The following is a 55,203-nucleotide window of genomic DNA, read 5'->3' as shown; positions in this document are numbered from 1 at the left end:
CAGTGCGGCGGCCTGCAGATCGTGTTTGATCCCCGCCGCGAGCGCGGCCAGCCGGGCGCCGAGTTCGATCCTGCCCGCGGGATCCCGCGTCACCAGGCCGTGGTCTTCGAGGGTGCGGATGAGCCGGTACGCGATCGACCGGTGCACGCCGAGACGTTCGGCGACCTGATCGACGCTGAGCGTTTCCTGTGCGTCCGCAAGGACTTCGAGTACGCGGATACCGCGGCTGAGCGTCTGGGACGTGCTCGCACCCTTGCGGGAGTCCGAAACCATCGTATACGATCCATTTCGATAGTTGAACTGGCTGTTCGATTATAGAACAGGAATCCGACGGGGTTGTCCATGACGTCACGCGAAACCAGTTTCTTGCCGGGCTCGAGCCTTTATCGGCCACCTGCGCAGTTCTTCCGCGGCTGTCTCGGCCGGTTCGCCACGGGCGTCGCGGTGGTGACCTTCGATGCCACACTGGCCGACGGGACCGTGAAGCGGCACGGGCTGACGGTGAACTCCTTCACCGCGGTCTCGATGGATCCGCCACTCGTCCTCGTGTCGATCCAGCGCACCGTGAAGAGTCACGACCTGCTCGAAGCACGCCCGTTCGCGGTGAACGTCCTGGGCGCGGAACAGCAGGCGCTCGCGATGAACTTCGCCGGGAGGCCGACCCCCGAAGGCGTGCCGACCTGGGTCGAAGGCGGGCACGCACCGAGGCTCGCGGGCGTCCTCAGCTGGTTCGACTGCACTCCGTGGGCCGCCTACGACGGCGGTGACCACACCCTGTTCCTCGGCGAGGTACAGGAGTTCGACTACCGCGCCGGCGACGCGCTCGGCTTCGTCGACGGACGGTTCTCGACGATCCACGAATCCGCCCAAGGCCACGAATCCCTGTTCTGACAACGACGTCCACCCTGAGAAGGAGCACCGACATGGGAGCCCGCACCGGACAGCAGTACCTCGACCGGCTCAACGCGCTGACGCCCGAGTTGTACGTCGATGGCGAGAAGGTGACGGCGAAGGTCGCCGAACACCCGGCGTTCCGCAACAACGCGCTGACCTACGCGAAGCTGTTCGACCTCCAGCACGACCCGGCGCACCGCGACGTCCTCACCTACGAGTCGCCGACGACGGGGGAGCGCGTCGGGACGTCGTTCCTGGTGCCGCGAACCGAGGAAGACCTCAAGCGCCGCCGGGCCGCGTTCTCGGTGTGGGCGCGGTACTCCAATGGTTTCCTCGGCCGCACCGGCGACTACATGAACTCCTCGCTCACCGCGCTCTCGACCGCGAAGAAGTTCTTCTCCCAGGCCGATCCCGTCTTCGGCGAGCGCATCGAGAAGTACTACGAGATGGCGCGCGAGAACGATCTCCTCGCGACGCACACCCTGATCCCGCCGCAGGTCAACCGCTCCGTGTCCGGCAGTCAGCAGGGCGGCGGCAACCTGTCGGCGAAGGTGATCGAGGAACGGGAGGACGGCATCGTCATCCGCGGCGCCCGGATGCTCGCCACCATCGCGCCGATCGCCGACGAACTCCTGGTGTTCCCGTCCACCGTCCTGCGCGGGACACCCGAGGACGCCCCGTACTCCTACGCTTTCGCCGTCCCGAACGACGCGCCCGGCCTGAAGTACTTCTGCCGCGCCGGCCTCGACCACGGCCGTTCGCATTTCGACGAGCCGCTCGCGTCGCGATTCGAGGAGATGGACGCGGTCGTCGTCTTCGACGACGTATTCGTCCCCAACGAGCGGGTCTTCCTGCTGGGCCATCCCGAACTGTGCAACGCCTGGTACTCCGAGACCGGCGCGGGCGCGCTGATGACCCACCAGGTCGTCACCCGCACACTGGCCAAGACCGAGTTCTACCTGGGGCTCGCCAGCGAGATCGCCGCCGCCATCGGCATCGGCGGATTCCAGCACATCCAGCAGGACCTCTCGGAACTGATCTCCTACGTCGAGATCGAGAAGGCCGTCCTGCGCGCGGCCGAGGCCGACGGCGCGGTGAGCGAGGACGGCGTCTTCCTGCCCAAATGGGAGGTCCTCAACGCCGCCCGGAACTGGTACCCCACCAAGGTCTCCCCGCGGCTGGCCGAGATCATCCGCAAGTTCTCGGCGTCCGGGCTCATGGCGCTGCCCGGGGAAGCGGACTTCGAAACCGAGGGCCGCGCCGACATCGACACCTACCTCCAGTCGGCCACCCTGCCCGCCAAGGACCGCGCGCGGTTGTTCAAGCTCGCTCTCGACGCGTCGGTGTCGGGCTTCGCCGGCCGCGAGTCGCTGTACGAGTACTTCTTCTTCGGTGACCCCGTGCGGATGGCGGGCGCCCAGGTGAACGCGTATCCGCGGGAGGCCTTGCAGGAACGCGTGCGGGAACTCCTGGGGCGAGAAGGGCAGTAAGTCCCGGGAACGCGGATTTCGTCGATGGATCGGCCTGTGCGTGCGATTTCATCGGCGATTTCCGGTGAATGCACCCGGTTGACAATCACCGCTTCCGCTGGCCGTTGTATTCGGCCTTGATGTGTCCTGCATTTGTCCAAGCGGACGTCATCACGAATCGACGGCCGGGTTACGACGTTCGAGTTACTCTCCCCAATGACCGTGCAAGTCGGCCATATCGGTGCGCAAAAATCCAGGTGCCCTGATCGACGATGGCCTCCGACGAGCGGCAGGGGGAGACATGTTCGAGACCGTGCAGTGCGCGGGTGCGGATTTCTGCGAAGAGCTGTCGGGTTCCGGTGACACCTCCTTCACCCGTCTTACGAAGGTCGGGGAAAGGGGTTCGTAGTTGAAGCGGCGAAGGCCCCTTGAGGGATTGCGGACACTTCTGCGTACGTGTCTTTGTTATGAAGGCCTCCTTGCCAACTCTGAAGGTAGTAAAGGAGCCCTTCACTCCTTGCCGATGTGGCGGCTGGTTTCACGGAGGCGTCGCGAAAGCCACTTTCGCAACGTTGAAGGTTGCGAAAGTGGCTTTCGCAACGTGTCTTCGCGGCGGACTGTGCACTCACGGCCGCCACCCGCGAACACGAAACCGTCGCCTGATCGCCCCGCAAACCGGGACCATCACGAACTGCAGCCCCAATAGTAGGATAACTATACCGGTATAGTTATCCTACTATTGGAGGGCTCAAGGCCCGGTCGAACTTTCGCCGGCCGGAACTCCGGTCAGTACTGGGAGAGGTGGAGCGAGGAGGTCGCGTCGTTGAATCCCGGCAGTGCTTCCCAGCCGGAGATTTCGGTGCCGAGACTCCTCAGTCGGTAGGTGCCACCGCCCGGGTCACGCCCGCTCCAGTTGTACAATGTCACGTCGTTGCACCATGAATGGGTAATGAGTGACGAAGTCGCATTCTCCATTTCGAAGCCGACCCAGTTGATGCCGTAGCCACTTTTGTCGCAGGGCCCGTCCTGCCCGAAGAACATCTCCCAGTGGCCTTTATAGTCGTTGTCTGTATACAGTGTGACGAGGACGTTTTCGGCACTCGCTGCGCTCGTGGCAAGGGCGGGGTCGTTACTGCACTTGCGAGAAACAACTTCGGATGCCGTCTCGCCCGGCTTGAGCTTCTTGAGCGTGGTCACGCAGTATTTGCCCGTTGCGGCATCGGGCTGTGGCGCGGCCGAGGCGGTTCCTGAGCCGATCAGGACGGCGACGCCGACCAGTCCGGCGACGATGGCCGCCCTTTTCCTACTGTTACCTCTCATGAGGAAACTCCTACGCGCTGAAGTCTGATGGTGCTTCTGTGCGTATCGCTGAATGGGTAATTCTTTTATTGCCGGGTCAGCGACGGAAGATGTTGAAGGAGGCTGTTCGATCATTGAACTGCGGCAGCGAATTCCAGCGGCCCTGCTGCCAGCCGGGTTGGGAAATATAAGCCGAGCCCGCCGACGGGTCCCGGTAGGAATTTTGGAACAGGGTGAGGCTGTTGCACCAGTTGTCGGTCAGGATGGAGGACGTCTTGTGGTGCATGACGGCGCCGACCCAGTCGATGCCGTAGCCGGAGGCGTCACAAGGGCCGTCGTCGCCCTGGTAGATCTCCCAGTTGCCGCCCAGGTCGTTGTGTTCGTGCAGGAAGGCAAGTGCGATACCGGAGCTCTTGGCCATCTCGAAAGTGGCCGAGTCGTCGCTGCACCGTCGGGAGGTGACTTTGGAGGTGGCCTCGCCCGGCTTGAGCTTCTTGAGCGTGGTCACGCAGTATTTGCCCGTCGCGGCATCGGGCTGTGGCGCGGCCGAGGCGGTTCCTGAGCCGATCAGCCCGATGACGCCGACCAGTCCGGCGACGATGGCCGCCCTTTTCTTGTGTCCAGTTTTCACGACAGGACGATTGCATGTGGCCCGATTTGCTGTCGAGCCCTTTCAGGGCAACCTGAAACGGGTTTCCAAACTAGGGAATTCGGCTAGTGTGGCCGGCCGTGATCACTCTTTCGGCGGATACGGCGACGGTTGCCGGCCACCCACGGCACCTATATCCCGCCCTCCAGCGCCCGGAGGATCAGCTGTCCGGCCTGAGCGTTCTCGATCCTCCCGCCACCGGCCAGGGTCTGGGCCGGCCCCGCGCCCGTCTTTCACCGCCACGATCACGAAGTCCGCTGGATTGCTAGGAGAACCACTCGTCGGGCTCGTCCCGGGCAGGACATGGCGGATGCCGCCGCGAGGATCCTCGACGTCGCCCTCGTAGCGGGGGATCAGGGTGAGTGTGGAGGTGATCGATCGTCCGGCCCGCGGCTCGTCCTTCGTTCATCCCGATGGTGTGGTCGTCGGGATCATGAATCTGGCAGAAGAGGCAGGTGCCGGTGCAAACCGATCGAAGGAATGTGTTCGCGACGGAATTCTGTCACTGACGCCAAATTTTCGAATAGGTTCTGTAACGAACGCAACAAAGGTGACGTCTATAGGGTCAAGCGCCCTTGGTGGGCGCTGTCGCCCCATGGAGGTCGGGGCGGTACGTGGCGGGCTCGGTCGACCGGTGGTCGAGGGCCCGTCCGGCCGTCGTGCCCTGGTCCGGGTGAAGACACGCCCGGGGACCCCTCAACTTGATTCATTCCAGAAAATGGGCCAGACTGCGCCCGTGCCCACGACTCCGGACTTCGAGCGAATGCTGCGCGGGGCGTCCCTGCGTGTGACGCGTCCTCGGCTGGCCGTGCTGACCGCGGTACGCGACCACCCGCACGCCGACACCGACTCGATCATCGGTGCCGTGCGTACGGAGCTCGGCGAGGTTTCGCACCAAGCCATCTACGACGTGTTGCGGGCACTGACCACCGCGGGTCTCGTCCGGCGCATCCAGCCGGCGGGATCCGTAGCACGCTATGAGTCCCGGGTAGGGGACAACCACCACCACGTCGTGTGTCGATCATGTGGTGTCATCGCCGACGTCGACTGCGCCGTCGGTCCCGCACCCTGTTTGAGCGCGTCGGACGACCACGGCTTCGTGATCGAAGAGGCCGAGGTCATCTACTGGGGCCTGTGCCCCGAGTGCTCGGCAGAACCCCGTTCTTGAACACAGCTGAAGATTCTCCGGAAGGATTCCCGTGTCTGACAGCCCAGACGCCGTCGTTGGCGAAATGAACGAAGAGAGCGCGGGCGGGTGCCCCGTCTCGGCCGGGCGCCGCAACCACCCCACCGAAGGAGCGGGCAACCGTGACTGGTGGCCGAACCAGCTCAACCTGAAGATCCTCCGGAAGCACACCGCCGCCTCCGACCCGATGGACGCCGGGTTCGACTACGCCGCCGAATTCAAGACCGTCGACCTCGACGAACTCGCCAAGGACGTCGACGCCGTCCTCACCACCTCGCAGGACTGGTGGCCCGCGGACTTCGGCCACTACGGCGGCCTGATGATCCGGATGGCGTGGCACAGCGCCGGCACGTACCGCATCGAGGACGGCCGCGGTGGCGCGGGCGCCGGCATGCAGCGTTTCGCTCCGCTGAACAGCTGGCCGGACAACGGCAACCTGGACAAGGCCCGCCGCCTGCTGTGGCCGGTCAAGAAGAAGTACGGCCGCAAGATCTCGTGGGCCGACCTGATGATCTTCACCGGCAACCGCGCGCTGGAGACCATGGGCTTCAAGACCTTCGGCTTCGCCGGTGGCCGCGCCGACGTGTGGGAGCCGGACGAGGACGTGTACTGGGGTCCCGAGCGCACCTGGCTCGGCGACGAGCGCTACACCGGTGACCGCGAGCTCGAAGGCCCGCTGGCCGCCGTGCAGATGGGTCTCATCTACGTGAACCCGGAAGGCCCGAACGGCAACCCGGACCCGCTGGCCGCGGCCCGCGACATCCGCGAGACCTTCCGCCGCATGGCGATGAACGACGAGGAGACCGTCGCGCTGATCGCCGGTGGTCACACCTTCGGCAAGGCGCACGGCGCGGCCGACCCCGACGAGTACGTCGGTGCCGAGCCCGAGGGTGCCTCGATCGAGGAGCAGGGCCTGGGCTGGAAGAACAGCTTCGGCAGCGGCCGGGGCCGGGACACCATCACCAGTGGTCTGGAGACCACCTGGACCTCCACGCCGACCCAGTGGAGCCACGGGTTCTTCCAGAACCTGTTCGGCTACGAGTGGGAGCTGACCAAGAGCCCGGCGGGTGCCCACCAGTGGCAGCCGAAGGACGGCGCCGGCGCGAACACCGTGCCCGACCCCGAGTCCGGCGAGCTCAAGCGCCCGCCGACGATGCTCACCACCGACCTGTCGCTGCGGTTCGACCCGGTCTACGAGCAGATCTCGCGCCGGTTCCTGGACAACCCGGACCAGTTCGCGGACGCCTTCGCCCGCGCCTGGTTCAAGCTGACCCACCGTGACATGGGCCCGATCCAGCGTTACCTCGGCCCGCTGGTCCCGCAGGAGACGCTGATCTGGCAGGACCCGGTGCCCGCCGTCGACCACGAGCTGGTCGACGACGCGGACATCGCCTCCCTCAAGGCGAAGCTGCTCGACTCGGGCCTGTCGGTCGCTCAGCTGGTCTCGACCGCGTGGGCGTCGGCCTCGACGTTCCGCGCCAGTGACAAGCGCGGTGGCGCGAACGGAGCCCGCATCCGCCTCGAGCCGCAGCGCGACTGGGAGGTCAACGACCCGCAGACGCTGGCTCAGGTGCTGCGGACCCTGGAAGGCGTCCAGGAGTCCTTCAACAGCGCCCAGACCGGCGGCAAGAAGGTCTCGCTGGCCGACCTGATCGTCCTCGGCGGCGTCGCGGCCGTCGAGAAGGCCGCCAAGGACGGTGGCCTCGACGTCACGGTGCCGTTCACCCCGGGCCGCACCGACGCGTCGCAGGAGCAGACCGACGTCGAGTCGTTCGCGGCGCTGGAGCCCACTGTCGACGGCTTCCGCAACTACCGCGGCAAGGGACACCGTCTCCCGACGGAGTACCTGCTCATCGACCGCGCGAACCTGCTGGACCTGAGCGCCCCCGAGCTGGCCGTCCTGGTCGGCGGCCTGCGGGTCCTGGGTGCCAACACCCAGGAGTCGAAGCACGGCGTGTTCACCGCGAAGCCGGGGTCGCTGACCAACGACTTCTTCGTGAACCTGCTCGACATGGGCGTGCAGTGGACCGCGGCGTCCGGCGACGCCGAGACCTTCGAGGGCCGCGATTCCGCGACCGGCGAGGTCAAGTGGACCGGTACCCGTGCCGACCTGGTGTTCGGTTCCAACTCCGAGCTTCGCGCGGTGGCCGAGGTCTACGCCAGCGACGACGCCAAGGAGAAGTTCGTCCGCGACTTCGTGGCGGCGTGGGACAAGGTCATGAACCTCGACCGGTACGACGTGGCATGATCCGAGCCTGAACCTGGCTTGACACCGACCGGGCCGGCCGCGTTTCGCGGCCGGCCCGGCGTGTTTTCCGCCGGACGAAGGGAGCCGGACACGTGTGGGATCTGCTGGCGGCGGGTGGCTGGGGTCTGCTGGCCGGATCGGCGCTGCTGCTCGGCGCGATGATCGGCTTCCTGGTCCGGATCCCGACCAAGGCCGTGGCGAGCGTGATGGCCTTCGGCAGTGGCGTGCTGATCTCGGCGGTGTCGTTCGAGCTGATCGCCGAGGCGCACGAAAAGGGCGGTTTCCTCCCGACCGCGCTCGGTGCCCTGGGCGGTTCGCTGATCTACACGGTCGCCAACATCGTGCTCGCCCGGCGCGGCGCCCGGCATCGCAAACGTTCCGGTGACCAGCAGCCGTCCGAGACCGAGCAGGCCGGTTCCGGTACGGCCATCGCGCTCGGCGCCCTGCTGGACGGCGTCCCCGAATCGATGGTGATCGGCACCAGCCTGCTCGGCGGGGGCAGCGTCAGCGTCGTGACCGTGGCGGCCGTCTTCATCAGCAATGTCCCGGAAGGACTGTCGAGCGCCTCGGGAATGAAGCGAGCCGGCCGCAGCCCGCGCTATGTTTTCACGCTTTGGAGTGGTATCGCCGTGATCAGCGGGGTGGCGGCCCTGCTCGGTTACGGCCTTCTCGGCGGCGCGTCCGGCACCGTCCTGGCCGTGATCACCGCACTCGCGGGCGGCGCGATCCTCGCGATGATCGCCGACACGATGATCCCGGAGGCCTTCGACGACGCGCACCTGTGGACCGGGTTGATCACGGTCGCGGGCTTCCTCACCGCGTTCGGCCTTTCGCGCCTCGAAGGCTGAGCGAGGGTGAGCCCGACGGCATGAACGAAGCCACGCGTTCGGCGTAGTCGAAAAGCACGAAGCCGGAATGATGGATAGCACTGGATGCCGGGGCTCTCGTGACGGACGATTTCGCTGCCGACGAAACACCGAACGCCTGGGAGCGAGTCGAATGAAGAACGAAACCACCGATAACGTAAGCCTGCTCTTCACCGGCCTCGGGATCGACACCGCGAAGGTGGGCAGCGAAATCGAACTCGTGATCGACCGCTTCGACAACTGGACCAACAAGGCCAGAGTCGACGCCTTCAGATGCTTCACCGGCGCGTGTTGCGTCGTCCCGCCCCTGGCCGAAGCCAAGTGACGCGCCGATCACGTCTCGCGTCCCCAGTGGACGCGAGACGTGATCGGCAGTGGTTCGTCAGCGGCCGGCAGCCGGCGATGGGATCGGCGCCCCGGCGCAGGATTCGTCACTGGTCTTGCCGGTGGAGAAGAACTCGACCGCTTTGCTCGCGCAGGGGAGCGAGGACAGCGAACCGTGGTGATCGTCCTCGATCGTGAGGAGGGCGCCGCCGATCCGCTCGCGCATGGCCAGTGCCCAGCCGATCGGCGTCACCGGTTCGTAGACGTGCCCGACCAGTTGCAGCGGACTGGTCCCCTTCGCGAAGTTCCACGGCTGGACCGGTAACGGCCAGCCCGCGCACCGGCCGTCCCAGAACCCAGGGGAGGCGACGGCCGGATACGCGCGGACGCGGTCGACCCGCCGCTGCCAGATCGTTTCGAAGTCGCGTGGCCCCTCGGAGGCGTTGCACAGGATCGACGTCTGCTGGAAGGTGTTGTACCCGTTGGGAGTCGCGTCCCAGCCGAAACCGGTGCCCGGCCCGGACGCGGGTTTCGTGGTGGGCGCGCCGCCGTCGCGCAGGGCGGCCAGCGCCTTGGCGGCGTTCGCCCACTCGCGCCGCGGCCCGGCGAGGTAGCCCTTGACGGTCTCGCCGTCGACGGTCTCCCCGTTCACGTTCCGCGGGTGTTCGGTCAGTTCGTCGCGCAGCTTCAGCAGCGCGTCGAGGACCGCGGGTTGCTTGTCACCGAAGTGGAAAACGGCGTCGTAGCGGGCGATCCAGCCGGCGAAGTCGCGGGCCGTGACCTCGCCCGCCGCCATCATCGCGTCGTCCATGCCACCGACGTCCAAGGTCGGGGACATGACCGAATCCAGCAGCATCCGGTCCACCCGGGAATCGAACTGTGTGCGGTAGGCCGCGCCGAGGGCAGTGCCCCACGAGACGCCGTAGAAGCCGATCTTCTCTTCGCCGAGAGCCTCACGGATGCGGTCCATGTCCCTGGCGACGTTCTCGGTGGTCAGGTTGCGGACGAACTCGGGGTCCGCCGCGACACAACGCTGGTTCACCTTCGCGTCCCGTTCGAACACGAACCGAGCCTTTTCGTTGTGCGGCAAGGAAGACGGCGGCTCGGCGTCGTCTCCGGGAGCCGGCGGGCAGGCGACGTCGGCACTGTAGTCGACGCCGCGCGGATCGAACCCGATCAGGTCGTGGTCCGCGCCGATCTCGGCGGCCTTGCTTTCGGCGATCCATCTGGGCTGGTGGATCCCCGACTGGCCGGGGCCGCCGGGGTTGAGCAGCACGACACCCTGGCGCCGGGCGGGATCGGTCGCCTTCTGCCGGGAGACCGCGATGTCGATCTCGCGGCCGTCGGGCTTCGCGTAGTCGACCGGAACGGGCACCAGAGCGCATTCGGTGCGCTGATCGTCGGCTGGCCGCCAGTCCTTGGCGATGTCCTTGCAGGGTTTCCAGTCCAGCGTCGGGGCCGCGGACGCCGTGGCGAGCGCCGGTGTTCCCAGCGCGGCCATCGTCGTCACGAGCAGCACGGTCGCCACCCGGTTGCGGGTCATGGGCGTTCTCCAGGGCTCGGCGGAAGGACTCCGTCAGCCTCTTCGCGCGCCCCTGCCGCCCACATCGGCCGATCGGCCGATGATCATCCGCCGTTTGGTTCAGACCTCGCCCGACGCGAGCAGGGACAGCAGTTCCGCGTGCCCGGCCTGGGTGATCAGGCTCGCGGCGTCGAAGTAGATCCGCTCGTTGGTGATCCGGTCGTCGTCGAAGAAGAACACCGCGATGATCGGCACCCGGAACGCCTTGCCGGTCGGTGGCCGGCCATAGAACTCGCCGAGGTTGGTGCCGAGCAGGTCGAACTCGACGATCACCGACTCGTCCGCGAAGTGGTAGCGGACGTTGTCGTGCCGCTGGTCCGGGAACGCCGTGCGGGTCATGCGGTAGTAGCCCATGACCTCTTCGTCGCCGTCGAAGATCTGCCCGGTGGCCATGATCTCGTAGTGCGGATGACCGTTGAAGGTGCCCAGCGTGCGATCGAACTCCTGGGTCACCTCCGTGTCCATATGCTCTTCGATGATCTTGTGGCGGCGCTCGCGCAGGTCTTCGCTGATCACTGTTCCTCCGGGTCGGTCCTGTTCGCGATCCGGAGCCTACCGCCCGCGGCCTCGTCGTCGGTGCCGTAGAGGAGGCTGCCGCAGGACCGCGAGAGGCACGTCATGGCCTCGATCTTGTGCCCCGGGAAGTCGCCGATCTTCGCGGGAGCGGGGGAGAGCGCGATCGAACCGTCGGGCCGGAGCACGCCCGCGGCGTACACCGCCGAATCGAACGGGCCGTCGTCGCCGGGGTCGGAGGCGGCCGAGATCAGGACCCGGTTGTCGGCGGTGATCTCGACGTCCGAGGTGTGGCGGACGTCGGTGGTGGGGTACGAGACGCGGAACGGGACCGACTTCGGCTTCTTGAAGGACAGCTTCGACACCGAGAACTCCGCCGAGTACAGCGTCGCCGGGCGGGTGTCCTGACCCCGGTCCGCCCAGACCGCGAACAAGCGGTCATTCACCTTTTTCAGCGCGAAACCCTCGTAATTGTCGTCCGGGTCGCCCTTCGGTACCTGGAAAGTGCCGAGTACTTTCAGTCGACGGTCGTTCAGTTCGACATGGAAGCCTTTACCTTCGCTGGTCAGCGCGATGTATTCGCCCTGCTTGCCGGGCACCGCTTCGGCCGATTCCAGATCGACCGGGAGTTCGCCGGGCCAGGCGATCGGGTCCACCTTGGACACCAGGCCGTGATCGAGCCGGACGCGGACCGCGCGGTTCTCGCCGGGTTTCTTGTTGTCCCGCAAGACGAGTGCCTCGACACGGTCGTCGTCCCGGCTCAGGACGGCGATGCCGCTGGCGCCCGCGGTCATCCCGGTTCCGATGGATTCCCAGCCGTCGCCCGCCAGGGCCGTGGACGGCAGGAACAGCGGCGTGGCCAGTATCGGAAGAATCGCGAGGGAGGTGAATTTCATGCCGACAAACTAGTCCACGGACAGGGGGTGAACAAATGCCGAATTCGATGCAATTCACGCGATTCCGGACATGCTTCGATTCCGGCGCGGACCGCAAGGGGGCGCGCCGGAATCGAAGCGTCACCGTCAGGCGCAGGGCAGGGTGCCGGCCCGGAGGGCGTGGCCGCCTTCGTTCCCGTCGTCGGCCCAGATCACCTGCTTGCTCCCGGAAGCGCAGGTCGACGCGGGGGCGATGGCGAACCCTTCGTTGTTGTAGTCCGGCATCCCGCTCGGACGGTCGTAGGTCGTGGTCACGGCGAACTTGCCCTGAGCCGAGACGGCGAGGGTCGTCGAGTCGCCGCCGCAGGTGTCGTCGCAGACGGCCCACAGTTTACCGCTCGACGCGTCGAACTCGAGGTCCATGATGGACTCGAGACCGCTCGCGAAGCTCGCCACGCGCGTGTACTTCCCGCCTGCCTGGTCGAGTGCGTAGGCGTAGATCATGCCGTTGCTCTCCAGTCCGACGAAGTAGAGACCGCTGCCGTGGCCGGGGTAGTTGCCCGGCGCGTAGGCCGCCTTGGTGCGCTCGTCCACGAAACCCTTCGCGGTGAGGACACTGTCCGGGATCCAGGAGACCGCTTCGAGCCCGTCGTTGGCCGAAACCTTCGGCAAGTCGGCGGTGAGGTTCCATTCGGCCTTGGCGGTGAGGGTCTTGGCCGAGCCTGACACGTCGTACCGGAGCACCTTGAGCGCACTCGTCTTGTCGTTGTCGCCGTCGCGTTCGGTGGCCGCGACCACGCCGTCCGGGGTGGCGACCACGGCTTCGGCGTCGGGATCGCCCTTGCCGTTGGCGTAGCGCAGGGACTTGCCGGAGGACCAGCCGTTCGCGGTGTCCGGCTGCCACTTCGAGCCGTTGCGCACGAGCCGGTACAGCGTGCCCGGCCCGTTCTTCACCGCCCACAGCACGGTGGGGCTCTCGAACGACAGACCGCTCAGATTGCCGCCGAAGACGTTAGATCCGTCCGCGTTCGTGATGGAGGAAGAGCCTGGCCACGGGCTGTTCGCGGTGGTGCTCGCGGTAGCGGTCGTGGTGGGCAGGACCAGCAGGGCCGCGGCGACGGCGGCCACGGTGCCGGTTCGGATCCGGCGAGGTGATCGAGGCATTCGCGCTCCTTCGGGGCGGGACGAAGTGGATCGCGGCGTGATGTCACAAGTTAAGTAAGTTTCCTAACGAAGGCAAGATATCGCCAATTTTTCACCGAAGGAAGCAACGGTGCATTTACAAAACATGACGTCTTGTCAAACGGGGTGTACATCACCTACTGTTTTGTAAACCCAGCCAACGGAGGAGGGTGCGATGAGCGAGATGACGGGCACGATGCCGGCGGGCTCGACCGAACGGTGGACCGACCGCAAGCGCTACCTGTGGTTGATCGGCCTGGTGGTCCCCTCGCTCGCGTTCCTGGCGATCGGGCTGCACGCGGCCACCGGCTGGGGCGTGTGGTTCTGGGTGGGACCGATCGTGATCCTGGTGATCGTCCCGTTGATCGACCTGCTCGCCGGCCTGGACCGCAGCAATCCACCGGACGACGTGATCGAACGGCTGGAGCAGGACCGCTACTACCGCTGGATCACCTTCGCGTTCCTGCCCATCCAGTACGCGGGATTCGTGGCCGCCTTCTGGATGATCGGCACGGGTGATCTGTCCGTCGTGGACAAGGTGGGCCTGGCGATCTCGATCGGCTGCATCGGCGGGATCGGCATCAACACCGCGCACGAACTCGGGCACAAGAAGGAAAGCCACGAGCGCTGGTTGTCGAAGATCGCGTTGGCGCAGAGTTTCTACGGCCACTTCTACATCGAGCACAACCGCGGTCACCACGTGCGGGTGGCGACCCCGGAGGATCCGGCGAGCAGCCGGATGGGGGAGAGCTTCTACCGGTTCTGGCCGCGTACGGTGTTCGGCTCGCTGAAGTCCGCTTGGGGGCTGGAGCGCAAGCGGTACGCGCGGCGCGACCGGCATCCGTTCCGGATCGGCAACGACGTGCTCAACGCCTGGCTGATGTCCGCGGTGTTGTGGGGCGCCATGATCGCCTGGCTGGGCGTCGGGATCCTGCCGTTCCTGGTGATCCAGGCGGTGATCGGGTTCTCGCTGCTGGAAGTCGTGAACTACATGGAGCACTACGGCATGCGGCGGCAGAAGGTCGGCCCGGCGGCGCGGCGGCGGTACGAACGGGTGGATCCCAGCCACAGCTGGAATTCCAACAACATCGCCACCAACGTCCTGCTGTACCACCTGCAGCGGCACAGTGATCACCACGCCAACCCGACCCGCCGCTACCAGACGCTGCGTGACTTCGCGGAATCACCGGTGCTGCCGACGGGGTATGCCGGGATGATCGTGCTGGCGTTGTTCCCGCCGCTCTGGCGCCGGGTGATGGATCCCCGGGTGCTCGCGCATTTCGAAGGAGACATCTCGCGCGCCAACATCCAGCCGCGTAAGCGCGCCAAGATCCTGGCCCGCTACGGAACCCGCGTCACCGCGCCGTCCCGCGCCGCCGACGACACGCGCGGCGACGCGTCCGAGGGCGGGATGTGCCCGGGCTGTGGCTACGTCTACGACGAGAAACTCGGCGACCCGCGTGAAGGCTTCCCTGCCGGAACCCCGTGGTCGGCGATCCCGGACGCGTGGTGCTGTCCGGACTGCGGCGTGCGGGAAAAGGTCGATTTCGTGGCACCGGGAAGGGTCGGCGCATGATGAGGATCGAGGCGGACCGCGCGAAATGCGACGGCCTGGGCATGTGCGAGGCGATGGCCCCCGACTTCTTCGAGGTCGGTGACGACGGCACCGTGCTGGTGCTCGACGAGCGGCCAGGCGAGGAGTACCGGCAGGATCTGACGGCCGCGGTCGACGCCTGCCCGGTCCTGGCCCTGAAGCTGCGGGACTGATCATGACCCTCGTCGTCGTGGGAGCGTCGCTGGCCGGGCTGCGCGCGGTGGAGGCCGCTCGGCGGGACGGCCATCGCGGGCGGATCGTGCTGATCGGCGCGGAGGACCATCCGCCCTACGACCGGCTGCCACTGTCGAAGTCCTTCCTCGACGCCGAGGGGCCTGGCCGGGTCGAGCCGTTCCACAGCGAAGCGGGTCTGCGCGACGAACTCGGCGTCGAACTGCTGCTCGGAGCACCCGCGGACGGTCTCGACACCGCCGCGCGAGAGGTGTCGGTGGCGGGCGTGACCGTTCCCTACGACGCGCTGGTGATCGCGACCGGGGCCACGGCACGGCGGCTGCCCGGGAGCGAAGGCATCGCCGGCGTGCACACGCTGCGCACCGCCGAGGACGCCCTCGCCGTCCGGGCCGCCCTCGACCGCGGCGCGCGGACCGTCGTGATCGGGGCCGGGTTCATCGGCTCGGAAGTCGCCGCCGCGGCCCGGAAGCGAGGGCTGCCCGCGACGATCGTGGAGGCTCTCGACGTCCCGCTGACCAGGTCCGTCGGGGCCGAGGCGGGTGCGGTGTGCGCCTCCCTGCACCAGGAGGCGGGCACCGAGCTCAGGGTGTCCACCACGGTGACCGGGCTCGAATCCGCCGGTGGTGTGGTGACGGGCGTCCGGATCTCGACCGGTGAGGTGCTGCCCGCGGACCTGGTGGTGGCGGGGATCGGCGTCGTCCCGGCCACCGGCTGGCTGGCCGGGAGCGGTGTCCCGCTGCACGGCCGCGACGGCGGTGTGGTGTGCGATGCCACGCTGGCGACCGGGATCCCCGGCGTGTACGCCGCCGGAGACGTGGCGCACGCGGAGAACGCGCTGTTCGACGGCGATCTGATGCGGCTGGAGCATTGGACGAACGCCGCGGAGCAGGGAGCCGCGGCCGCGCGGCACGCGCTCGCGCCGGAGTCGGCGCGCGCACTGGCGCCGGTGCCGTACTTCTGGTCGGACTGGTACTCCCACCGGATCCAGTTCGTCGGTACACCGCGCGCCGACGAGGTCACGGTCGCCGTCCCGGCGTCCGGCGGGTTCACCGCGCTGTACCGGCGCGGGGACCGGATCGTCGGCGCGCTGACCGTCGACCGGCCACGCGAGATCATGAAGTACCGCCGTCACATCGCCGGCCGCGCGCCGTGGCCCGAGGCGCTGGCGTTCGCCGAGTCGACGGCGGCCTAGAATGACGATCATGAGCGAGGCACCCTCAGTCCCGGTCACGGGTGGCCCGTACCGGCAACCGATCGTCGCGGCGGCGATCGAACTGACCGTGCGCTCCGGCTGGTCGGCGGTGACGATGAGCAAACTGGCGGAGATCGTCGGCGTCAGCCGCCAGACCGTGTACAACGAACTCGGGTCGAAGTCCCAGCTGGCCGAAGCAATGATCGCGCACGAACTCGCCCGGTTCCTCTCCGTCGTTCGCGAAGCCTTCGAACGGCACCCCGACGACCTCGTCGAGGCGATCCACGACGCCGTCCGCGGCGTCCTCGAACTCGCCGACGACAACCTCCTGCTGCGTGCCATCGTTTCGGCCACACATGGCGCCGACACCGAACTGCTGCCGCTGCTGACGGTCCGGGCGGGCAGCCTGCTCACCGAGGCGCGGGTGATGCTGCGCGGCCGCGTTCGCTCCTACGGCCCGCCGCTGGACGCCTCACAGCTGGACGTCGCGATCGACGTCGTGGTCCGCACGGTGCTGAGCCACATCATGCAGCCGTCGGACACCCCGGCGCGGACGGCCGACGCTCTCGCTTGGATGGCTTCGCGCGTGCTCGGCACGACGACGACCCGCTCACTGCGGCATCCAGCGGTGGATTGACGCCGCGGCCTCGGCCGGGCTCAGGTGGGTGTTGTCGATCCGCACGTGATCGTGACGCTCGATCAGCTCCTGCGCATGGACGCGGCGCGACCCGTCGGTATCCATGACGTAGTCGCGTTCGAGCGCGAGGAGATTGGCAACCGAACGGGAAGATGCCCAGTACCGGCTCGACGGCCATATGGTTGTGGAACAGCTTGAACGCGGTGAGCCACCACTGGGCGCCGGGTCTCCGGGATGGTGTTGCGAAAGCCACTTTCCCAACGTTGAAGGTTGTGAACGTGGCTTTCGCAACGTGTGCGCGGCGGAAACCGCGCGCTGGAACTGTCGGTGCGGTGTGCGAAGCTCCGCGGATGATCGTGGTGTTCGATGCCGAGCTCTGGGTGTGGGACGCCCGGCGTGACGAGACCTGGACCTTCGTCAGCCTGCCCGAGGACGTCTCCGAAGAGATCCGAGAGATCACGGACGGTCCGCGTCGCGGCTTCGGGGCGGTGCGCGTCCAGGTCACCGTCGGTGGCAGCAAGTGGAAGACGTCGATCTTCCCGGACGCCCAACGCGGGAGTTACGTGTTACCGGTCAAGAAGGCCGTCCGGAAGGCCGAAGGGCTCGACGAAGGCGACGTCGCGAAGGTGACCGTGGAGCTGATCGACCTCTGACAGAGGTTCAGAGCAGGCTTTCCCCGAGCGGGGTGGTCAGGTAGAGGACGCTGCGCCCGGAGCGTTCGCGCGCGACGAGTCCGCTGTCCCGCAGAACCTTGAGGTGCTGGGAAACGGCGCTCGGGGTGACGTCGAGCGCGCGAGCCAGGTCGGTCGTGGTGGCGGGGGACGAGAGTGCCTGCAGCAGTTCGGCTCGCACCCGGCCGAGCAGCCGCACCGCGTTGGGAGCGGCGGCGCGTGTTCCGGCGGTCCACAGGGTGCCGATGCCCCGGGCCGGGTACCGCACAGTGGTCTGGGTCGAGGTGTTCGCCTTGATCAGGACATACGGCGAGCCGAGGACGACGGGCATGAGCACCAGGCCGCCCGGCCCTCGGGTGACGACGAGGTTCGTGCGTTCCCGCCGCTCTCGTGTCAGCGATAGCCGATCGGCGCGCCACCGCAGGTGCGGATGCAGATCCGCGAACAGTTTCTCGGCACCACCCGCGGCCAGTTGCCGGGCCCGGTGGGCGATATCGGCGTCCAGTACCGCCCGGATCCGCGGCCAATGCGGTGCGATCAACCGGTCGTGTGTCGCGCGGAGCTCTCCTGCGATCGCCCGCAGGCCGGACGCCGGATTCTCGGCGAGCGCCGCGGCGGCCCTCGGGAGCTTGCCCTCGAACACACGCTGGAGGCTGGCCCGAACCCGGCTCTCCGGGGTCCTGCGCAGCGCGGCGAGGTCGCGCTCGATCGACCCGCCCGCGTCCCGCGGGGCGGGAACGAGGAATTCCGGCCAGCTGGGCTTGCCGTTCACGAGCAGCGGCCAGGTCGTGGAGAGGTCGAGCGGTTCGCGCTCGAGTTCCTCCTGTGCCCACCGTAACCAGGGCAGGTTGACCATGTTCTGGTCGAGGCCCGAGATCTGCAGCAGGCTGGCCACGGTCTCGGACAACGGCGAGATCGCGAAGCGGGTCGCGGCCAGCTCGGCGACACCGAGTTCGACGGTCATCGGCACCACTCGAGTATGTAGGCCTGGCCTAAATGGTGTCCGGGAAACAGGGGTTCTCGCCACGATTCGGCCATGACGAGGATGCCCCGAGACTATCGGCGACTGTGGAACGCCACCGGAATCGACAACCTGGGCAACGGCGTCTTCACGGCGGCCCTGCCGCTGCTGGCCGTGGCACTCAGCCGCGACCCACGAGACGTCGCACTGGTCTCCGCCGCGACGTATCTGCCGTGGCTCCTGCTTTCCCTCACCGCCGGAGCCGTCGTCGACAGGGTCGACCGGATCACCCTCATGTGGCGAACGCAGGCACTCCAGGCCCTGGTCGTGGGTGTGCTCGCGGCGCTCGTCTCGGCGGAGGCGATCAGCGTTCCGCTGCTCGTCGTCCTCGCGTTCGCGCTCGGTGCGTGCGACGTCTTCTACGACAACGCCGCACAAGCGGTACTCCCGGATCTCGTCCCGAAAGACCTGCTGCACAAGGCGAACGGGAGCCAGCAGGTGGCGCTGATCGTCGGGCGGCAGTTCGTCGGGCCACCTCTCGGAAGTCTCTTCTTCGCGCTCGCCTGGACACTCCCGTTCGCCCTCGACGCCGCGTCGTTCGTCGTCGCCGCGGCGTTGCTGGCCAGGATCCCCAAGCTGGGCGGCGGCCACACCGGAAGCGCGAAGGTCCTCGATGGCCTTCGCTGGCTCAAGGGACATCGCCTGTTGCGTGCCCTCGCCTTGCTGCTCGGCGTCAACACCTTCTGTGGTCAGCTCGCGAACGTGACGCTCGTGCTGTTCGTGACCGACGCCTTGCGTCTCGGTGCCGGAACCTTCGGTCTCCTGCTCGCCGGTGCGGCGGTCGGCGGTGTCCTCGGCGGAGTGACGATCTCGTGGTTGGTCGCCCGGATCGGCGACCTTCGCGCCCTGCTCGCCTCCCTGGCCGTGAACGCCGTCGCCTTCGTCGGTATCGGGTTCAGCCCGAACGTGTTCGCCGTCGGCGCGTTCCTGGCCGTCAGCGGTTTCGCGACGACAGTCTGGAACGTCGTGAGCGCCGGGCTCCGGCAACGGAACGTGCCGTCGTCCCTGCTCGGCCGGGTCAACAGCGTCTACCGCCTGCTCGGCTGGGGGTTGATGCCGCTCGGAGCGTTGACCGGCGGACTGCTCGCGCACCGGTTCGGGATTCGGGTCCCTTATCCGGTGGCGGGTATCGTCCGCGGTCTCGCCTTGGTGGTGGCGCTTCCCGTGCTGATCCCCGCGCTGCGCGCTACTCCTCGGTGAGTTCGGCCAGCTGCTCCGCGGCCGTCCGGTTCCCGCCATCGGCCAGTCGCCGCAGCTCGTCGAGTGCACCCAGTTCGGTCGCCACCTCGATCAGCTGGTCGGCCGCGTCGCTGCTGCCGGCGTCGGCCAGCCGACGCAACTCGTCCATGTCACCACGCTCGCCGGCGCGCTCGATCAGTTCGTCGGTCGCGTCGCGGTCGCCGTTCGCGGCACGCTCTCGCAGGTCGTCCAGCTCGCTCATACTCACCAAGCTACGGGTAGTTCGCTCACGCCGTAGACCGAGCCGTCGTGCTTTGAACTTCACCTCCGCCAGGGCGCAACAGTCCCTCGACGGCCGAAGCGATCAGCTTCGGGTTCACCAGCTTCTCGCCGAGCGCGGCACCCGCGGCGTCTCCTCCCGCAGCGAACGGGCAGCCGGAGGCGCGGGCCGCGGGGAACGACGGGGTGTCCGTACTGGTCAAGGCATTCCTCCACCGAGTTCCGGGCGGCGCAGACGGGCTTGTTTGGGCATGTTCCAGCCGAGGACGCCGGTCACCGCGCCGTGGCGCCGGTACTGCGCGACGAAGCGGCGCCCGGCCGGGTCGCCCTCCACAATGGACACTTCGGCGTCCGCGGAGAGCGTTCCGTGCACGTGGATCTTCGTGTCGAACTGGTCGGTCCAGAAGTAGGGGACCGGGGTGTAGGGCCGGTCGTCGCCCAGGATGACCCCGGCGACGTGTCCGGCCTGCTCGGTCGCGTTGGTCCGGTTTTCCAGGCGCAAGGCCACATCGAGCGTTTCGTGGTGCCAGCGCGCGACGTCGCCCACGGCGTAGACGTGCTCGGCGGCGCGGCACCGGGTATCGCAGACGATGCCGTTCGCCAGCGCCAGTCCGCTGCCCTCCAGCCATTCAGTGGCCGGTGCGGCGCCGAACGCCACCACGACGACGTCGGCGGGCAGGACCTCACCGGTTTCGAGCCGGACACCGGTGACCCGACCGTCCCGAGAGTCCAGGCCGGCGACCGCGGAGCCGAGGCGCAGGCCGACACCGCGTTCGGTGTGCAGTTCCGCCAGCAGTTCCGAGACGACCGGGCCGAACTGGGCGGCCAGCGGGGCCGCCTGGGGGCCGGCGAGGGTGACAGCGACGCCCATTTCGGCGGCGCTCGCGGCGATCTCGGTACCGAGGACGCCGTCGCCGACGACCACCGCTCGCGAGCACGACAGCAGGTCGGCCCGCAGTGCCAGCGCGTCGTCGAGGGTACGGAGAACGTGGACACCGGCGAGACCGTCCTGATCCGGCAGGGTGCGCGGCCGCAGCCCGGTGGCGAGCACGATCTCGTCCGCGGTCAGCGCCCGTCCCGACGCCGTGCGGACGGTCCGTTCCCGGACGTCCAGCGAGACGGCGGCGTCCCCGAGCACGAACTCGACGTCCAAAGTAGACAATCGTTCGGCGGGCCGTAGCCGGGTCCGTGAGGGTTCCCAGAGCCCGGCGAGGACCTGTTTCGACAGTGGCGGCCGGTCGTAGGGGAGATGCGATTCGGCGCCCAGCACCGTGATGCGGTCCGGATAACCCTTGCGGCGCAGCGCCTCCACCGTGCCGAGGCCGGCGGCGGAAGCGCCGACGACGAGTACGGTCACGCGTTCTCGCTCACCGCGATCGCGGCGCCGGGGCAGACGTCGGCGGCCTCGCGGACGATGTCGTGCAGGTCTTCACCGGGAGTGTCTTCGAGGAGGATCACGATGCCGTCCTCCTCCCGCTGGTCGAAGACGTCGGGGGCGAGCAGCACACAGGTTCCGGCGCCGCAGCATTTGTCCTGGTCGACGGTGATCTTCATGGTCGGTTTCCTCCGTCCGGGCCGGTGGTGGCCGGTGCCAGCCACAATCCGGCGAGTGCGTCGATGAGTCCGGTCGCGGCGTCCTGCCACGTCGACCGGGGAGTGGGGGTGCCCTCGGCGAGGGCGCGTTCGCGTTCGGCGACCATGTGGACCAGCAGTTGCCGGGCCATGTCGCCGCGTTCGGCCCGCACGTCGGCGGGGAGATCGGGAAGACACCGGTGCAGTCCTTCGACGATCCGTATCAGCGACGGCGAGGTCAGCGATTCCTCGACCATGATCGGGCGCAGTGCCGGGTCGGTCATCACCTGCGCGCCGAAGCGCGCGAACCAGGTCGGGCTCCCGAGCGCGGCCAGATGCTCGGCGACCGGCGTGACCAGGCAGCCGATCCAGTCCCGCGGTTCCGAGCTGTCCCCGATCGCGGCCAGCGTGCGGCGCCGGATCTCTTCGATCGGCCCGGAATGCCGCCGCGCGATCGCGCGGACCAGATCGGCCTTGGTGCCGAAGTGGTAGCCGACCGCGGTGTTGTTGCCCTGGCCCGCCGCCTCGCTGACCTGGCGGTTGGACACCGCGAACACGCCGTGTTCGGCGAACAGCCGCTCCGCCGCGGTCAGGATCAGTTCCCGCGTCGCGTGCGCTCGTTCGGCCCGGGCACCGGTGATCTCACTCGTCATGGGCATCACCATCGCACGGGCAGTTCCCGCAGTCCGCCGACGGCGAGCCCTTCGACCTTGCGCAGGTCCGCCGCCTCGACGGCGAGTTCCAGCGACGGCAGTTTCTCCAGCAGGACGCCGAGGACGACCTGCAATTCGGTACGGGCGAGCGGCTGGCCGAGGCAAGCGTGCGCGCCGGCGCCGAAGGCCAGATGCGCGTTCGGGCTCCGGTCGAGGTTCATGTCGGCGGCGCCGTCGAACGCGCTCTCGTCCCGGTTGGCCGACGCCATGCTGCACATCGCGGTGGTGCCCGCCGGCAGCGTGGTCCCGCCGACCTCGAAGTCCTCGGTGAGGTAGCGCGACATGCCGATACCCGCGTTGGCGTCCATCCGCAGGGACTCTTCGACGGCGGTGCGGATCAGCGACCGGTCCGCCAGGAGCGCTTCCCAGCGGCTCCGGTCCTCCAGCAGCATCGCGATCATCTTCGCGATCATGTTGGCGGTGGTCTCGTGCCCGGCGATCAGCAGGCCGATGCCGGTGGCGATCAGCAGCTTGTCGGACCACCGCTCGCCGTCCACGTCGGTGTCGGTGATGAGCGCGCTCAGGATGTCCTCGCCCGGCGCGGCGCGTTTGGCGGCGATGTGCCCGCCCATGTAGCGGCCGAATTCCGCCTGCGCGACGTCGAATTCCGCCTGGGTGTAGCGGGTCATGCTGAGCATGACGTCGGACCAGTGGGCGAAGCGGTCCCGGTCGGTGTCCGGCACACCGAGCATGTCGCAGATGACCCAGACGGGCAGCGGGAAGGCCAGGCCCGCCTTGAGATCCGCGGGCTTGCCCTTCGCGACCATCTCGTCGATCAGCTGGACGGACATCGCCTCCATCCGCGGCCGCAGCGCGTTCATCCGCTTGGCGGTGAACCACTTGCCGAGCATCCGGCGCCACTTCAGGTGCGCCTCGCCGTGCTGGGGGATCACCTCCGCCATCTCGCTGTTGAACACCCCGCCCGATTCGGTGTCCGCGACCCTGGCCGCGTTGTCCGAGGGCGTCGGCCTGGTGAATCGCGGATCGGACAGGACACGTTTGACGTCCGCGTATCGGGTGATCAGGGCGGCCTCGTCGCCGCTGGCGAGCGTCACCTGGGCGACCGGGCACTTGGTGCGGAACTCGGCCCATTCGGCGGGCGGAGCGAGGGCGGCGTCGGTCGGGAACGGGAAGCTCGGCAGCCGATCCAGGTCGCTCTGCGTCATCAAGGGCTCCTTCAGCGTGGTGGTCGCGTGATTCACACAGTGCCCGGACTGTTGGCATAAGTCAATCAACTGACTTAAGTTGAGGATGTTCACTCCCGCGTTCCTCCGGAGGCCCCGTATGCCCCAGCCGTCCGCCGTGCCACGTCCTCAGCTCGTCGTGGTGGTGCTAGCGCTGGGCGGGATCGTGGTCTCGCTGATGCAGACCCTGGTCATCCCGCTGATTCCGAAACTCCCGGAGCTCCTGGACGCTTCCGCCGGCGACGCCACCTGGGTGATCACGGCGACGCTGCTGGCGAGCGCGGTCGCGACACCGGTCGTCGGCAGGCTCGGCGACATGTACGGCAAGCGGCGGATGCTGTTGCTCAGCCTCGGCATGCTGATCGCGGGTTCGGTGGTGGCCGGGCTCAGCGACACGCTGGTGCCGATGGTCGTCGGCCGGGTCCTGCAGGGTTTCGCCGCCGGGGTGATCCCGCTCGGGATCAGCATCATGCGCGACGAACTCCCGGCCGAAAGGCTCGCTTCGGCGACCGCGACGATGAGCGCGTCACTCGGCGTCGGCGGCGCCCTCGGCCTGCCCGCGGCCGCGTTGCTGGCCGAGAACGCCGACTGGCATCTGCTGTTCTGGACGGCGGCCGCGCTCGGCGTCGTCGTGACGGCGCTCGTGCTGGCCTTCGTTCCGGAATCGAGCGTGCGCACCGGCGGCCGGTTCGACCTCGTCGGTGCCGCCGGCCTGTCGACAGCGCTGGTCTGCTTGCTGCTCGCGATTTCGAAGGGCGCGCAGTGGGGCTGGGCGAGCGGGCGGACGCTGGGGCTTTTCGGTGCGGCGACGGGTGTTCTGCTGCTCTGGGGCTGGTACGAACTGCGGACCGCCCGCCCGCTGGTGGATCTGCGGACCACGGTGCGGCGTCAGGTCCTGCTGACCAACCTGACGTCGATCGTGTTCGCCTTCGCCATGTTCGCGCAGTCGCTGGTGCTGCCGCAGATCCTCCAGCTGCCCGCCGCGACCGGCTACGGCCTCGGTCAGACCATGCTGGTCACCGGTCTGGTGCTGGTGCCGTCCGGGGTGGTGATGATGCTGACGGCGCCACTGTCCGCGCGGATCACGAGGGCGCGCGGCCCCAAGGTGACGCTGATGCTCGGCGCCCTCGTGGTCGCGGCGGGCTACGGCCTCGGCACCGTCCTGATGGCGAGCACCTGGCAGCTGGTGCTGGTGTCCGCCACGATCGGCGCGGGCATCGGGCTCGCTTACGGCGCGATGCCCGCGCTGATCATGGGCGCGGTCCCGGTGTCGGAAACGGCGGCCGCCAACAGTCTCAACACCCTGATGCGCGCGATCGGCACGTCGATCTCCAGCGCCGTCGCGGGGGTGATCCTCGCTCAGCTGACCGTCTCGTTCGGACCCGTCCAGGTTCCGTCCCAGGGTGGATTCCGCCTGATCATGGGACTCGGGGCCGGGACGGCTCTCGTGGCTTTGGCGATCGCTTGGTTCATCCCTGGCCGGTTTTCGCCAGTTTCGACGGCCACCAGATTTTCCGGCCGACGTCCACCGTCAGCGCCGGCACCAGCAACGACCGCACCAGCAACGTATCCAGCAGAACCCCGAACGCCACGATGAACGCCAGCTGAGCCAGGAAGAGGATGGGCAGGACGGCGAGGGCGGCGAAGGTCGCGGCGAGGACGACGCCGGCGGACGTGATCACGCCGCCGGTGACCCGGAGGCCGCGCAGCGTTCCTTCCCGCGTGCCGATCCTGCCCGCCTCCTCCCGGACCCGGGTCATCAGGAAGATGTTGTAGTCGATTCCCAGCGCCACCAGGAAAACGAAGCCGAATAGCGGGACGACGGGGTCGGCGCCGGGGAAGTCGAAGACGTGGTTGAACACCAGCGCCGAGACACCCATGGTGGCCGCGAACGACAGGACCACCGTGCCGATCAGCAAAAGCGGTGCGAGCAGGGATCGCAGCAGCAGCGCGAGCACGAGGAAGATCACGACGAGGACGATCGGGATGATCAGCAAACGGTCGTGTTCGGACGTCGTCCGGGTGTCGAGCAGGGTCGCGGTCGGCCCGCCTACCTTGGTGCCGTCGACCGGATGCACGGCCGCGCGAATCCGTTCCACGGTGGCGACGGCGGCGTCCGAGTCCGGGGGATCGGCCAGTACGGCGTCGATCTTCGCGAGCCCGCCTGCTTCGAGCGGCTTGCCGTCCGGTCCGGCGCTCTGGCGGACGTCGGAGACTCCCGGTACGCGCGCCAGCGCGGTCACCGCCTGCGCTTGGTCGGCGGGCGTGACGATCACGGTGGGGGAGCCGGAGCCACCGGGGAAGTAGCGGGAGAGGACCTCCTGTCCGGCCACGGAATCGACCGGCGTGAGGAAGACGTCGGACTGGGCGGTGCCGGAAGCCTTCAGCTGGGGGAGGAACGCGCCGCCCGCGAGCAGGACGACGGTGGTGACGATCCAGATCGTGCGCGGCGCGCGCGAAACCCAGCCCGCGACGCGGCCCCAGATCCCGCCGGTCTCCTCGCGCGGCGGGGCGACCGCGGGTCGGAAGGGCCAGAAAGCGTTTCGGCCGCACAAGGCCAGGACGGCGGGCAGGAACGTGACGGTCGTCAGCAGGGCGGCGGCGATGCCGATGGCGGCGACCGGCCCGAGCCCCTTGTTGGAGTTCAGATCGCTGAACAGCAGGCAGAGGACGCCGAGGATCACGGTCCCGGCGGAGGCGGCGATCGGTTCGATGGTCGAACGCCACGCTGTGCGGAGCGCGCCGCGGGCGTCGTCGGTCGTCCGGAGTTCTTCGCGGTAGCGGGAGATCATCAGGAGCGCGTAGTCGGTCGCGGCGCCGAAGACGAGGATGAACAGGATGCCTTGGCTTTGCCCGTTCAGCGCCAGCACGTCGTGGTCCGCGAGCAGGTACACCGCGAGACTCGCGGTACCCAGCGCGAACACGGCGGACAGCAGAACGAGCAGGGGGAGGATCGGGCTCCGGTAGACGATGATCAGGATGACCGCGACCACCGCGCCCGCGACCAGGAGCAGCAACCCGTCGATGCCTCCGAACGCCTCCTTGAGGTCGGCGACCTGGGCGGCCGGGCCGGTCACGAGCACTTTCAGACCGTCGGGGGTGTCTCGGGCGAGGCCTTCTCGCAGTGCCTCGACGGCGTCACCCGGGTCGCTCTTGGCGTCGAGCAGGACGACGACCTGTGCGCCGGCGTTGCTGTTCGGCGCGGGAACGAGTCGTGCGTTGGACGTCCGGTCGGCGAGGAACCTCTTGTCGTCCTCGCTCAGGCCCGAGGGCCGTTCGGCCACGACGATCGCCGGGATGACTGCGGCGCTCGAGAACTGTTTCTGGAGTTCGCCGACCTCGGTCGCTTCGGCCGAAGCGGGCAGGAAACTGCTGCTGTCGTTCTCGGTGACCTGGCTCAGCTTGCCGGCGTACGGGCCGCTGAACCCGCCGAAGATCAGCCAAGCGATCGCGACGAGGGCGGGGAGCAGCCACCGCAGACGTGACCGCGTGCGGGCGGGGCGTTCGACTTCCGAGATCATGGGTGGATGGCTCCCGAGACAGTGCTATTTCGACCAACGAATAATTCGACCATCGAAATAGTAGACTGGTCACCCGGACGGGGCAACGCGAGGGGAGGTTTCGGACATGGGCACTGAAGAAGGCGAATCGGTCACCGACGAGCTTCTCGTTCTCCTTCTGCGTCAGCTGACCGTCGAATCGGACCGGTTCGCCGAGATGTTCGGCGAGGCGCACGGCCTGCACCGGACCGATCTCAACGCGCTCGCCGTGATCATGGACGCGGCGAGGATGGGCGCGCCGATGAGCCCGAGCAGGCTCGCCGACGCCCTCCACCTGAGCGCGTCGGCGACGACGTCGGTGCTCGACAGGCTGGAGCGGGCCGGTCACCTCTACCGGGACCGGAGCGCGACCGACCGGCGCAAGGTCGAGCTGCGGATGCACGACCAGGCGCGGCGGATCGGCGCCGAGTTCTTCCTGCCGCTCGGGCAGAGCTTCTCCGCCGCGTGGCGGGACATGGGGGAGGACGAACGCCGGACGGTCGCGCGGTTTCTCCGGAGCAGTATCGCCGCCACCGTGGAGGTCCGCGGGCGCCTGGCGCCCTGAACGGGCCACTCGTGCTGCGCGCCGCGCCTTCGCCGGGAAGACTCGGGTGAATGCGATGCGTGGTGCTCGGAGCGACCGGTTACGTGGGCGGAAGATTGGTGCCGCATCTGCTCGACGCGGGTCACGAGGTCCGCGTCGTGGCGCGGTCACCGGAGAAGGTGGCCGAAGAGCCGTGGCGTGACCGAGTCGAGGTCGAACGCGGCGACGTCACCGACCCGGCCTCGATAGAGACGGCGCTGGCCGACGGCGATGTCGTGTATTACCTCGTGCATTCCTTGGCGCGCAAGGACTTCGTCGAGGTCGACCGAGAGGCCGCGAAGACGGTCGCCGAGGCCGCCAAAGCGGCCGGGGTCCAGCGGCTGGTGTACCTGGGCGGCATCGTCCCGGACGACGACGAGCTGTCGCCGCATCTGGCGTCCCGGGCCGAAGTCGGCCAGGTCCTGCTGGAATCGGGCGTCCCCGCCGCCGTCCTCCAGGCCGCGGTGATCATCGGCTCGGGTTCGGCGAGTTTCGAGATGCTGCGCTACCTGACCGAGCGGCTCCCGGCGATGATCACCCCGCGGTGGGTGCACAACCGCATCCAGCCGATCGCGATCCGGGACGTGCTGCACTATCTCGTGCACGCCGCCGATCTTCCTCCCGAGGTGAACGGCGCCTTCGACATCGGCGGCCCCGACGTCCTGACGTACTTGAACATGATGCGCCGCTACGCCGTCGTCGCCGGGCTGCCCCGGCGTGCGGTCGTCCCGGTTCCGGTGCTGACGCCCTGGTTGTCCGCGCAGTGGGTCAACCTGGTCACGCCCGTGCCGCGCTCGATCGCGGTGCCGCTGATCGAATCGCTGGTGCACGAGGTGGTCTGCCACGATCGGGCGATCGCCGCGCACATCCCGGACCCGGAAGAGGGGCTGACGCATTACGAGCACGCCGTCGAACTGGCGCTGACGAGGATCCGCAACGCCGACGTGCCGACCCGCTGGTCCGACGCGTCGACCACGTCCGCGCCGTCGGATCCGCTGCCCAGCGACCCCGATTGGGCGGGCGGCACGGTCTACGAGGACAAACGGGAGCAGAAGACGGACGCCTCGCCGGAGGCGCTGTGGGATGTCATCGAGTCCATCGGCGGCGAGCACGGCTGGTACTCGTTCCCGCTGGCGTGGTCGGTCCGCGGCTGGGCCGACCGGCTGGTCGGCGGCGTCGGACTGCGACGCGGCAGGCGGGATCCGCGGCGGCTGCATCTCGGCGAGGCCTTGGACTGGTGGCGCGTCGAATATCTCGACCGGCCGCGCCTCCTGCGGTTGCGCGCCGAGATGAAACTCCCGGGAAGGGCCTGGCTCGAACTCAGCGTCGAGTCCACTGAGGACGGTGGCACGATCTACCGGCAGCGCGCGGTGTTCGAACCGCACGGCCTCGCCGGGCACGTGTACTGGAAGGGGATCGCGCCCTTCCACGGCGTCATCTTCGGCGGGATGGTCCGCAACATCACCGGTGCGGCGCAGGGGGAAGTCCCCTGATCACCCCGGCGGCGCGGTGCTCGACCGGACGACGAGTTCGGTCGGCACGCTGATCGCCCCCGCCGCTTCGCCGTCGGCGATCTCGGCGAGCAGAGCGGCGACCGCGCGCCTGCCGACCTCGTCGAACGACTGCCGGACGGTGGTGAGCGGCGGCCAGAAGTGGGCGGCCTCGTCCATGTCGTCGAACCCCACCACGCTGACCTCGCGAGGGACAGCGCGGCCCTTTTCGTGCAGTGCGCGCAGGAGACCGAGCGCCATCTGGTCGTTGGCGACGAAGACGGCGGTGACCGCTGGATCTCCCGCGAGGTGGACGCCGTGCTCGTAACCGGATCGCGGTGACCAGTCGCCCGTGAACGGTGGCGGCACCTCGCGGCCGGCGGTTTTGAGCGTCTCCTGCCACGACTTCCGGCGGCGTTCGGCCGCGTAGGACTCGGGCGGGCCGGCGATATGCCACACCGTCTCGTGTCCGAGGTCGAGCAGATGCCTGGTCGCGGCGATGGCGCCCGACGCCTGGTCGAAGTCGACGCTCGCGTGGTCACGGCGTCCGCCCGCGTCGATGACGACGACCGGAAGTCCGTGGGGCAGTTCGATGTCGCTCTGGTCGAGCTGGTGCTGCTCGATCAGAATGATGACGCCGTCTACGGCCTGTTCGTTCAGTTTGCTGAAGGCGCCCGAGACCTCGCCCTGGGACGGCGTGGTCACCGGCATGAGGATGATCGAGAAGCCCTCGGCGGCCACCGCGGACGAGACGGCGTCGAGGGTGCGGCTGTTCCCGAAGGTGGACAGCGCCGAGATGATCACGCCGATACTGCGGAACCGGCCGTTGCGCAGGGCACGGGCGGCGCTGTTGGGCCGGTAGCCCACCCGGCGCATCGCCGCGAGGACCCGTTCCCGGGTCGCCTCGTCGACGTTCGACCTGCCGTTGGCGACACGGGAGACCGTTTGGCCCGAGACGCCAGCCTCCCTGGCGACGTCGGCCATCGACGGCCGGGTGCTCCTGGACATGTTCACGTCAACACGATAGCCTCCGCCGGTCTGATGTTGACGTAAACATTTCGCTGAGTCGCCAATTCGCTCAGGGAACCCGGAGGGACGATGACGTCCACAGCGGTCGCGCCCGCCGAGGCGCCGCCACGCCGCGCGGTCACCGCGCGCCGCCCCCGCCGCAACTGGCGTGGCTGGCTTTTCGTCGCCCCGTTCATGCTCGTGTTCGCCCTGGAGTTCCTGGCGCCGATCGTCTACGCGTTCGTCCTCAGCCTCTTCCGCGACCAGGCCTTCTTCGGTGGCACGACGTTCGTCGGCGTGGACAACTACGCGCAGGTGCTCGCCGACCCGAAGTTCTGGGACTCCTTCCAGCGGGTGCTGGTGTTCCTCGCCGTGCAGGTGCCGATCATGCTGCTGCTCGCGCTGATCGCGGCGCTGGCGATCGACAGCGCCCGGCTGCACGCGTCCGGCTTCTTCCGGGTCGTGATCTTCCTGCCCTACGCGGTACCCGCCGTGGTCGCCGCGCTGATGTGGGGCTTCATCTACGGAGACCACTTCGGACTCGCCGCCGATCTCAATCACCTGCTCGGCCGCGACGTGGTGAAACCGTTGTCGGACAACTGGATGCTCGCGTCCATCGGCAACGTCGTCACCTGGGAGTTCACCGGGTACAACATGCTGATCTTCTACTCCGCGCTCAAGGTGATCCCCAAGGAGCAGTTCGAGGCCGCGGCGATCGACGGCGCGGGCGCGTTCCGCACCATCCTGAGCGTGAAGCTGCCCGCGCTGCGCGGGGCGATCGTGATCGCCACGATCTTCTCGATCATCGGCAGTTTCCAGCTGTTCAACGAGCCGAACATCATGCGCACCCTGGCGCCCAACGTGATCGGCACCTTCTACACGCCGAACATGTACGCCTACAACCTTTCCTTCGGCGGGCAGCAGTACAACTACTCCGCCACCGTCGCGATCGTGATGGGCGTGATCACCGCGGTCATCGCCTACGTCGTGCAGCTGCGCGGCTCCCGGAAGGGGATGTGATGGCGACGTTCTCGGTGACGCGGCCGCGGAAATCGCGAGTCCTCACGGCGGTCATGGCGCTGTTCCTGATCTACACGCTCGTACCGCTGGTGTGGCTGATCATCAACGCGACCAAGACGCAGTCTTCGTTGTTCACCACCTCCGGCCTGGCCTTCGGCGGACCGTTCGCGCTGTTCGAGAACATCGGCGAGACGTTCACCTACGACAACGGGATCTTCCTGCGCTGGCTGGGGAACACGCTGCTCTACGTCGTGGTCGGGGCCGGGGGAGCGACCCTGCTCGCCACCGCCGCGGGCTACGGCCTGGCGAAGTACCGTTTTCCCGGTCGCCGCGCGGTGTTCGCGGTCGTCCTCGGCGCGGTCGCCGTCCCCGGTACCGCGCTCGCGGTGCCGACGTTCCTGATGTTCAGCAAACTCGGCCTCACCAACACCCCGCTGGCCATCATCATCCCGTCGCTGATCAGCCCGTTCGGTCTCTACCTGATCTGGGTGTACGCCTCCGAGGCCATTCCCGACGAGTTGCTGGAAGCGGCACGCATCGACGGCGCGGGGGAGATCCGGATCTTCCTCACGGTGACCCTGCGGCAGCTGGCGCCCGGGATCGTGACGGTCGCGCTGTTCACCGTGGTGTCCACTTGGAACAACTACTTCCTGCCGCTGATCATGCTCAGCGAACCGAAGTGGTATCCGCTCACCGTCGGGCTCAACCAGTGGAGCGCGCAGGCCTCCGGGGCCGGCGCCCAGCCGGTCTATCACCTGGTGCTGACCGGTTCGCTGATCACGATCGTCCCGCTCGTCCTGGCCTTCCTGTTCATGCAGCGCTACTGGCAGTCCGGTCTGAGCGCCGGCAGCGTCAAGCAATAGCCCTCCCCACCGTCGTGAAAGGACACTCGATGTCACGGATCCGTAGAAGCGTCAGGGCGGCCGCCGCCGTGACGCTGGCCGCAGCACTGGCCGTCGGCTGTTCGTCCGGGGCGAGCGGCCCGGCCGCCGTCGGCGGGACGCAGGACTCGGTCGACGCCGCGCTCAAGGCGGGCGGCACGATCACCTACTGGAGCTGGACCCCGTCGGCCAAGGACCAGGTGGCCGCGTTCGAGAAGGAATTCCCGAACGTCAAGGTCGACTACGTCAACGCGGGCACCAACAAGGAGCAGTACACCAAACTGCAGAACGCGATCAAGGCAGGTTCGGGCGGCCCCGACGTCGCTCAGATCGAGTACTACGCGCTGCCGCAGTTCGCGCTGACCGACTCGCTCGCCAACCTCGACCAGTACGGTTTCGGCGCGTTCGAAAAGGACTATTCGCCCTCGACCTGGTCCAGCGTCCGGGTGAATAACGGCCTATACGGCCTCCCGCAGGACTCCGGTCCGATGGCGCTCTTCTACAACAAAGAAGTCTTCGACGCCAACGGCATCGCCGTGCCGAAGACCTGGGACGAGTATGCCGCCGCGGCCAGGAAGCTGCACGCGGCCGACCCCGGCAAGTACATCACCTCCGACACGGGCGACCCCGGCTTCGCCACCAGCATGATCTGGCAGGCGGGCGGGAAGCCGTTCACCGCCGACGGCCGGAACGTCAAGATCAACCTGGCCGACGAGGGCACCAAGAAGTGGACGGCCACCTGGAACCAGCTGGTCGAGGGCAAACTGCTCGCCCCGATCAAGGAGTGGTCCGACGACTGGTTCCGCGCCCTCGGCGACGGCACCATCGCCTCGCTCGTGACCGGTGCCTGGATGCCGGGCAACTTCAAGTCCTCGGTACCCGGCGGCGCGGGCAAGTGGGCAGTGGCGCCGATGCCGACCTATGACGGCCGGCCGGTCACCGCGGAGAACGGTGGCAGCACGCAGTCGGTGCTCAAGCAGAGCGGCAACCCGGCGCTCGCGGCGGCGTTCGTCCGCTGGCTCAACCACGGCAACGGAGTCAAGCCGTTCATCGCCAGCGGCGGTTTCCCGGCCACCACCGCCGACCTGAACTCGCCCGCCTTCCTCGACGAGGCCAACCCGTACTTCGGCGGGCAGAAGATCAACCAGGTGCTCAACGAGGCGTCGAAGAACGTCGCGAAGGGCTGGACCTACCTGCCTTACCAGACCTACGCCAACAGCGTCTTCAGCGACACCGTCGGCAAGGCCTATCTCAACGGCACCTCGCTCGACGCCGGGCTGAACGCCTGGCAACAGGCGCTCGTGGACTACGGCAACCAGCAGGGCTTCACCGTCAGCGCGGGGTGAGTGTGGGCATCCAGATCGAAGCCGACGTCTCGGACGTGGCCGGCGCGGTTCCGCGCCGGCTGTTCGGCTCCTTCGTCGAGCACATGGGGCGGGCCGTGTACACCGGCATCTTCGAACCGGGACACTCCACTTCGGACGATCGCGGCTTCCGGGGCGACGTTCTCGGCCTGGTGCGCGAACTCGGGCCGTCCGTCGTCCGCTATCCGGGCGGGAACTTCGTCTCGGCGCACCGCTGGGAGGACGGGGTCGGTCCGGTGGACCGGCGGCCCGTCCGGCTGGATCCCGCGTGGCACAGCGTCGAATCCCATCGCTTCGGCCTGCACGAATTCGCCGCGTGGGCCGAAGCGGCGGACGTCGAGGTGATGTACGCGGTCAACCTCGGCACCCGTGGCATCCAGGAAGCGGCCGACGTCCTCGAATACTGCAACCACCCCGGCGGTACGGAACTGAGCGAGCGGCGGCGCGCGAACGGCGCCGACCGTCCGTTCGGCTTCCAGCTGTGGTGCCTCGGCAACGAGATGGACGGGCCCTGGCAGATCGGGCACAAGACGGCCGACGAGTACGGCCGGCTCGCCGCCGAAACCGCGCGGGTCATGCGGATGATAGACCCCGGCGTCGAACTGGTCGTCGCCGGAAGTTCCAACCAGGAGATGCCGACGTTCGGCCACTGGGAGCGCACCGTCCTGGAGCACACCGCGGCCCTGGTCGACCACATCTCCCTGCACGCCTACTACCAGGAGCACGACGGCGACGTCGCGAGCTACCTGGCCAGCGCCGCCGCACTCGACGGCTATGTCCGCACCGCCGCCGGGATCATCGACGACGTCCTGGTGAAAGCGGGGCTGGACAAGAAGATCGGCATCAGCGTCGACGAGTGGAACGTCTGGGACCAGCGGCACTGGAACGACGTCGAACAACACGAACTGATCGCGGGCGGCTGGCGCGAGCATCCGCCGATCATCGAGGACGACTACACCGTCACCGACGCCGTCGTCGTGGGCTCGCTGCTCGCGTCCCTGGTGCGCAACGTCGATCGTGTGACCATGGCGAACCAGGCGCAACTGGTCAACGTCATCGCACCGATCCGGACCGAACCCGGCGGCGGGGCCTGGCGGCAGACGACGTTCCACCCGTTCAGCCTCGTTTCCATGCTCGCCAAGGGGAACAGTCTGCGGCTGGCCGTCACGGGCGACACCGTCCACACCGGACTTCACGGCCGGGTGGACGTCGTCGACGCGGCGGCGACCTTCGACGAGAACGGCCACTGCGCGCTGTTCCTGACCAACCGCGCGACCGAGTCGGCGACCGAGGTGAGGATCCGCGTCCGCGGCGCACGGCTGACGCCCTACGGGACGTGGACGATCGCGGGCCACGACCGTCACCTCAAGAACTGCGTCAACACAGAGCCCGTTCGGCCCGTCCCGCTGCCCGGGGTGACGGCCGAGCACGACCCGGAAGGAACCACCATCACCGCCACGCTCCCACCCCTTTCCTGGACCGCGCTCCGGCTGGCCTCGGCGGTGGTCCGGGATGCCTGAGTTCAGCATCGGGGAGACCGACTTCCTGCTCGACGGGAAGCCGTTCCAGATCATTTCCGGGGCCCTGCACTACTTCCGCGTCCACCCGGACCAGTGGGCCGACCGGATCGACAAGGCCCGCCGGATGGGCCTCAACACCATCGAGACCTACGTCGCCTGGAACGCGCATTCACCGGAACCCGGCGAATTCGACCTCACCGGCGGCCTGGACCTCGACCGCTTCCTCCGGCTGATCGCCGACGCCGGGATGTACGCCATCGTCCGCCCCGGACCGTACATCTGCGCGGAATGGGACAACGGCGGCCTGCCGACCTGGCTGCTGCGGGATCCCGGACTCCGTGTCCGGCACTTCGAGCCGAAGTACCTCACCGCCGTCCGCGGCTATCTGGACGACGTGTTCCGCGTGGTCGCGCCGCACCAGATCGACCGGGGCGGCCCGGTCCTGCTCGTCCAGGTCGAGAACGAGTACGGCGCCTTCGGGGACGACAAGCGGTACCTGGCCGCGCTGACGCATTACACCCGCGCCGCCGGGATCACCGTCCCCCTGACCACAGTGGACCAGCCGACGCACGAGATGCTGGCGAACGGCGGTCTCGACGGGGTGCTGCACCGGACGGCGTCGTTCGGATCGCAGAGCACCGCACGCCTGAAGACCCTGCGCGAGCATCAGCCCACCGGACCGCTGATGTGCAGTGAGTTCTGGAACGGCTGGTTCGACCACTGGGGCGCGCATCACCACACCACGTCGGTCGCCGACTCGGCGGCCGACCTCGACGCGCTGCTCGCGGCCGGTGCCTCGGTCAACCTCTACATGTTCCACGGCGGCACGAACTTCGGGCTCACCAACGGTGCCAACGACAAGGGCGTCTACCAGCCACTGGTCACGTCCTACGACTACGACGCCCCGCTCGACGAAGCCGGCGATCCGACGGCGAAATACCACGCGTTCCGTGAGGTGATCGCGCGCTATCAGAAGGTGCCCGACAGCGTCCCGCCCGAGGCACGTCCGGCCCCGACGCCGACCGCGCCGCTGCGGGATCCCGTCTCGCTGCTCGATTCGCCGCGCCGCTGGGGGACCGCGCAGGTCCACGAGCGGCTGCCCGCCTTCGACGAGCTGACCCCGACCCCGCGGCTGGCCTTCCTGCGGACGACGATCGATGCCTCCACCGCGGGCGTGCTGACGTTTTGCGAGGTGCGCGACCAGGCGACGGTGTTCTTCGACGGCGACCGCGTCGGCACCCTGCTGCGGGAACACCACGACCGGGCGGTCCGGCTGCCCCGGGCACGCGGTGAACTCCTGGTACTGGTGGAAGACCAGGGGAGGGTCAACTACGGGGAGCGGATCGGGGAGCCCAAGGGGATCGTCGGCGGCGCACGGCTGCACGGTGAACCGCTGAAGGGCTGGGAAGTCGTCCCGATCGACCTCGCCGCGCTCCCCGGTCTCCTGCCGGAAGAGTCCGCCGACGACGCCCCGCCGGGACCGATCTCCGGACCGGTCGTGGTGCGGGGCGGATTCGATCTCGACGAGCCCACCGACCTCTTCCTCGACACCGGGCACTGGGGCAAGGGCATGGTCTGGATCAACGGATTCCTGCTCGGCCGCTACTGGCGACGGGGTCCACAAAGGACGTTGTACGTACCGGGCCCGGTGGTGCGCGCCGGGCGGAACGACGTCGTCGTGCTCGAACTCGACACGATGCTGGAGCCGGAGGCGCGGTTCGTGGCCCGGCCGCTCCTGGGGCATACCGAGGCCTGACCGTCGCGCACTCCCGGTCCGCCGGGTGACAATGTTGCGAAAGCCACTTTCGCAACATTGAAGGTTGCGAAAGTGGCTTTCGCAACGCCTGCCCCGAGACCGGGGCCGAGCGGCGGCACGCGACACGGGTCGTGAGTGGCGATTCGGGTTCTAACCCGAATCGCCACTCACGACCCGACGTCCTACAGTGCCGGGTACGCGTTCTTCATCAGCTCCTGGAACTGTGCGGAGAACCAGTGCCCGGAGAGCGGCGCGTCGGGAAGCGCCCCGGAGAGGTTGTTCTGGTTCCGCGGGTTACCGGTGTAGGTCGGGTCGCACATCCGGTCGAAACCCTTGCCCTCGGTGTTCGGGATCTCCTTGCTGGCACCGTCGGACTCGCCCGGCGGCTTGATCCAGACGTAGGCGTCGATACCGGCTTCGGGTGCCGCCTTGGGGCGTTCGCCGATGCCCGCGCCCGACTGGTTGCACCAGTTGCCGAGGTGGATCCGGCGATCGGTCCGGCCGCCGTTCACGTAGGCGTCGACGGTGGTGGACGGACCGGCACCGGTCGGCCGGGCGCTGCCGCCCCAACCGTTGCGGGAGGTGTCGATGAGCATCCCGACGTCCGAAGGGAATCCGGCCCGGACGGCTTCCTCCTGGAACGCCTTGGCGTAGGAGAGTTCGTCCACGTAACGGTTCCAGTCGATCCACTTCGACGTCCGCACCGAAGTCCCGCCGACGGAATCGTTCACGGTGAAGTACGGCTCCTTGAGGGCGCCGTAGTTCGCGGTGTTCGCGATGAACCCGTGGACGTAGGCCGGCGTGCTGCCGGCGGTCCGCGCTGCCTGCGCGAAGAGCGCCGCGGAGGGGGCGAGGTTGTCGTCCCAGCCGAGCCAGCCGTGGTGTCCCGCGTCGATGTAGTTGTAGACGTTCGGGATCGGCCCGAACTTCGAGAGCGCGTAGCCGACCCCGTTGACGTAGTTCCCGTTGGCCTTCATGACGTCGCACTGGGGCGTGGCCGTGGCCCGTGGCGTCACGTTGGTGACCAGGTTCGGCAGCGAGTCGATCTCGATCACGGTCACCACGCGCAACGCCGAGTACTTCGCGTCGGCGAGGATCGCGGCGATCGGGTCGATGTACTCCGTCTGGTACCGGGACAGTTCGTCCGCCTTGAGTTCGCCGTTCGAGGCGAGCGCGGCGCAGTCCCGGCCGGGCAGGTTGTAGATCACCAGCTGGACGACCAGCGGTTTGCCCGCGGCCTGGAGCAGGGCTTCGTCGAGATGCCCGCGCAGTCCGCGGCTGGTGCTCGTGCCCGCGATCGCGGCGATCCGGTCGAGCCAGACCCCGGTGGGCTGGTTCGCGATCCGGCTGCCGCCCGGTTCGGCGGCGGCCTTCGCCGACCATTCCGGGTTCACGTAGACGCCGGCACCGGCGTACGGGTTGTCCGCCTTGGGGCCGCCCGGGCCCGGCGTCGTGGTCGTGGTGGTGGGGGAGGAGGTGGTCGGGGAGGTCGTGGTGGTCGGGGTGGTGGAGCCGGTGCAGGTGGTGCCGTTCAGGGTGAACACCGTGGGTTTCGCGTTGGTGCCCGAGAAACTCCCGTTGAAGCCGGGGGAAACGGTGCCGCCGGTGCCCAGTGAGCCGTTCCAGCCCGCGTCGCGGACCGTCACGCGCGTGCCCTGCTGGCCGAACGTCCCGTTCCAGCCCTGCTGCACCCGCTGGTTTCCGGGGAAGTCCCACTCCAGCGTCCAGCCGCCGCTGATCGGGTCGCCGAGGTTGGTGACGGTCACGGTGGCGCCGAAACCGGTGTCCCATTGGTTGGTGATCGTGTAGTCGACCTTGCAGCCCGGCGCGGCTTGGGCGCTGGAGCCCAAGACCACCGGTACCCCGACCATCGCGAGTACCGCGGTGATGGCCAGGGGTGCCGAAAGACCTTTTCTGCGGAATCTCATGCGTCGCCTCCTTGCGACCGGAATCCGATGTCTGGGAGCGCTCCCATGGTGACCGTAGGGGGAGGAACCGGACATGACAAGGTCGGCGGGTCCGGGATGTGGGATCGCTCCCAGAAAGCGACGAAAGAACTAGGCCGCCCAGGGGAGGACTCCGCCTGACGGACGCGGTGCCTTCCCCTGGACAGCCCTGGCGGCGATCAGCCCTTGAGCGTCTTCATGGTGTCTTCGGTGACTTTCCGGACCTTGGCCTTCAGGTCCTCTTCCGTGGCGGGCCAGCCGCCCGCCTCCCGGGCGTATCCGCTCCCGTTGACCGTGAGCACCAGCGAGCCGTGCCGGACGAGGTACTTGTAGAGCCAGAGTTCGTTCACCGCCCACGGCTTCGCGTCGTCGTGCTGGCGATAGAGGTACGCCGCCGTGCCGAGGCCTTCGACATCGGTGACGGTGAGGTCGGTACCCGGGCCCGATCGTTCGCCGTCGTTCTTGCGGAAATCGTCGTACATCGCCCTGGCGGCGGCCTCCCCGGACGTGTGGATCGCGATGAACGTCGTCAGCTTGGCGTAGCCGCCGGAACCGTCGAACTCCATGTCGCAGTTCCCGCCGTCGAGTCCCGTGACGAGTTTGCTCGGCGTTTTCGTCGGCGTGGCACGGGTCAGCGCTTCGAACTCCGCGGGATTCACCGCCGTGCACGCGTCACCTCGGAGGCGGTAGTTCGGCGGCGGTTCCGGTTCGGAGGAGCAGCCGGCGATGGCGGTGACGGCGAGCGCCACAAGCAGCGCTCCGCGGCGGCGGTTGGCGGGCATGCCCGGATGGTGGCAGCGGGTTCACCCTGCCATGAGGGCAATTGTGCCCGGCCGTATGGGATCGTGTGCCGATGAGGATCTTGCTCGTGGAGGACGAGCGACGGCTGGCCGAATCGCTGCGCGCCGGACTGAGCGCCGAGGGATACGCCGTCGACGTCGCGCACAACGGCCGCGACGCGCTTTGGTACGCCGGCGAACATCCGTATTCCGCGATGATCCTCGACATCATGCTGCCGGGGCTCAACGGTTACGTCGTCTGCCGCAAACTGCGCGAGCGCGGCGACGCCACCCCGATCCTCATGCTGACCGCGAAAGACGGCGAGGACGACGAAATCGAGGCGCTGGACACCGGCGCCGACGACTTCCTGCCGAAGCCGTTTTCCTACGGTGTCCTGCTTTCACGGTTGCGGGCGCTGATCCGGCGCGGGGGAGCGACGCGGCCGGGCACGCTGCGGCTCGGCGATCTGGAACTCGACCAGGCGAGTCACGTCTGTCGTCGCGGTGGCGCCGAGATCTCGTTGACCACCAAGGAGTTCGCGTTGCTGGCCTACCTGATGAAACGGCAGGGCGAGGTGGTCACCAAGGCCGAGCTGCTCGAGAACCTGTGGGATTTCGCGGCGTCGGCCACCGCGAACCTGGTGGAGGTGCACATGAGCGCCCTGCGACGGAAGATCGACCTGCCGTTCGGTGCCGAGACGATCCGGACGGTACGCGGCGCCGGGTACCACGTGGTGTCCGGTGCCTAGGTTCCTGCGGACGACCCGCATCCGCGTCGCGGTGACCGCGTTCCTGGCATCGATCATCGCGCTCGCGGTGGTTTCGGCATGGCTGGTGCTCGATGCCCAGGACAGGCTGGAAGACGGCGCGGCGCAGGTCGCGAGGGCGCGGGCGGACGCGATCGTCCAGTTGCTGAACACCGGTGCCGCTCCCGCCGATCTGCCGATGCTCGTCCGAGACTCGATCTACGAGGTGGTCCGTCGTGAGCCGATCGCCAGGATGGCCTCCTGTCCTGGGCTGCGCTCGGCTTCCCTCGCCCCGGAAGGCGATTGGGGCCGCGATGAGTACGTGAGGACCCTCAAGCCGTACGAGATCGACCTGTCTCTTCGGGAATCCGTCGGATGTGCCCCGGTGCTCGGAGCCAACGTCGATGAAGAAGGGCTCCGTGTGCACGTCGCCTGGGTGTCGAGCGGGGACAGCAAGTACACGATCTATGCCGCATCGAGGGTGGACGACGCCGGGCAGGCGGCGCTCGATTCGGTGCGGATGACGCTGTTCGCCGGAGTCCCGGTGATCGCGCTGCTGATCGGTGTGATCGCGTGGCTCGCGGTGCGCCGGTCGCTGCGGCCGGTCGAGGCGATCCGCGCGGAGGTCGCGGACATCGGCGCGCACGATCTCTCCCGCCGCGTCCCGGAGCCCGGCAGCCGTGACGAGATCGCGAGTCTCGCGGCGACGATGAACACGATGCTCGCCCGCCTCGACACCGCCGTCACGCGGCAGGGCCGGTTCACCTCCGACGCGTCGCACGAACTCCGCACGCCGCTGGCTTCGCTGCGGACGCAACTGGAGGTGCTGCTCGCGCATCCGAACCGGCTGGACTGGCGCGAAGCCTGCGAGAACGCGCTCCTGGACATCACCCGGCTGCAGGATCTCGTCGCCGATCTCGTGCTGCTCGGAAAACTGGACAACGCGGAACCGGAGCGGCTCAAGCCGGTCCGGCTGTCCGAAGTGGTCGAATCGTGTCTCTCCGGACGCCAGGGTGTGCGGGCGGAGGTCGAAGGTTCGCCGGTGGTCCTCGGCAACCGTGGGCGGCTCGAACGCCTGCTTCGCAATCTCGTGGACAACGCGCAGCGTCACACCGAAACCGGTGTCGTCGTCTCGGCGTCCACAGTGGACGGCTTCGGTGTGCTGACGGTCACCGACGACGGTCCCGGCATCCCGCCGGAGGATTGTGAGCGCGTGTTCGACCGGTTCGTGCGGCTGGACGACGGCCGTGCCCGCGACGAAGGCGGCGCCGGCCTCGGTCTGGCGATCGTCGCCGACATCGCGCGAGCCCACGGCGGCACCGTCGAGATCGCCGATCACGAGGGTGGCGCCCGCGTCGTCGTCCGGCTGCCGTCGGCCGATCCGCGAAGCTGAAGACGTCTTCAGCTTCCTTAAGCTTCGGTTCAGCGTCCGGGCCCGAACCTACGGGCCATGTCGTCCGTTCTCCCACGCCGCGCCTGGTGGCGGCCGCTCAGCCACACCGACTACCTGGCGTCGTCCTGGTTCCCCGGGCTCACCGGCGTGCGCGCGCTCGCCGCTGTCGCCGTCGTGTTCTTCCACTACGGCGGGCATGTCACAGACCGTCTGCAGGGCTGGATCGCCGTCCAGTTGTTCTTCGTGCTTTCCGGGTTCCTCATCACGACGCTGGCCCTGCGCGAAGAGGGTCGTACCGGCCGGATCGACCTGCGCGAGTTCTACCTCCGCCGGTCCTTCCGGATCCTGCCGGTGTACTTCCTGCTCCTGGCGCTGACGACGGTCGCGGTGATCCTCGGTGGGACTTACCAGAGCAGCAGGCTCGCCGACGCCATGCCGTACTACCTCGTCTTCGGCAACGAACTCGTCGACTTCAACACGCCGTATCCGACGTCGTGGTCGCTCGGGGTGGAGGAGAAGTTCTACCTCGTCTGGCCCGCGTTGCTGGTGCTCACGTCGTTCGCGCGCACTGGGAAGACGGCGTTGCGGCTGCTGTTCGGAGCGTCGGCGGTGCTCGGCGTCGTGCTGTTCGCGTTGCCGCTGGCGCCGTCGCACACCTGGGCGAGCCTTTCGGTGCACTACTGCTCGCTGGTGATCGGCTGTCTGCTGGCGATGGTGCTGCACCATCCCCGAGGGTTCGCGGTGTTCCGGCCGCTGACCAGCCCCGCTGTCGCGACGGCGATCGGCTGCGGCTTCGTCGTGTTTCAGTTCTCCGTCGGGCCGCTGGCGAAGGCGCTCGGCGGGCACTGGCAGTTCGTGGTCCCGGTCTACGCGGCGGGTTCGGCGCTGCTGCTCGTGGCCGTCGTGTCGCCCGGCCCGGTCCGCGGTCTGCTTTCGAGCAGGCCGTTGACGTTCGTCGGTGACCGTTCGTACGCCCTCTACCTCGCCCAGACCGGCGCCGCCGGGGTTTCGGGCTGGGTGCTCCCCAGCGGCCTCGCCAAGGCGGCGGTGACCACGGTCGTCGCGCTGCTCATCGCCTGCGCGCTTCGCCGATGGGTCGAACAACCCGCCATCGCCTACGGCCGGAAGGTCGTCAAACGACGAGCGCCCGCCGGGCCTCCGGCGGAGGCGACGGCGGGCGCTCGGTGAAGCGGTCCTAGTGGTGTGCGGTGACCGCCTTGGCGCCGGTGCTCTTCCGGACGAACAGCGACCCGATGAACGCGGCCAGCCCGACCCCGCCGGCGACCATGAACGTGGTGCGGATACCCGTCGCGTCGGGGCTGGTCGCCCCGGCCGTGACCGTGCTCGCCGTGGCCACCGCGATGAACACCGCGGTACCGAGCGCGCCGGCGACCTGCTGCAGGGTGGAGAGGATCGCGCTGCCATGGGAGTACAGGTGATCGGGCAGCGAACCGAGGGATTCGGTCATCAGCGGCGTCATCATCAGGCCGAGTCCGGCCATCAGGAGGACGTGGATCGCGATGACCGCGACCAGCGGCGACCCCGGGCCGAGCAGGGCGAACAGCCACAGCGAGATCGCCATCGCGGCCGCGCCGGGGATGACCAGCGGACGAGCGCCGAAGCGGTCGAACAGCGCGCCGACCGGGCGGCCGAGCAGACCGAGGACCAGACCGCCCGGCAGGACGGCCAGGCCGCTGACGAACGTGCTGGTGTGCAGGACGGTCTGCAGGTACAGCGGCAGAAGGATCGCCGCGGCGCCGATCAGGCACATGAACAGCAGCGCCGTCAGGATCAGCGAGACGACGAAGCTGCGATGGGTGAACGGCCGCAGGTCCAGGAGCGCGCGGTCCTGCCGCTGCAACTGCAACTGACGCCAGGTGAACACGACGAGCGCGACGGCCCCGACGACGATCGGCGCCCACGGCGGCACCGGCTGGTGACCGCCCGCCGACTCGCCGGACACCGACAGGCCGTACAGGACGCCGCCGAAACCGATCGCCGACAGGAACACCGAGAGCACGTCGAGCGGCACCTTGCGGGTGTCGCTGTCCAGCCTCAGCCGCAGCGCGCCGACCACCAGGGCCGCGATCGAGAGCGGCAGCACGATCCAGAACATCCAGCGCCAGCCCAGCGAGGACAGCACCGCGCCGCCGATGGTCGGGCCGATGGCGGGGGCGACCGCGATGACGATGGTGATCGTGCCCATCGTGGCGCCGCGCTTCTCCACCGGGACCAGGCGCATCACCGTGGTCATCAGCAGCGGCAGCATGACCGCCGTACCGCACGCCTGGATGACGCGGCCGACCAGCAGGAGGGTGAAGCCGGGGGCGACGGCGCTGACCAGGGTGCCGAGGCTGAACAGGGTCAGGGACGCGAGGAAGACCTGGCGCGGGGTGAAGCGTTCGAGCAGGAAGCCGGTGGTCGGGATGACGACCGCCATCGTGAGCAGGAAGCCGCTGGTCAGCCACTGGACCGTGGTCGTCGGGACCCGGAGGTCGACGGTCAGGTCACGCAGCGCGACACTCAGGATCGTCTCGTTGAGGATCATCACGAACGCCGAAAGGACCAGCACACCGATCAGGAGCCCGGGGCTCGCCGGTGCTCTTTCCTGGTCGGAAGTGGACTTGGGCAGGGTTTCGGTCATCTGTGGTGAGCTCCTGGAAGGACGCGCGCGCGTGGGGCCGCCCTCACGCCGGCAACGGTGGCGGTGAAGGCGTGGCGGATACCCCTGCAGTCTGCCTGTGACGGTCGCGTCGTGTCACGTCGATTTCCGTAGTGAGTACGGTCACTTCGCTCTGAGCGGACCCGGAATCCGCACGGGAGAGGACGGATTTCCGGCTGTGGCAAGGCAAAATCGCACTGTGGCCAGGGAGATCTCAGCGGACCGGTGGCGTTCGGTACGGCGCGCCTATCGGGTGACGGGAGCCCGGTTCGCCGAATTGGTGACCGGCGTTCCGGATCCGCGCGCGATGGTCACCGCCGACTGGACGGTGGCCGACACCGTCGCCCACGTCGCGATGATCGCGAAGATGTACACGTCGCTGGTCCGCCCGGACGGCGAATCGGTACTGGAAGCACGCGGTCGGGAGCAGGTCGCGAAGACCACTGTGGACACCGTTTCCGTACTGAACGCCTTGGTGTTGAGCGACTTTCCCGAACGCGACATCGGCGTGCTGGTGAAAGGGTTGCTCGCTGACATCGACGAAGTGCTGCGAGTGACCGAGGACGCCGACCCGGCGACCCCGCTGGGCTGGCTCGGTGACTCGCGGGTACCGCTGGCCGGAGTCCTCGCGCACCTGGTCAACGAACTGCAGATCCACGGCTGGGACATCGCCCGCGCGCTGAAACTCCCGTGGACGATGCCGCCGGAGGACGCGGCGTTGTTCTTCGATCTGTTCCTGGTGGGTGTGCTGAGCAACGACACGGGTCACCTGCTCGACACCGACGAGCCGCCGCACGAGCGGCGGATCGCCGTGGCCTTCCGGTCGGCGTACACGTCGCCCGTGGTGCTGGTGCTCCACCGGGGCCGCGTCACCGTCGAGGAACCTGGTGGCCCGGTCGACGCGCGGATCTCGTTCGATCCGCCGTCGCTGAACCTGATGCTTTTCCACCGCGTCGGGAAGGTGCGTTCGGCGCTGACACGGAAGATCGTCGTGGGCGGTCCACGGCCTTGGGTGCTGCCGGCTTTCCTGCGGGTCGTGCGGCTGCCGTAGAGGTCCACGGGCTAGGCGCGTGTGACCGGAGTGGACGGCACGCGTGATCAGACGGACGGCACACGTGATCAGACGGACGGCACACGTGATGGGACGGACGGCGCGCGTGTCCAGAGGGACGACTCGCTGCGTGGCCCGGTCGCGCAGCGAGTCGTCCCGCCAGTCACGCGCGCCGTCCGTCTGATCACGTGTGCCGTCCCGCCACTCACGCGAGACGGCCGGTCGGACAAGGGGGTCGTGAGTGGTAAGGACGGTTAGAACCGTCATTGCCACTCACGACCCCGATCCTTCCCTCGCCTTAAAGCGTCAGCGACCAGGTGTCCAGAACGCCGGTGTCACCGGGGCCGTAGTCGGTGATCCGCAGCTGCCACTTGCCGCCGGCCGGGGACGAGGCGCCGGGCACCGAGAACGTCTTCGCACCGTTCCAGGCCGTGCACGCCGAGCCGCCGCTGTACTTGAGCCCGTACGCCTTGCCCTTCGGGTCGAGCAGAGTGATGCCGAGGTCTTCGGCGCAGGTGTGCCGGATCGTCACGGAGACGCCGAGGGACGTCGCCGCCTGTCCGCTGAGCGTCGAGGTGACCGGGCTGAACACCTGCTGATAGTCCCGGATCTGGAAGTCGGCGTCGTTGCTCAGCGTCCGGGCGCCGCCGCTGCCCGGCTGCGTCTTGGCGGATACGACACCGCTCGCGGGCGACACGTTGCCCGCCGCGTCACGCGCCTTCACGGTGAACGCGTACGACGTGTCCGGGGTGAGGCCGCTGACCGTGGCGCTCGTTCCGGCCACGGACGTCGCCAGCGTGGAGCCGTTGTAGACGTCGTAACCCGCGACACCGACGTTGTCCGTCGCCGCGTCCCACGCCAGCGAGACGCTGTTCGACGTCGTGCCGGTGGTCCTCGCGTTGCCGGGCGCGCTCGGCGCCGTCGTGTCGCCGTTGCCGCCGCCGGTCACCAGCGTGAGGTTCCACTTGTTCAGTGCTTCGATCACCGGCTGGAAAAGGGACATGTCGCCGTCGCTCGGGTTCTCCACACACTTCGACGGGCCACCGTCGTGCAGGCCGACCGCCTTGGTGCCGAGCAGCCAGCCGCCGCCCGAATCGCCGCCCAGCGAGCACGCCGTGGTCCAGGTGAGGTCCTCGATGATCAGCCCGCCGCCGTAGTCGACGGACTTGTGCGTGTACTTCACCTCGCCGCATTTCCACTTCGAGGTGTTGCCGGAATGGCAGACGCGGTCGCCGACCATGGCCTCGGCCGATCCGGTGATGGTGACGGCGGGCTCGCCCCAGGTGTTGACCGCGGCCGAAAGCTCCCAGCCGGGCTGCGTCACCGCGACCACGCCCATGTCACCTTCGCGGGCGTTGACGCTGCGCGAGCCGCCGACGTTCGACGTCCCGATCCGGTTCTGCTGACCCGAGGCGCCATAAGCGGCCTGGTCACGGTCGTTCGTGCAGTGCCCGGCGGTGAGGAAGTGCTTGGCACCGGAGGAATCGGTCGCGCCGAAGCCGACCGAACAGTTGCTCTCGCTACCCGGCCACCACGGGCTGCCGGTCTGGATCGTGCCCGCCTGCTGACGCGGCGAGGACCCGGTTTCGGTGATCCGCACCCCGAGATTCCGGGCCTGGGAAAGGAAACTCTCGGTCTCGGCGGTCTTGCGCGAGCGGTCCACCGAAACGCCGACCTCGTTGCCGCGGACGTCGACACCCCAGCCGAACACGCCCGGGACCCCGTCGCCGACGAGCGCGCGGACGGCGTCGTCGGTCCGGTCGAGGTCGGCCTTGGAGCGGGAGACGAGCCGCGCTTCCGCGCCACCGGCCCGTGCCGCGTCGGCGTCGGCGGCGCTTGTGACGGCCAGGACCAGCTTGCCGGAGGCGGCGTCGAACCACTGTCCGGCCGCTCGGTCGCGCAGCCCGGCGGGGAGTGCCGCGGCCACCCGGTGGGCCTCGTCCTGGGCGGCGAGCTGGGACTTCGCCGCGGAGGTGCTCAAGCCGAACGCGGCGGCCACGCCGTTCACTTCCGCGTCGGGGTGGACCGGGGACGGTGGTGACGCGGCCTGCGCCGTCGGGCTGAGTCCCCATGCGGCCAAGGCCACCAGGCTCAGATAGGAAAGCACTTCGCTGTGCCGTCGCATGCGCACTCCTCGATTCGAAAAGTAGGTGCGCCGACGGTAATTCCCCGACCTCGCGGAATTACAGACCCGCGAGTCGTTAACACTTAAGAGTCCCAGTCCCAATCGAATCCGAAACGCCCCGGACCGAAATTCAGCACGACGCCGTGCACGGAATCGCTGCCTGGTGCGACTTCCGTCCACTCCGCCGGTTGTCCGTCCTGTTCGGAATAGCGGCGGAATCGTGCCGGGAGGACGTCGGGGGAGAACCGGATCTCCAACACGTATTCCCGGACCGGCAGGCGGAATTTGCGTTCGTAGTTCGTCGCGTGCGGGAACGGGGCGCTGTTGCACAGGGAGTGCTCGGTGATGACCGTTTCGCCTTTCGCGAGCGGCCGTTCGAAGAGCAGTTCCACGACCATGAGGCCGTCTTCGGGGCGGTGCACACTTCTGCCGGGACGACAGCCCCGCAGAGATGTCAACCGCGGCAAGGGCCGGTCGTGCTCGTCGATGTGGACGATCACCACCCAGCGGTCCGGGCCGTCGGCCTCGGCGCGCAGGACCTGGCGCGACCGGAACTCGAGTTCCTCCTGCCCGGGGCCGACGGAGACGACGTCGTGCTGGCTGATCCGTGTCAGCCGTTCGTCCCACCGGGTGTCGACCCCGCTGACGGCGGCGTCGATCCGCGTGCGGTCCGGCCAGAACCGGCCGATCTCCGGCAGTCCGTCGACTCGGGCGGGCCAGCGGCCGCGGGCACGCGGCGGGCCCAGCAACCCCGTCAGGCTGCCCGGCGGGACTTCGAGCACCTGCTCGAGATGGCGCAGTGCCATCACCGAATCGCGGCGTTCCGGACGGCTTCGCCCGGACTGCCAGTAGCTGAGCGTCGCCGCGGTGATCGAGATGCCTCGGGCGCGAAGGTGATCGCGTAGCCGTTCCAGGCTGAGACCGCGTACCCGGATGGCCTCGCGCAGCGCGCCGGCGAACGACCCCTCAGGCAGCGGCCGCTCGAATCCGGTCATCACGACTCCCCACGTTCACCGGGGACGATCATAGATCCGGCGGTCCCGGAATTGAACCGGACGAGGCCCTGGTCAGGCCGTTAACCGTTAACAGGGGCGTCGAACCGGCGGCGGGCGCCCTCGATGTGGCCGAGGAAGCGCTGCGTCCAGTCGCACATCCCGTCGACCGTCGCGCGCAACCCTTGGCCTGCCTCGGTGAGGGTGTACTCGACCCGCGGCGGGACGGTCGGGTGGACGGTGCGCTCGAGCAGGCCGTTGCGCTCCAGCATGCGCAGGTTCTGGGTGAGCATCTTGTGGCTGATGCCCTCGATCCCGTTCCGTAGTTCGGTGAACCGGAGCGTCCCGTCGCCGATCGTCTCGATGATCAGGAGCGCCCATTTGTTGGCGACGTCGGAGAAGATCTCGCGAGCGAGCGAGTCCGCCCGCGTCAGATCGGCGTCGTCCGCGGCGCCGGCGTCGCCGCTGAGCTGCTTGGTCACCATCAGGTTCCCCAGTCACGAAAAGGTGCGTTCTTCCAGTTCGGTGCACACTCTCCTACAGTTCCTGGGTAACCACAAGTGACCACGAGCAAGGAGTGCCGAAAGATGGCCATCACCCTGGTGAACCCCGCGGGGTTGCCGGAGATCCCCGCCTACCGCCAGGTTTCGATCGCGACCGGGTCGAAGCTGGTCTTCCTCGCGGGGCAGGTCGCCTGGGACGCGGACGGCGTCACCGTCGGCGAAGGCGACCTCGCCGCGCAGGTCGAACAGTGTTATCTCAACATCGCCACCGCACTCGCCGCGGTCGGCGCCACTTTCGACGACGTCGCGAAGATGACCGTCTACGTCGTCGACTGGACCCCGGACAAACTGGCCTTGTTCCTCGAAGGGGTGGACCGGGCCGCCATCAAACTGGGCGGCACCCCGGTCCCGCCGGGCACGCTGATCGGCGTCGCGGCACTGGATGTGCCCGAGCATCTGGTCGAGGTGGAGGCCACCGCGGTCATCGACTGACGTTCACTGGCCGCGGGCCGCGCGCCAGATCGGGCTGTCGACGTAGTGGTTGTCGTACTGCTTCGACGAAGCGGCGATCTCCGAGGGATCGGCCTCGCCGCGGGCGACCCGGTCGAGGAGCCGGTAGTAGTCGAAGCGGGCCATGCCCGGCGTGAAGGTGACCAGGACGTCGGCGTCGGAATCGGCGGCGGGTCCGAAGGCGTGCGGTACGCGCGGCGGCACGGCGAGGAAGTCGCCCTTCTCCAGCGTGTGCAGGGTTTCTTCGACGAGCACCTGGAGTTTTCCTTCGAGCACGAAGAAGAACTCGGTCGCGCGGGTGTGGAAGTGTGCCGGAGTGCCGAAGACGCCTTGCTTCAGGGTGGCGCGGTTCGTGGTGAAGCCGCCGTCGGTGGTGTCCGAGTCGGCCAGCAGCGTGATGTCGCTGCCCGGCGCGTCACTGACGATCTCGGCGTCGGCGGCCCGGAGCAGGATGGGGTCGAACATGGTGGCGATCTCCTCGTTTTCGGTGTTCAGCGGGCTCGCTGACAGAACAAGGATCTCCCGGGCGACGACCTTCATCAACGCCGGAGACGGTGCCGATCGATAATCTGCAAGTTATCGATCGGTACCGTGATCACCAGGACAGCGCGGCTCGCTGGGCCGGGACGATCGCGCCGAGTTCGGCCGAGAACAGGCGCATCAGCGGCGGCAGCCGGTAGGTGTCCTCCTCGCCCCATTCGGCGAGCCCGAGATCGACGAGGCGATCCAGTGCCGCTTCGACCTTCAACGGGCAGGTGTCGAGTATGGCAGCGGCCCGGCCGGTGCGGCACACCTCGAAACCGGGTCTGCCGAGCAGGCGGAACGCGGCCGCGGCCAAGGGATCCTTGCCCGCCGCGATCGGCCGGAACGCCGACGAGTACAGCGCCCGCAGGGATTCCCCGCCGAAACCCAGTTCGTCCAGCCTGCTCTCCTCGGGGGCGAGCCGGTGCGCCAGCCACGACAACGGCCGGGTCGGCCGGTTGGCCAGGATGGTGCCCGCGATCCGCAGTGCCGCCGGGATCCCGTGGCAGTGCCGGACGATCTCGGCCGCCGCACCCGGATCGGCGTCCACCTTGGATCTTCCGGCCAGTCCGGCGAGCACGTCCAGTCCGTCCTCATCGGACAGTCGTCCGAGTGCGACGTGCTCCGCGCCGTCCAGCATCAACGGCGAGCGGCCGGTGATCAGCACCGCGCACGAGCCCCTCGCCGGGATCAGCGCGCGGAGCGCGGCGGACTCGGTCGCACCGTCGAGCACCAGCAGCACCGCGCGATGGGCGAGCTGCGAACGCAGGACGGCGGCCGCCTCGTCCGCCGCCCACGGGATGTCCGACGACTGAACGCCGAGATGTCGCAGCAACCGCGGCGGAACCCGGGAAGCCGGACCGTCGACGCTCAGGTCGACGTACAACTGTCCACCCGGGAACCGCGCGCCGACCCGGTGTGCCACCTCCAGCACCAGTGCGCTCTTGCCGATCCCGCAGGGGCCGTGCACCACGGCGACCTTCGGTCCGGATCGTCCGGTTCCGACGAGTAGCGCGGTGAGCCGTGCGGCGATGTCGGCCCGGCCGGCGAACGACCGGCACCGCACGGGAAGCTCTTGCGGGACGGCTGTTTCCGATGTCGAGGCCGGGACGGTGACGACGGCGGCGGGGGAGACCGCGGTGAGTCCCGGATCCCGGTCGAGCACCGCCCGGTGCAGTTTGGCGAGGTCCGGTGACGGCTCCAGGCCGAGACGATCCGCGAGCACACGACGGCAGTCGGTGTAGACGGCCAGCGCCCCCGCGGGATCCCCGGATCGGTACAGGGCGGTCATCAGATGCGCCCATGGCCGCTCCCGCAACGGATGTTCGGCGACGAACTCCCGCAGCGGCGCGATCACCTCGCGGTGCTCGCCGAGCCGGAGCCGGGCGTCGAGATGGTCTTCCGTGACCGACAGGCGGAGTTCTTCGACCGGCGAGATCGATCCGGCGAGTGCCTCGTTGTCGGCGAGATCTTCCAACACCGCGCCGCGGCAGGCGGAAAGTGCTTCACCGAGATGACGGACGGCGGCGGCGTGGTCACCGCGCGCGAGCGCCACGCGTCCGGTCCCGGCTCGTTCGGCGAAGACGTGAAGATCCAATTCCCCTTGGCGTAGCAGGATTTCGTAGCCCGAGGCGCGGCCGGAGATGCGTTCCCCCGGCAGGGCGCCCCGGAGCCGGTTCGCGTAGGTGCGCAGGTTGGCGACCGCCGAAAGCGGCGGTTCGTCTCCCCACAACGTCTGGATCAGCCTGCGGATCGGGACGGTCCGGCCGGGGTGCAACAGCAACGCGGCCAGGAGACTGCGCTGTTTCGCCGATCCCAGCGCGATCGTCCCGCCTTCGGTGTGTACCTCGAGCCTCCCCAGAACCCTGAACTCGATCGACGACACTCACACCTCTCCCGAGAGTTGGAGACAGAAACGTGAGACCCCTTAAGGCAGTTCTATCACCTTCGACTTTGCCGGACGTCAATCCCGAGTTGGGGCACAAGCGATACACGGGCGCGTGTATCGCCGCTATCCGCGTTCGTGTACGGGCCTTTCCTACGTTGGGCGCTGCCGACGCCGCCCGGCGCGGAGGAAGTGAGGAGCGCGGAACATGCGCAAGACAGTGGGATCCCTCAGCGACAAGCTGCTGAGCGTGTTCGTGGCCAAGGCGGACGTGGGTGCCGGCTGCCCGCCGGACCCGTATTACAAGCACTGCTACTGCCGCGAGCGCAGCGACTTCCGTCGCAACTGCTCGCTGAACGGTGCCTGCAAGGAGTTCTGCGGCGCCTGTTACGCCTACCGGACCTGCGGAGGCTGATCGACACCACGGGCGGCGGCCGGCGCACGAGCACCGGCCGCCGCCCGCGGCATCCTGCCCGACCCTCTTCCTCCACTGGAGAACACCATGCCCATCCTGACCGCCGCCGTCGTGCTCGTCGGACTCCTGTGCGTGCTGGACCTGCTGCTCAGCTTCGGCATCATCCGGAGGCTGCGCGAGCAGAACGAGACCCTGAAGGCCGTGCGACAGCGGGCCGCCGACGAACCGGACATCGCACTGCCCGCGGGCGCCACCATCGGCGACTTCAGCGCCGCCACGGTCAGCGGCACCGAGCTGTCCAATGCGGACATCGAGGGTTCCCGTGCCCTGGTCGGCTTCTTCTCGCCGGGATGCGAACCGTGCAAGGAGCGGATGCCCCAGTTCATCGAGTACGCCACCCGCTTCGAAGGCAAGGTCGTCGCGATCGCGGCCGGGAGCGAGGAAGAGACGGCCGACATGGTCGTCCGGCTCGGCGAGGTCGCCGAGGTGATCCGCGAATTCGACGGCGGCACCGTGCACAAGGCCTTCGGCGCCTCCGGCTATCCCGCGCTGTGCCTTGTCGACGGCGACCGGACCGTGCTGGCCAGCGGGTGGGAGATGTCGGCCCTGCCGGTGCCGGCCACCCTGTGAACACCTCCCTCGGCGCCCGCCGGGTCCTGAGCCTGCTCGCGTCGGCGGTCCGCCTCACCCGGCGGGCCGCCCCGGTGGGGACGCCGCTGTACATGGTGCTTTCCCTGCTCGGTGGTGCCGTCCCGATCGCGACCGCGTGGTGCACCAAGGTGCTTCTCGACGGGCTGGCCGCCGGCGAGGTCTGGCTGTCGCTGCTCCCGTGGGCGGTCGCGCTCGCGGTCACCGGGCTGCTGGTGGGGCTGCTGCCGGTCGGTACCGAGTACCTGAAGCAGCGGCTCGACCGGGCGGTCGCCGTGGTCACGATGGACCGGCTCTACCGGGCGATGGGCAGACTGGCCGGGATCGCGAGAATGGAGGATCCGCGATTCCGCGACAAGCTCCGGCTCGCGCAGCAGACCGGCCGCAGCGGTCCGGGCCAGCTCGTCGACGACGGGGTCGGTTCGGTGCAAGCGGCCATCACGCTGGGCGGGTTCCTCGGGACCCTGGTGGTGATCAACGTGTGGATGGCCCTGATCGTGCTCGCGGCGGCGTTCCCCGCGCTGATCGCGAACCTGCGGTTGAGCCGCGCCAGGGCACGCGTCATGTGGTCGATCGCGCCCACCGAGCGGCGCGAAGTGTTCTACGCGGATCTGCTGGCGAGTCTGGACGCCGCGAAGGAATTGCGGCTGCTCGGGCTCGGCGACCTGTTCCGGCGGCGGATGCTCGTCGAACTGACCGCCGCGCACGCCGTCGTCGAAGGTCAGGATCGCCGGGACGCGCGGATGCAGGGCTTGCTGGCCGGGCTGACGGCGGCGGTTTCGGCCGGTGGCCTCGTTTGGGCCGCCTGGCTGGCGGCACACGGCAGGCTCTCACTCGGGGACATCGCCATCTTCGTCGCGTCCGTCGGCGGGGTGCAGGGGGCGTTGCAGAGTCTCGTCGCCCGGCTGGCTTCGGCGCATCATTCGACCTTGTTGTTCGACCACTACGAAGAAATCGAGTCACAGGGCCCGGATCTCGCCGTTCCGGCCTCGCCGCGGCGGATCCCGGCGCTGAAGTCGGGTATCGAACTGCGCGACGTCTGGTTCCGCTACGCCGAGGACCAGCCGTGGGTGCTGCGCGGCGTGAACCTCACCATCCCGCACGGACACGCGCTGGCCCTGGTCGGGCTGAACGGTGCCGGGAAGTCGACGATGGTCAAGCTGCTGTGCCGGTTCTACGACCCGGATCGCGGCGCGATCCTCTGGGACGGCGTGGATCTGCGGGACGTCGCGGTCGACGAGCTGCGCGCGAAGATCGGCGCGGTCTTCCAGGACTACATGTGTTACGACCTCAGCGCCGCCGAGAACATCGGACTCGGCGACGTGTCCGTGCTGGACGATCGGGAGCGGGTCGTCGCGGCGGCCCGGCGGGCGGGCGCGCACGACATCGTGGTCGGGCTGCCGCGGGGCTACGACACGTTTCTCTCCCGGATGTTCTTCGACGAAGCCGACCGCGAGGACCCGGAGACGGGTGTGCTGCTGTCGGGTGGTCAGTGGCAGCGGCTCGCGCTGGCGCGGGCGTTTCTGCGTGACCGCCGGGATCTGATGATCCTGGACGAGCCGAGTTCCGGACTGGACGCGGAAGCCGAGCACGAAGTGCACAGCAGCCTGCGCCGTCACCGTGACGGCGCGACCAGCGTGCTGATCTCACACCGCCTCGGCGCCGTCCGCGACGCGTCGGCGATCGCGGTGCTCGCGGAAGGCCGGGTCGCCGAACTGGGGTCGCACGACGAGTTGATCGCCTCGGGCGGGGAGTACGCGCGGCTGTTCCGTCTGCAGGCTTCGGGTTACGACGAGGTGGTGTCCCAGTGATGTATGTGCTGTTGACGGTGACCGTGGTGATCGTCGCCGCCGTCGTGTGGCTGGTGACGCTGCGGCGGCGGCTGATCGTCGTGACGGTGCACGGGGTGAGCATGGAGCCCACGTATGTCGCCGGCGACCGGCTGCTGGTGCGGCGGTCGCGGCTGGAGCGGGTGCGGGCCGGGCAGGTCGTCGTGGTCCAGGGCGGCCCCGGCAAACCGGGCGACCCGACGGCCGGGCGGCTGGTGAAGCGCGCCGTGGCGGTGCCGGGAGACCCCGTCCCGTCGCAGATCCCCGTGCCCGGCGACGTCGTCCCCGCGGGAAACCTGCTGGTGCTGGGCGACAACCCCGCGCGCAGTAACGACTCCCGGCGGCTCGGCTACATCCCGGCGGACGCGCTGATCGGCGTCGTGCTCCGGCCGATCGGGCAGAGGTGAGCGATGGGTTACCTGGCCGTGTTCGCGATGGTCCTTTGTGGACTTGTACTGCTGGTGTCCGCTTCCGGCAAGGTGCGGGGTAAGGACTCCTACGCGGAGTTCGTGGCGTCGGTGCCCGCGTTCGGCGTCCCGGCGCGGTGGACCCGGTTGTTCGCCGCGCTCACGTTGGGTGCGGAGTTCGCGATCACCGCTCTGCTGCTCCCGGCCGGCGTGTTGGTCGCGGCCGGTTCCGGTGCCGGCTGGTGGTCGGCCGCCGCGGGGCTGGTGCTCGCGGCCGGGTTGTTCGGGGTGCTGACCGCGGCCGTGTG

General features: G+C 68.5%; 54 protein-coding genes and 1 pseudogene (1 of these 55 only partly in view). 30 read left to right on the top strand and 25 right to left on the bottom strand.

The genetic code is table 11. The features are described 5' to 3' along the window. Positions 1 to 273, bottom strand: partial view of an IclR family transcriptional regulator gene (locus tag H5J31_RS11295; protein ID WP_181772459.1) — the 5' end (the start) only. 417 nt of this gene lie to the left of the window's left edge; 273 of the gene's 690 nt are visible here — the first part of the coding sequence; the start codon lies at positions 271 to 273; the stop codon falls past the left edge of the window. 69 nt (positions 274 to 342) lie between these two features. Here H5J31_RS11295 and H5J31_RS11290 point away from each other — a divergent pair, with 69 nt between their 5' ends. Together H5J31_RS11290 and hpaB are read left to right on the top strand one after the other, a co-directional pair. Continuing rightward, complete coding sequence (locus tag H5J31_RS11290) at positions 343 to 891, top strand: flavin reductase family protein (protein ID WP_181772458.1); 549 nt, start codon at positions 343 to 345, stop codon at positions 889 to 891. Positions 892 to 923: 32 nt separating this feature from the next. After that, positions 924 to 2,384, top strand: a complete 1,461-nt coding sequence (hpaB, locus tag H5J31_RS11285; RefSeq protein WP_181772457.1) for a 4-hydroxyphenylacetate 3-monooxygenase, oxygenase component — start codon at positions 924 to 926, stop codon at positions 2,382 to 2,384. 765 nt (positions 2,385 to 3,149) lie between these two features. On the opposite strand, the gene H5J31_RS11280 is transcribed toward hpaB, so the two are convergent. Next, positions 3,150 to 3,683 carry a hypothetical protein gene (locus H5J31_RS11280; RefSeq protein ID WP_181772456.1) on the bottom strand — a complete coding sequence of 178 codons (534 nt, stop codon included), beginning with the start codon at positions 3,681 to 3,683 and terminating at the stop codon, positions 3,150 to 3,152. A gap of 76 nt (positions 3,684 to 3,759) precedes the next feature. After that, positions 3,760 to 4,293: a hypothetical protein gene (locus H5J31_RS11275; RefSeq protein ID WP_181772455.1), complete on the bottom strand. Its 534-nt coding sequence runs from the start codon at positions 4,291 to 4,293 to the stop codon at positions 3,760 to 3,762. A gap of 754 nt (positions 4,294 to 5,047) precedes the next feature. Here H5J31_RS11275 and H5J31_RS11270 point away from each other — a divergent pair. The 4 genes from H5J31_RS11270 to H5J31_RS11255 all read left to right on the top strand — a co-directional run bounded on the left by H5J31_RS11270 (position 5,048) and on the right by H5J31_RS11255 (position 8,936). Then, a complete protein-coding gene (locus H5J31_RS11270) occupies positions 5,048 to 5,479 on the top strand; it encodes a Fur family transcriptional regulator (protein WP_181772454.1) in 432 nt (143 codons plus the stop codon). 31 nt (positions 5,480 to 5,510) lie between these two features. Further along, complete coding sequence (katG, locus tag H5J31_RS11265; RefSeq protein ID WP_181772453.1) at positions 5,511 to 7,745, top strand: catalase/peroxidase HPI; 2,235 nt, start codon at positions 5,511 to 5,513, stop codon at positions 7,743 to 7,745. Positions 7,746 to 7,837: 92 nt separating this feature from the next. After that, positions 7,838 to 8,593 carry a ZIP family metal transporter gene (locus H5J31_RS11260; RefSeq protein WP_181772452.1) on the top strand — a complete coding sequence of 252 codons (756 nt, stop codon included), beginning with the start codon at positions 7,838 to 7,840 and terminating at the stop codon, positions 8,591 to 8,593. 151 nt (positions 8,594 to 8,744) lie between these two features. Beyond that, positions 8,745 to 8,936, top strand: a complete 192-nt coding sequence (locus H5J31_RS11255; RefSeq protein ID WP_181772451.1) for a hypothetical protein — start codon at positions 8,745 to 8,747, stop codon at positions 8,934 to 8,936. Between the two features lie 57 nt (positions 8,937 to 8,993). Here H5J31_RS11255 and H5J31_RS11250 read toward each other — a convergent pair whose 3' ends face one another. The 4 genes from H5J31_RS11250 to H5J31_RS11235 all read right to left on the bottom strand — a co-directional run bounded on the left by H5J31_RS11250 (position 8,994) and on the right by H5J31_RS11235 (position 13,069). Then, on the bottom strand, positions 8,994 to 10,478 hold the full coding sequence (locus H5J31_RS11250) for an alpha/beta fold hydrolase (protein WP_181772450.1): 1,485 nt from the start codon (positions 10,476 to 10,478) through the stop codon (positions 8,994 to 8,996). Between the two features lie 99 nt (positions 10,479 to 10,577). Continuing rightward, positions 10,578 to 11,033: an ester cyclase gene (locus H5J31_RS11245; protein ID WP_181772449.1), complete on the bottom strand. Its 456-nt coding sequence runs from the start codon at positions 11,031 to 11,033 to the stop codon at positions 10,578 to 10,580. After that, positions 11,030 to 11,926 (bottom strand): hypothetical protein, encoded by an 897-nt coding sequence (locus H5J31_RS11240; RefSeq protein WP_181772448.1) that lies wholly within the window; start codon positions 11,924 to 11,926, stop codon positions 11,030 to 11,032. Before H5J31_RS11240 ends, H5J31_RS11245 begins: the two co-directional genes overlap by 4 nt. Before the next feature lie 126 nt (positions 11,927 to 12,052). Next, on the bottom strand, positions 12,053 to 13,069 hold the full coding sequence (locus tag H5J31_RS11235; protein WP_181772447.1) for an SdiA-regulated/phytase-like domain-containing protein: 1,017 nt from the start codon (positions 13,067 to 13,069) through the stop codon (positions 12,053 to 12,055). A gap of 193 nt (positions 13,070 to 13,262) precedes the next feature. On the opposite strand from H5J31_RS11235, the gene H5J31_RS40405 reads away from it, so the two are divergent. Genes H5J31_RS40405 through H5J31_RS11215 form a run of 4 tightly spaced genes read left to right on the top strand, consistent with a single transcriptional unit; the run spans position 13,263 to position 16,702 of the window. Next, positions 13,263 to 14,663 carry a fatty acid desaturase gene (locus tag H5J31_RS40405; RefSeq protein ID WP_181772446.1) on the top strand — a complete coding sequence of 467 codons (1,401 nt, stop codon included), beginning with the start codon at positions 13,263 to 13,265 and terminating at the stop codon, positions 14,661 to 14,663. Then, positions 14,660 to 14,854, top strand: a complete 195-nt coding sequence (locus tag H5J31_RS11225; RefSeq protein ID WP_181772445.1) for a ferredoxin — start codon at positions 14,660 to 14,662, stop codon at positions 14,852 to 14,854. The genes H5J31_RS40405 and H5J31_RS11225 overlap by 4 nt, the downstream gene beginning before the upstream one ends. A gap of 2 nt (positions 14,855 to 14,856) precedes the next feature. Beyond that, positions 14,857 to 16,065 (top strand): NAD(P)/FAD-dependent oxidoreductase, encoded by a 1,209-nt coding sequence (locus H5J31_RS11220; RefSeq protein ID WP_181772444.1) that lies wholly within the window; start codon positions 14,857 to 14,859, stop codon positions 16,063 to 16,065. Position 16,066: 1 nt separating this feature from the next. After that, complete coding sequence (locus tag H5J31_RS11215) at positions 16,067 to 16,702, top strand: TetR/AcrR family transcriptional regulator (protein WP_181772443.1); 636 nt, start codon at positions 16,067 to 16,069, stop codon at positions 16,700 to 16,702. Here the strand turns inward: H5J31_RS11215 and H5J31_RS40190 are convergent. Further along, complete coding sequence (locus H5J31_RS40190) at positions 16,676 to 16,807, bottom strand: hypothetical protein (protein ID WP_268879741.1); 132 nt, start codon at positions 16,805 to 16,807, stop codon at positions 16,676 to 16,678. The two genes, H5J31_RS11215 and H5J31_RS40190, sit on opposite strands and share 27 nt — an antisense overlap. 245 nt (positions 16,808 to 17,052) lie before the next feature. Between H5J31_RS40190 and H5J31_RS11210 the strand changes: the two genes are divergently transcribed. Next, on the top strand, positions 17,053 to 17,355 hold the full coding sequence (locus H5J31_RS11210) for a DUF1905 domain-containing protein (protein WP_181772442.1): 303 nt from the start codon (positions 17,053 to 17,055) through the stop codon (positions 17,353 to 17,355). 7 nt (positions 17,356 to 17,362) lie between these two features. On the opposite strand, the gene H5J31_RS11205 is transcribed toward H5J31_RS11210, so the two are convergent. After that, the gene (locus H5J31_RS11205) at positions 17,363 to 18,337 is read right to left on the bottom strand and encodes an ArsR/SmtB family transcription factor (RefSeq protein WP_181772441.1); all 975 of its coding nucleotides are present in this window, start codon (positions 18,335 to 18,337) and stop codon (positions 17,363 to 17,365) included. A gap of 72 nt (positions 18,338 to 18,409) precedes the next feature. Here H5J31_RS11205 and H5J31_RS11200 point away from each other — a divergent pair, with 72 nt between their 5' ends. Beyond that, positions 18,410 to 19,594, top strand: a complete 1,185-nt coding sequence (locus H5J31_RS11200) for an MFS transporter (protein WP_181772440.1) — start codon at positions 18,410 to 18,412, stop codon at positions 19,592 to 19,594. Here the strand turns inward: H5J31_RS11200 and H5J31_RS11195 are convergent. From H5J31_RS11195 to H5J31_RS11170, 6 genes are read right to left on the bottom strand one after another with little or no spacing between them, the layout of a single operon-like run. After that, a complete protein-coding gene (locus H5J31_RS11195; protein ID WP_207897862.1) occupies positions 19,581 to 19,835 on the bottom strand; it encodes a hypothetical protein in 255 nt (84 codons plus the stop codon). The genes H5J31_RS11200 and H5J31_RS11195 overlap by 14 nt on opposite strands. A gap of 25 nt (positions 19,836 to 19,860) precedes the next feature. After that, positions 19,861 to 20,055 carry a hypothetical protein gene (locus tag H5J31_RS11190; RefSeq protein WP_181772438.1) on the bottom strand — a complete coding sequence of 65 codons (195 nt, stop codon included), beginning with the start codon at positions 20,053 to 20,055 and terminating at the stop codon, positions 19,861 to 19,863. Then, entirely contained in the window at positions 20,052 to 21,209 is a 1,158-nt protein-coding gene (locus tag H5J31_RS11185) for an NAD(P)/FAD-dependent oxidoreductase (protein WP_181772437.1), read from the bottom strand. The genes H5J31_RS11190 and H5J31_RS11185 overlap by 4 nt, the downstream gene beginning before the upstream one ends. Continuing rightward, positions 21,206 to 21,406: a ferredoxin gene (locus H5J31_RS11180; protein WP_181772436.1), complete on the bottom strand. Its 201-nt coding sequence runs from the start codon at positions 21,404 to 21,406 to the stop codon at positions 21,206 to 21,208. Before H5J31_RS11180 ends, H5J31_RS11185 begins: the two co-directional genes overlap by 4 nt. Further along, positions 21,403 to 22,077 carry a TetR/AcrR family transcriptional regulator gene (locus H5J31_RS11175; RefSeq protein WP_181772435.1) on the bottom strand — a complete coding sequence of 225 codons (675 nt, stop codon included), beginning with the start codon at positions 22,075 to 22,077 and terminating at the stop codon, positions 21,403 to 21,405. The genes H5J31_RS11180 and H5J31_RS11175 overlap by 4 nt, the downstream gene beginning before the upstream one ends. Before the next feature lie 5 nt (positions 22,078 to 22,082). After that, the gene (locus tag H5J31_RS11170) at positions 22,083 to 23,303 is read right to left on the bottom strand and encodes a cytochrome P450 (protein WP_181772434.1); all 1,221 of its coding nucleotides are present in this window, start codon (positions 23,301 to 23,303) and stop codon (positions 22,083 to 22,085) included. Between the two features lie 118 nt (positions 23,304 to 23,421). On the opposite strand from H5J31_RS11170, the pseudogene H5J31_RS11165 reads away from it, so the two are divergent. Further along, positions 23,422 to 24,885, top strand: a pseudogene (locus tag H5J31_RS11165) (MFS transporter); the annotation flags it as partial. On the opposite strand, the gene H5J31_RS11160 reads toward H5J31_RS11165, so the two are convergent. Further along, a complete protein-coding gene (locus tag H5J31_RS11160; protein WP_181772433.1) occupies positions 24,791 to 26,842 on the bottom strand; it encodes an MMPL family transporter in 2,052 nt (683 codons plus the stop codon). The pseudogene H5J31_RS11165 and the gene H5J31_RS11160 overlap by 95 nt on opposite strands. A gap of 106 nt (positions 26,843 to 26,948) precedes the next feature. Between H5J31_RS11160 and H5J31_RS11155 the strand changes: the two genes are divergently transcribed. Next, positions 26,949 to 27,425 carry a MarR family winged helix-turn-helix transcriptional regulator gene (locus tag H5J31_RS11155; RefSeq protein ID WP_181772432.1) on the top strand — a complete coding sequence of 159 codons (477 nt, stop codon included), beginning with the start codon at positions 26,949 to 26,951 and terminating at the stop codon, positions 27,423 to 27,425. Positions 27,426 to 27,475: 50 nt separating this feature from the next. Then, positions 27,476 to 28,936 carry an SDR family oxidoreductase gene (locus H5J31_RS11150; RefSeq protein WP_181772431.1) on the top strand — a complete coding sequence of 487 codons (1,461 nt, stop codon included), beginning with the start codon at positions 27,476 to 27,478 and terminating at the stop codon, positions 28,934 to 28,936. Here the strand turns inward: H5J31_RS11150 and H5J31_RS11145 are convergent, their stop codons facing one another. Beyond that, positions 28,937 to 29,941, bottom strand: a complete 1,005-nt coding sequence (locus tag H5J31_RS11145; protein ID WP_236004942.1) for a LacI family DNA-binding transcriptional regulator — start codon at positions 29,939 to 29,941, stop codon at positions 28,937 to 28,939. Between the two features lie 90 nt (positions 29,942 to 30,031). Between H5J31_RS11145 and H5J31_RS11140 the strand changes: the two genes are divergently transcribed. Genes H5J31_RS11140 through H5J31_RS11120 form a run of 5 tightly spaced genes read left to right on the top strand, consistent with a single transcriptional unit; the run spans position 30,032 to position 36,482 of the window. Beyond that, a complete protein-coding gene (locus tag H5J31_RS11140; RefSeq protein ID WP_181772430.1) occupies positions 30,032 to 30,961 on the top strand; it encodes a carbohydrate ABC transporter permease in 930 nt (309 codons plus the stop codon). Continuing rightward, entirely contained in the window at positions 30,961 to 31,824 is an 864-nt protein-coding gene (locus tag H5J31_RS11135) for a carbohydrate ABC transporter permease (protein ID WP_181772429.1), read from the top strand. Before H5J31_RS11140 ends, H5J31_RS11135 begins: the two co-directional genes overlap by 1 nt. 29 nt (positions 31,825 to 31,853) lie before the next feature. Next, positions 31,854 to 33,188: an ABC transporter substrate-binding protein gene (locus tag H5J31_RS11130; protein WP_181772428.1), complete on the top strand. Its 1,335-nt coding sequence runs from the start codon at positions 31,854 to 31,856 to the stop codon at positions 33,186 to 33,188. A 2-nt stretch (positions 33,189 to 33,190) separates the two neighbouring features. After that, positions 33,191 to 34,726: an arabinosylfuranosidase ArfA gene (gene arfA / locus H5J31_RS11125; RefSeq protein ID WP_328701451.1), complete on the top strand. Its 1,536-nt coding sequence runs from the start codon at positions 33,191 to 33,193 to the stop codon at positions 34,724 to 34,726. Further along, complete coding sequence (locus tag H5J31_RS11120) at positions 34,719 to 36,482, top strand: glycoside hydrolase family 35 protein (RefSeq protein WP_181772427.1); 1,764 nt, start codon at positions 34,719 to 34,721, stop codon at positions 36,480 to 36,482. The genes arfA and H5J31_RS11120 overlap by 8 nt, the downstream gene beginning before the upstream one ends. A gap of 182 nt (positions 36,483 to 36,664) precedes the next feature. On the opposite strand, the gene H5J31_RS11115 is transcribed toward H5J31_RS11120, so the two are convergent. Both H5J31_RS11115 and H5J31_RS11110 read right to left on the bottom strand, forming a co-directional pair. Further along, entirely contained in the window at positions 36,665 to 38,410 is a 1,746-nt protein-coding gene (locus tag H5J31_RS11115) for a glycoside hydrolase family 6 protein (RefSeq protein WP_207897861.1), read from the bottom strand. A gap of 197 nt (positions 38,411 to 38,607) precedes the next feature. Continuing rightward, positions 38,608 to 39,210, bottom strand: coding sequence for a hypothetical protein (locus tag H5J31_RS11110; protein ID WP_181772426.1), 603 nt, complete (start codon positions 39,208 to 39,210; stop codon positions 38,608 to 38,610). Between the two features lie 71 nt (positions 39,211 to 39,281). On the opposite strand from H5J31_RS11110, the gene H5J31_RS11105 reads away from it, so the two are divergent. The 3 genes from H5J31_RS11105 to H5J31_RS11095 are packed head-to-tail and all read left to right on the top strand — an operon-like array spanning position 39,282 to position 42,534. After that, the gene (locus tag H5J31_RS11105; RefSeq protein ID WP_181772425.1) at positions 39,282 to 39,956 is read left to right on the top strand and encodes a response regulator transcription factor; all 675 of its coding nucleotides are present in this window, start codon (positions 39,282 to 39,284) and stop codon (positions 39,954 to 39,956) included. Continuing rightward, on the top strand, positions 39,949 to 41,346 hold the full coding sequence (locus H5J31_RS11100) for a sensor histidine kinase (protein ID WP_181772424.1): 1,398 nt from the start codon (positions 39,949 to 39,951) through the stop codon (positions 41,344 to 41,346). Before H5J31_RS11105 ends, H5J31_RS11100 begins: the two co-directional genes overlap by 8 nt. Before the next feature lie 57 nt (positions 41,347 to 41,403). Beyond that, positions 41,404 to 42,534, top strand: a complete 1,131-nt coding sequence (locus H5J31_RS11095) for an acyltransferase family protein (protein WP_181772423.1) — start codon at positions 41,404 to 41,406, stop codon at positions 42,532 to 42,534. A gap of 7 nt (positions 42,535 to 42,541) precedes the next feature. Here the strand turns inward: H5J31_RS11095 and H5J31_RS11090 are convergent, their stop codons facing one another. Beyond that, positions 42,542 to 43,990 (bottom strand): DHA2 family efflux MFS transporter permease subunit, encoded by a 1,449-nt coding sequence (locus H5J31_RS11090; protein WP_181772422.1) that lies wholly within the window; start codon positions 43,988 to 43,990, stop codon positions 42,542 to 42,544. A 217-nt stretch (positions 43,991 to 44,207) separates the two neighbouring features. Between H5J31_RS11090 and H5J31_RS11085 the strand changes: the two genes are divergently transcribed. Then, a complete protein-coding gene (locus H5J31_RS11085) occupies positions 44,208 to 45,059 on the top strand; it encodes a maleylpyruvate isomerase N-terminal domain-containing protein (RefSeq protein WP_328701450.1) in 852 nt (283 codons plus the stop codon). Between the two features lie 298 nt (positions 45,060 to 45,357). Here the strand turns inward: H5J31_RS11085 and H5J31_RS11080 are convergent, their stop codons facing one another. The 3 genes from H5J31_RS11080 to H5J31_RS11070 all read right to left on the bottom strand — a co-directional run bounded on the left by H5J31_RS11080 (position 45,358) and on the right by H5J31_RS11070 (position 48,661). After that, the gene (locus H5J31_RS11080) at positions 45,358 to 47,184 is read right to left on the bottom strand and encodes a proprotein convertase P-domain-containing protein (RefSeq protein ID WP_181772421.1); all 1,827 of its coding nucleotides are present in this window, start codon (positions 47,182 to 47,184) and stop codon (positions 45,358 to 45,360) included. A gap of 83 nt (positions 47,185 to 47,267) precedes the next feature. After that, a complete protein-coding gene (locus H5J31_RS11075) occupies positions 47,268 to 48,179 on the bottom strand; it encodes a helix-turn-helix domain-containing protein (RefSeq protein WP_181772420.1) in 912 nt (303 codons plus the stop codon). Positions 48,180 to 48,259: 80 nt separating this feature from the next. Further along, positions 48,260 to 48,661 carry a winged helix-turn-helix transcriptional regulator gene (locus H5J31_RS11070; RefSeq protein WP_181772419.1) on the bottom strand — a complete coding sequence of 134 codons (402 nt, stop codon included), beginning with the start codon at positions 48,659 to 48,661 and terminating at the stop codon, positions 48,260 to 48,262. A 102-nt stretch (positions 48,662 to 48,763) separates the two neighbouring features. Here H5J31_RS11070 and H5J31_RS11065 point away from each other — a divergent pair, with 102 nt between their 5' ends. Then, complete coding sequence (locus H5J31_RS11065) at positions 48,764 to 49,171, top strand: RidA family protein (protein WP_181772418.1); 408 nt, start codon at positions 48,764 to 48,766, stop codon at positions 49,169 to 49,171. Between the two features lie 3 nt (positions 49,172 to 49,174). Here the strand turns inward: H5J31_RS11065 and H5J31_RS11060 are convergent, their stop codons facing one another. Further along, positions 49,175 to 49,654 carry a cupin domain-containing protein gene (locus tag H5J31_RS11060; protein ID WP_181772417.1) on the bottom strand — a complete coding sequence of 160 codons (480 nt, stop codon included), beginning with the start codon at positions 49,652 to 49,654 and terminating at the stop codon, positions 49,175 to 49,177. 130 nt (positions 49,655 to 49,784) lie between these two features. Beyond that, positions 49,785 to 51,596 (bottom strand): AfsR/SARP family transcriptional regulator, encoded by a 1,812-nt coding sequence (locus tag H5J31_RS11055; RefSeq protein ID WP_181772416.1) that lies wholly within the window; start codon positions 51,594 to 51,596, stop codon positions 49,785 to 49,787. Between the two features lie 208 nt (positions 51,597 to 51,804). On the opposite strand from H5J31_RS11055, the gene H5J31_RS11050 reads away from it, so the two are divergent. The 5 genes from H5J31_RS11050 to H5J31_RS11030 form a co-directional block, all read left to right on the top strand. Continuing rightward, positions 51,805 to 52,011 carry a hypothetical protein gene (locus H5J31_RS11050; RefSeq protein WP_181772415.1) on the top strand — a complete coding sequence of 69 codons (207 nt, stop codon included), beginning with the start codon at positions 51,805 to 51,807 and terminating at the stop codon, positions 52,009 to 52,011. Positions 52,012 to 52,098: 87 nt separating this feature from the next. Beyond that, entirely contained in the window at positions 52,099 to 52,641 is a 543-nt protein-coding gene (locus H5J31_RS11045; protein ID WP_181772414.1) for a TlpA family protein disulfide reductase, read from the top strand. After that, positions 52,638 to 54,470 carry an ABC transporter ATP-binding protein gene (locus tag H5J31_RS11040; RefSeq protein WP_181772413.1) on the top strand — a complete coding sequence of 611 codons (1,833 nt, stop codon included), beginning with the start codon at positions 52,638 to 52,640 and terminating at the stop codon, positions 54,468 to 54,470. The genes H5J31_RS11045 and H5J31_RS11040 overlap by 4 nt, the downstream gene beginning before the upstream one ends. Beyond that, complete coding sequence (locus H5J31_RS11035) at positions 54,470 to 54,895, top strand: S26 family signal peptidase (RefSeq protein ID WP_181772412.1); 426 nt, start codon at positions 54,470 to 54,472, stop codon at positions 54,893 to 54,895. The genes H5J31_RS11040 and H5J31_RS11035 overlap by 1 nt, the downstream gene beginning before the upstream one ends. A gap of 3 nt (positions 54,896 to 54,898) precedes the next feature. Continuing rightward, on the top strand, positions 54,899 to 55,203 hold a 305-nt coding region (locus H5J31_RS11030), incomplete at its 3' end, for a MauE/DoxX family redox-associated membrane protein (RefSeq protein WP_207897860.1).

Source organism: Amycolatopsis pittospori (assembly GCF_013870525.1).
Classification (GTDB): Bacteria; Actinomycetota; Actinomycetes; order Mycobacteriales; family Pseudonocardiaceae; genus Amycolatopsis; species Amycolatopsis pittospori.
This window is presented reverse-complemented; position numbering and strand designations above follow the sequence as displayed.

What these genes read in the sequence shown, in the direction of transcription:
- H5J31_RS11290 (WP_181772458.1), top strand. Translation starts at nt 343, where the DNA reads ATGACGTCACGCGAAACCAGTTTCTTGCCGGGCTCGAGCCTTTATCGG.
- hpaB (WP_181772457.1), top strand. Translation starts at nt 924, where the DNA reads ATGGGAGCCCGCACCGGACAGCAGTACCTCGACCGGCTCAACGCGCTG.
- H5J31_RS11280 (WP_181772456.1), bottom strand. Translation starts at nt 3,683, where the DNA reads ATGAGAGGTAACAGTAGGAAAAGGGCGGCCATCGTCGCCGGACTGGTC.
- H5J31_RS11255 (WP_181772451.1), top strand. Translation starts at nt 8,745, where the DNA reads ATGAAGAACGAAACCACCGATAACGTAAGCCTGCTCTTCACCGGCCTC.
- H5J31_RS11250 (WP_181772450.1), bottom strand. Translation starts at nt 10,478, where the DNA reads ATGACCCGCAACCGGGTGGCGACCGTGCTGCTCGTGACGACGATGGCC.
- H5J31_RS11240 (WP_181772448.1), bottom strand. Translation starts at nt 11,926, where the DNA reads ATGAAATTCACCTCCCTCGCGATTCTTCCGATACTGGCCACGCCGCTG.
- H5J31_RS11235 (WP_181772447.1), bottom strand. Translation starts at nt 13,069, where the DNA reads ATGCCTCGATCACCTCGCCGGATCCGAACCGGCACCGTGGCCGCCGTC.
- H5J31_RS40405 (WP_181772446.1), top strand. Translation starts at nt 13,263, where the DNA reads ATGAGCGAGATGACGGGCACGATGCCGGCGGGCTCGACCGAACGGTGG.
- H5J31_RS11225 (WP_181772445.1), top strand. Translation starts at nt 14,660, where the DNA reads ATGATGAGGATCGAGGCGGACCGCGCGAAATGCGACGGCCTGGGCATG.
- H5J31_RS11220 (WP_181772444.1), top strand. Translation starts at nt 14,857, where the DNA reads ATGACCCTCGTCGTCGTGGGAGCGTCGCTGGCCGGGCTGCGCGCGGTG.
- H5J31_RS11215 (WP_181772443.1), top strand. Translation starts at nt 16,067, where the DNA reads ATGACGATCATGAGCGAGGCACCCTCAGTCCCGGTCACGGGTGGCCCG.
- H5J31_RS40190 (WP_268879741.1), bottom strand. Translation starts at nt 16,807, where the DNA reads ATGGATACCGACGGGTCGCGCCGCGTCCATGCGCAGGAGCTGATCGAG.
- H5J31_RS11210 (WP_181772442.1), top strand. Translation starts at nt 17,053, where the DNA reads ATGATCGTGGTGTTCGATGCCGAGCTCTGGGTGTGGGACGCCCGGCGT.
- H5J31_RS11205 (WP_181772441.1), bottom strand. Translation starts at nt 18,337, where the DNA reads ATGACCGTCGAACTCGGTGTCGCCGAGCTGGCCGCGACCCGCTTCGCG.
- H5J31_RS11200 (WP_181772440.1), top strand. Translation starts at nt 18,410, where the DNA reads ATGACGAGGATGCCCCGAGACTATCGGCGACTGTGGAACGCCACCGGA.
- H5J31_RS11195 (WP_207897862.1), bottom strand. Translation starts at nt 19,835, where the DNA reads ATGAGCGAGCTGGACGACCTGCGAGAGCGTGCCGCGAACGGCGACCGC.
- H5J31_RS11180 (WP_181772436.1), bottom strand. Translation starts at nt 21,406, where the DNA reads ATGAAGATCACCGTCGACCAGGACAAATGCTGCGGCGCCGGAACCTGT.
- H5J31_RS11175 (WP_181772435.1), bottom strand. Translation starts at nt 22,077, where the DNA reads ATGACGAGTGAGATCACCGGTGCCCGGGCCGAACGAGCGCACGCGACG.
- H5J31_RS11170 (WP_181772434.1), bottom strand. Translation starts at nt 23,303, where the DNA reads ATGACGCAGAGCGACCTGGATCGGCTGCCGAGCTTCCCGTTCCCGACC.
- H5J31_RS11160 (WP_181772433.1), bottom strand. Translation starts at nt 26,842, where the DNA reads ATGATCTCGGAAGTCGAACGCCCCGCCCGCACGCGGTCACGTCTGCGG.
- H5J31_RS11155 (WP_181772432.1), top strand. Translation starts at nt 26,949, where the DNA reads ATGGGCACTGAAGAAGGCGAATCGGTCACCGACGAGCTTCTCGTTCTC.
- H5J31_RS11150 (WP_181772431.1), top strand. Translation starts at nt 27,476, where the DNA reads ATGCGATGCGTGGTGCTCGGAGCGACCGGTTACGTGGGCGGAAGATTG.
- H5J31_RS11145 (WP_236004942.1), bottom strand. Translation starts at nt 29,941, where the DNA reads ATGTCCAGGAGCACCCGGCCGTCGATGGCCGACGTCGCCAGGGAGGCT.
- H5J31_RS11140 (WP_181772430.1), top strand. Translation starts at nt 30,032, where the DNA reads ATGACGTCCACAGCGGTCGCGCCCGCCGAGGCGCCGCCACGCCGCGCG.
- H5J31_RS11135 (WP_181772429.1), top strand. Translation starts at nt 30,961, where the DNA reads ATGGCGACGTTCTCGGTGACGCGGCCGCGGAAATCGCGAGTCCTCACG.
- H5J31_RS11130 (WP_181772428.1), top strand. Translation starts at nt 31,854, where the DNA reads ATGTCACGGATCCGTAGAAGCGTCAGGGCGGCCGCCGCCGTGACGCTG.
- H5J31_RS11120 (WP_181772427.1), top strand. Translation starts at nt 34,719, where the DNA reads ATGCCTGAGTTCAGCATCGGGGAGACCGACTTCCTGCTCGACGGGAAG.
- H5J31_RS11115 (WP_207897861.1), bottom strand. Translation starts at nt 38,410, where the DNA reads ATGAGATTCCGCAGAAAAGGTCTTTCGGCACCCCTGGCCATCACCGCG.
- H5J31_RS11110 (WP_181772426.1), bottom strand. Translation starts at nt 39,210, where the DNA reads ATGCCCGCCAACCGCCGCCGCGGAGCGCTGCTTGTGGCGCTCGCCGTC.
- H5J31_RS11105 (WP_181772425.1), top strand. Translation starts at nt 39,282, where the DNA reads ATGAGGATCTTGCTCGTGGAGGACGAGCGACGGCTGGCCGAATCGCTG.
- H5J31_RS11095 (WP_181772423.1), top strand. Translation starts at nt 41,404, where the DNA reads ATGTCGTCCGTTCTCCCACGCCGCGCCTGGTGGCGGCCGCTCAGCCAC.
- H5J31_RS11090 (WP_181772422.1), bottom strand. Translation starts at nt 43,990, where the DNA reads ATGACCGAAACCCTGCCCAAGTCCACTTCCGACCAGGAAAGAGCACCG.
- H5J31_RS11080 (WP_181772421.1), bottom strand. Translation starts at nt 47,184, where the DNA reads ATGCGACGGCACAGCGAAGTGCTTTCCTATCTGAGCCTGGTGGCCTTG.
- H5J31_RS11075 (WP_181772420.1), bottom strand. Translation starts at nt 48,179, where the DNA reads ATGACCGGATTCGAGCGGCCGCTGCCTGAGGGGTCGTTCGCCGGCGCG.
- H5J31_RS11070 (WP_181772419.1), bottom strand. Translation starts at nt 48,661, where the DNA reads ATGGTGACCAAGCAGCTCAGCGGCGACGCCGGCGCCGCGGACGACGCC.
- H5J31_RS11065 (WP_181772418.1), top strand. Translation starts at nt 48,764, where the DNA reads ATGGCCATCACCCTGGTGAACCCCGCGGGGTTGCCGGAGATCCCCGCC.
- H5J31_RS11060 (WP_181772417.1), bottom strand. Translation starts at nt 49,654, where the DNA reads ATGTTCGACCCCATCCTGCTCCGGGCCGCCGACGCCGAGATCGTCAGT.
- H5J31_RS11050 (WP_181772415.1), top strand. Translation starts at nt 51,805, where the DNA reads ATGCGCAAGACAGTGGGATCCCTCAGCGACAAGCTGCTGAGCGTGTTC.
- H5J31_RS11045 (WP_181772414.1), top strand. Translation starts at nt 52,099, where the DNA reads ATGCCCATCCTGACCGCCGCCGTCGTGCTCGTCGGACTCCTGTGCGTG.
- H5J31_RS11035 (WP_181772412.1), top strand. Translation starts at nt 54,470, where the DNA reads ATGTATGTGCTGTTGACGGTGACCGTGGTGATCGTCGCCGCCGTCGTG.